General features: G+C 66.3%; 54 protein-coding genes, 3 tRNA genes and 1 pseudogene (2 of these 58 running past the window's edge). 17 read left to right on the top strand and 41 right to left on the bottom strand.

The window, feature by feature from the left end:
• The 3 genes from hpnK to hpnI all read right to left on the bottom strand — a co-directional run.
• Positions 1 to 658, bottom strand: the 5' portion of a protein-coding gene (gene hpnK, locus BCO18175_RS18585) for a hopanoid biosynthesis-associated protein HpnK (protein WP_174983073.1). 227 nt of this gene lie to the left of the window's left edge; the window shows 658 of its 885 coding nt (coding positions 1–658); its start codon is at positions 656 to 658; its stop codon lies beyond the left edge, outside the window.
• Positions 659 to 661: 3 nt separating this feature from the next.
• Positions 662 to 2104 (bottom strand): hopanoid biosynthesis associated radical SAM protein HpnJ, encoded by a 1443-nt coding sequence (gene hpnJ / locus BCO18175_RS18580; RefSeq protein WP_368035917.1) that lies wholly within the window; start codon positions 2102 to 2104, stop codon positions 662 to 664.
• Between the two features lie 136 nt (positions 2105 to 2240).
• On the bottom strand, positions 2241 to 3416 hold the full coding sequence (gene hpnI, locus BCO18175_RS18575; RefSeq protein WP_174983071.1) for a bacteriohopanetetrol glucosamine biosynthesis glycosyltransferase HpnI: 1176 nt from the start codon (positions 3414 to 3416) through the stop codon (positions 2241 to 2243).
• 639 nt (positions 3417 to 4055) lie between these two features.
• Here hpnI and BCO18175_RS18570 point away from each other — a divergent pair.
• Complete coding sequence (locus BCO18175_RS18570; protein ID WP_046545272.1) at positions 4056 to 5054, top strand: LLM class flavin-dependent oxidoreductase; 999 nt, start codon at positions 4056 to 4058, stop codon at positions 5052 to 5054.
• A 36-nt stretch (positions 5055 to 5090) separates the two neighbouring features.
• Here the strand turns inward: BCO18175_RS18570 and BCO18175_RS18565 are convergent, their stop codons facing one another.
• On the bottom strand, positions 5091 to 6152 hold the full coding sequence (locus BCO18175_RS18565) for an alpha/beta fold hydrolase (RefSeq protein WP_174983069.1): 1062 nt from the start codon (positions 6150 to 6152) through the stop codon (positions 5091 to 5093).
• A 173-nt stretch (positions 6153 to 6325) separates the two neighbouring features.
• On the opposite strand from BCO18175_RS18565, the gene pdxY reads away from it, so the two are divergent.
• From pdxY to BCO18175_RS18550, 3 genes are all read left to right on the top strand, one after another.
• Positions 6326 to 7186 (top strand): pyridoxal kinase PdxY, encoded by an 861-nt coding sequence (gene pdxY / locus BCO18175_RS18560; protein WP_174918692.1) that lies wholly within the window; start codon positions 6326 to 6328, stop codon positions 7184 to 7186.
• Between the two features lie 280 nt (positions 7187 to 7466).
• Positions 7467 to 9611, top strand: coding sequence for a phosphocholine-specific phospholipase C (locus BCO18175_RS18555; RefSeq protein ID WP_174983067.1), 2145 nt, complete (start codon positions 7467 to 7469; stop codon positions 9609 to 9611).
• Positions 9612 to 9982: 371 nt separating this feature from the next.
• Positions 9983 to 11131, top strand: coding sequence for a branched-chain amino acid ABC transporter substrate-binding protein (locus BCO18175_RS18550; RefSeq protein WP_174983065.1), 1149 nt, complete (start codon positions 9983 to 9985; stop codon positions 11129 to 11131).
• A gap of 137 nt (positions 11132 to 11268) precedes the next feature.
• Here the strand turns inward: BCO18175_RS18550 and BCO18175_RS18545 are convergent, their stop codons facing one another.
• The gene (locus tag BCO18175_RS18545; RefSeq protein ID WP_089450172.1) at positions 11269 to 12030 is read right to left on the bottom strand and encodes a FadR/GntR family transcriptional regulator; all 762 of its coding nucleotides are present in this window, start codon (positions 12028 to 12030) and stop codon (positions 11269 to 11271) included.
• Between the two features lie 358 nt (positions 12031 to 12388).
• Here BCO18175_RS18545 and gudD point away from each other — a divergent pair, with 358 nt between their 5' ends.
• The gene (gene gudD, locus BCO18175_RS18540; RefSeq protein WP_174983063.1) at positions 12389 to 13741 is read left to right on the top strand and encodes a glucarate dehydratase; all 1353 of its coding nucleotides are present in this window, start codon (positions 12389 to 12391) and stop codon (positions 13739 to 13741) included.
• A 299-nt stretch (positions 13742 to 14040) separates the two neighbouring features.
• On the opposite strand, the gene BCO18175_RS18535 is transcribed toward gudD, so the two are convergent.
• The 3 genes from BCO18175_RS18535 to BCO18175_RS18525 form a co-directional block, all read right to left on the bottom strand.
• Complete coding sequence (locus tag BCO18175_RS18535) at positions 14041 to 14505, bottom strand: DUF2214 family protein (protein ID WP_174954830.1); 465 nt, start codon at positions 14503 to 14505, stop codon at positions 14041 to 14043.
• 39 nt (positions 14506 to 14544) lie between these two features.
• Complete coding sequence (locus BCO18175_RS18530; protein ID WP_174983061.1) at positions 14545 to 15351, bottom strand: hypothetical protein; 807 nt, start codon at positions 15349 to 15351, stop codon at positions 14545 to 14547.
• 237 nt (positions 15352 to 15588) lie between these two features.
• Positions 15589 to 16653, bottom strand: a complete 1065-nt coding sequence (locus tag BCO18175_RS18525; protein ID WP_006476459.1) for a glycosyltransferase family 4 protein — start codon at positions 16651 to 16653, stop codon at positions 15589 to 15591.
• 563 nt (positions 16654 to 17216) lie between these two features.
• Between BCO18175_RS18525 and BCO18175_RS18520 the strand changes: the two genes are divergently transcribed.
• Complete coding sequence (locus BCO18175_RS18520) at positions 17217 to 19049, top strand: ABC transporter ATP-binding protein (RefSeq protein ID WP_174918686.1); 1833 nt, start codon at positions 17217 to 17219, stop codon at positions 19047 to 19049.
• 78 nt (positions 19050 to 19127) lie between these two features.
• Here BCO18175_RS18520 and otsA read toward each other — a convergent pair whose 3' ends face one another.
• Both otsA and otsB read right to left on the bottom strand, forming a co-directional pair.
• Positions 19128 to 20507, bottom strand: coding sequence for an alpha,alpha-trehalose-phosphate synthase (UDP-forming) (gene otsA / locus BCO18175_RS18515; protein WP_174983059.1), 1380 nt, complete (start codon positions 20505 to 20507; stop codon positions 19128 to 19130).
• On the bottom strand, positions 20504 to 21256 hold the full coding sequence (otsB, locus tag BCO18175_RS18510) for a trehalose-phosphatase (RefSeq protein WP_174983057.1): 753 nt from the start codon (positions 21254 to 21256) through the stop codon (positions 20504 to 20506). Before otsB ends, otsA begins: the two co-directional genes overlap by 4 nt.
• A 279-nt stretch (positions 21257 to 21535) precedes the next feature.
• On the opposite strand from otsB, the gene BCO18175_RS18505 reads away from it, so the two are divergent.
• Genes BCO18175_RS18505 through BCO18175_RS18495 form a run of 3 tightly spaced genes read left to right on the top strand, consistent with a single transcriptional unit; the run spans position 21536 to position 23510 of the window.
• A complete protein-coding gene (locus BCO18175_RS18505) occupies positions 21536 to 22171 on the top strand; it encodes an SCO family protein (protein WP_174983055.1) in 636 nt (211 codons plus the stop codon).
• 12 nt (positions 22172 to 22183) lie between these two features.
• Positions 22184 to 22630 (top strand): copper chaperone PCu(A)C, encoded by a 447-nt coding sequence (locus BCO18175_RS18500; RefSeq protein ID WP_174973152.1) that lies wholly within the window; start codon positions 22184 to 22186, stop codon positions 22628 to 22630.
• Positions 22631 to 22640: 10 nt separating this feature from the next.
• Entirely contained in the window at positions 22641 to 23510 is an 870-nt protein-coding gene (locus BCO18175_RS18495) for a cytochrome c oxidase assembly protein (protein WP_174983053.1), read from the top strand.
• 22 nt (positions 23511 to 23532) lie between these two features.
• Here BCO18175_RS18495 and BCO18175_RS18490 read toward each other — a convergent pair whose 3' ends face one another.
• Positions 23533 to 24018, bottom strand: coding sequence for a GNAT family N-acetyltransferase (locus BCO18175_RS18490; RefSeq protein ID WP_174983052.1), 486 nt, complete (start codon positions 24016 to 24018; stop codon positions 23533 to 23535).
• Between the two features lie 126 nt (positions 24019 to 24144).
• A complete protein-coding gene (locus BCO18175_RS18485; RefSeq protein ID WP_174983050.1) occupies positions 24145 to 25017 on the bottom strand; it encodes a pirin family protein in 873 nt (290 codons plus the stop codon).
• Between the two features lie 109 nt (positions 25018 to 25126).
• Between BCO18175_RS18485 and BCO18175_RS18480 the strand changes: the two genes are divergently transcribed.
• Positions 25127 to 26044 carry a LysR family transcriptional regulator gene (locus tag BCO18175_RS18480; RefSeq protein ID WP_174983049.1) on the top strand — a complete coding sequence of 306 codons (918 nt, stop codon included), beginning with the start codon at positions 25127 to 25129 and terminating at the stop codon, positions 26042 to 26044.
• Between the two features lie 102 nt (positions 26045 to 26146).
• Positions 26147 to 26650: a GAF domain-containing protein gene (locus tag BCO18175_RS18475; RefSeq protein WP_174983047.1), complete on the top strand. Its 504-nt coding sequence runs from the start codon at positions 26147 to 26149 to the stop codon at positions 26648 to 26650.
• Between the two features lie 153 nt (positions 26651 to 26803).
• On the opposite strand, the gene map is transcribed toward BCO18175_RS18475, so the two are convergent.
• The gene (map, locus tag BCO18175_RS18470) at positions 26804 to 27610 is read right to left on the bottom strand and encodes a type I methionyl aminopeptidase (protein WP_174983044.1); all 807 of its coding nucleotides are present in this window, start codon (positions 27608 to 27610) and stop codon (positions 26804 to 26806) included.
• Positions 27610 to 27846 (bottom strand): ParD-like family protein, encoded by a 237-nt coding sequence (locus BCO18175_RS18465; protein WP_043182015.1) that lies wholly within the window; start codon positions 27844 to 27846, stop codon positions 27610 to 27612. The genes map and BCO18175_RS18465 overlap by 1 nt, the downstream gene beginning before the upstream one ends.
• A 148-nt stretch (positions 27847 to 27994) precedes the next feature.
• Between BCO18175_RS18465 and BCO18175_RS18460 the strand changes: the two genes are divergently transcribed.
• Together BCO18175_RS18460 and BCO18175_RS18455 are read left to right on the top strand one after the other, a co-directional pair.
• Positions 27995 to 28615, top strand: coding sequence for a helix-turn-helix domain-containing protein (locus BCO18175_RS18460; RefSeq protein WP_174983042.1), 621 nt, complete (start codon positions 27995 to 27997; stop codon positions 28613 to 28615).
• A 58-nt stretch (positions 28616 to 28673) separates the two neighbouring features.
• Positions 28674 to 29222: a GNAT family N-acetyltransferase gene (locus tag BCO18175_RS18455; protein ID WP_174983040.1), complete on the top strand. Its 549-nt coding sequence runs from the start codon at positions 28674 to 28676 to the stop codon at positions 29220 to 29222.
• Positions 29223 to 29338: 116 nt separating this feature from the next.
• Here BCO18175_RS18455 and BCO18175_RS18450 read toward each other — a convergent pair whose 3' ends face one another.
• Positions 29339 to 29836: a GNAT family N-acetyltransferase gene (locus tag BCO18175_RS18450; RefSeq protein WP_254608122.1), complete on the bottom strand. Its 498-nt coding sequence runs from the start codon at positions 29834 to 29836 to the stop codon at positions 29339 to 29341.
• Positions 29837 to 30025: 189 nt separating this feature from the next.
• Positions 30026 to 30349, bottom strand: coding sequence for a hypothetical protein (locus BCO18175_RS18445; RefSeq protein WP_174983038.1), 324 nt, complete (start codon positions 30347 to 30349; stop codon positions 30026 to 30028).
• Between the two features lie 530 nt (positions 30350 to 30879).
• Between BCO18175_RS18445 and BCO18175_RS41115 the strand changes: the two are divergent.
• Positions 30880 to 31026, top strand: a pseudogene (locus BCO18175_RS41115) (IS701 family transposase); the annotation flags it as partial.
• A 376-nt stretch (positions 31027 to 31402) separates the two neighbouring features.
• Here the strand turns inward: BCO18175_RS41115 and BCO18175_RS18435 are convergent.
• The 5 genes from BCO18175_RS18435 to uvrC form a co-directional block, all read right to left on the bottom strand.
• Positions 31403 to 31476, bottom strand: a tRNA-Cys gene (locus BCO18175_RS18435).
• Positions 31477 to 31575: 99 nt separating this feature from the next.
• Positions 31576 to 31651: transfer RNA gene (locus BCO18175_RS18430), tRNA-Gly, on the bottom strand.
• Positions 31652 to 31703: 52 nt separating this feature from the next.
• Positions 31704 to 31779 (bottom strand) — tRNA-Gly (locus tag BCO18175_RS18425).
• A gap of 135 nt (positions 31780 to 31914) precedes the next feature.
• Positions 31915 to 32502, bottom strand: a complete 588-nt coding sequence (gene pgsA / locus BCO18175_RS18420) for a CDP-diacylglycerol--glycerol-3-phosphate 3-phosphatidyltransferase (protein ID WP_034186518.1) — start codon at positions 32500 to 32502, stop codon at positions 31915 to 31917.
• 90 nt (positions 32503 to 32592) lie between these two features.
• Entirely contained in the window at positions 32593 to 34626 is a 2034-nt protein-coding gene (gene uvrC / locus BCO18175_RS18415) for an excinuclease ABC subunit UvrC (RefSeq protein ID WP_174983033.1), read from the bottom strand.
• Between the two features lie 76 nt (positions 34627 to 34702).
• On the opposite strand from uvrC, the gene earP reads away from it, so the two are divergent.
• From earP to BCO18175_RS18400, 3 genes are all read left to right on the top strand, one after another.
• Positions 34703 to 35896 carry an elongation factor P maturation arginine rhamnosyltransferase EarP gene (gene earP, locus BCO18175_RS18410; protein WP_174983031.1) on the top strand — a complete coding sequence of 398 codons (1194 nt, stop codon included), beginning with the start codon at positions 34703 to 34705 and terminating at the stop codon, positions 35894 to 35896.
• A 126-nt stretch (positions 35897 to 36022) separates the two neighbouring features.
• Positions 36023 to 36580 carry an elongation factor P gene (gene efp / locus BCO18175_RS18405; RefSeq protein ID WP_057928039.1) on the top strand — a complete coding sequence of 186 codons (558 nt, stop codon included), beginning with the start codon at positions 36023 to 36025 and terminating at the stop codon, positions 36578 to 36580.
• A 269-nt stretch (positions 36581 to 36849) separates the two neighbouring features.
• Positions 36850 to 38235, top strand: coding sequence for a sigma-54-dependent transcriptional regulator (locus tag BCO18175_RS18400; RefSeq protein ID WP_174983029.1), 1386 nt, complete (start codon positions 36850 to 36852; stop codon positions 38233 to 38235).
• A 189-nt stretch (positions 38236 to 38424) separates the two neighbouring features.
• Here the strand turns inward: BCO18175_RS18400 and nagZ are convergent, their stop codons facing one another.
• The 20 genes from nagZ to plsX form a co-directional block, all read right to left on the bottom strand.
• Positions 38425 to 39453: a beta-N-acetylhexosaminidase gene (gene nagZ / locus BCO18175_RS18395; RefSeq protein WP_085039819.1), complete on the bottom strand. Its 1029-nt coding sequence runs from the start codon at positions 39451 to 39453 to the stop codon at positions 38425 to 38427.
• Between the two features lie 16 nt (positions 39454 to 39469).
• On the bottom strand, positions 39470 to 39898 hold the full coding sequence (gene acpS / locus BCO18175_RS18390) for a holo-ACP synthase (RefSeq protein WP_166957641.1): 429 nt from the start codon (positions 39896 to 39898) through the stop codon (positions 39470 to 39472).
• 72 nt (positions 39899 to 39970) lie between these two features.
• On the bottom strand, positions 39971 to 40747 hold the full coding sequence (gene pdxJ / locus BCO18175_RS18385) for a pyridoxine 5'-phosphate synthase (RefSeq protein WP_031400031.1): 777 nt from the start codon (positions 40745 to 40747) through the stop codon (positions 39971 to 39973).
• Complete coding sequence (gene recO / locus BCO18175_RS18380; RefSeq protein ID WP_174983027.1) at positions 40744 to 41580, bottom strand: DNA repair protein RecO; 837 nt, start codon at positions 41578 to 41580, stop codon at positions 40744 to 40746. Before recO ends, pdxJ begins: the two co-directional genes overlap by 4 nt.
• Positions 41567 to 42466, bottom strand: a complete 900-nt coding sequence (era, locus tag BCO18175_RS18375) for a GTPase Era (protein WP_174915655.1) — start codon at positions 42464 to 42466, stop codon at positions 41567 to 41569. Before era ends, recO begins: the two co-directional genes overlap by 14 nt.
• A gap of 60 nt (positions 42467 to 42526) precedes the next feature.
• On the bottom strand, positions 42527 to 43747 hold the full coding sequence (rnc, locus tag BCO18175_RS18370; protein WP_174983025.1) for a ribonuclease III: 1221 nt from the start codon (positions 43745 to 43747) through the stop codon (positions 42527 to 42529).
• Positions 43748 to 43899: 152 nt separating this feature from the next.
• The gene (gene lepB / locus BCO18175_RS18365; RefSeq protein ID WP_174983024.1) at positions 43900 to 44793 is read right to left on the bottom strand and encodes a signal peptidase I; all 894 of its coding nucleotides are present in this window, start codon (positions 44791 to 44793) and stop codon (positions 43900 to 43902) included.
• Between the two features lie 16 nt (positions 44794 to 44809).
• Positions 44810 to 46603, bottom strand: a complete 1794-nt coding sequence (gene lepA, locus BCO18175_RS18360; RefSeq protein ID WP_122944844.1) for a translation elongation factor 4 — start codon at positions 46601 to 46603, stop codon at positions 44810 to 44812.
• Between the two features lie 193 nt (positions 46604 to 46796).
• On the bottom strand, positions 46797 to 47033 hold the full coding sequence (locus tag BCO18175_RS18355) for a glutaredoxin family protein (RefSeq protein ID WP_174983022.1): 237 nt from the start codon (positions 47031 to 47033) through the stop codon (positions 46797 to 46799).
• 7 nt (positions 47034 to 47040) lie between these two features.
• Entirely contained in the window at positions 47041 to 48543 is a 1503-nt protein-coding gene (locus BCO18175_RS18350) for a DegQ family serine endoprotease (RefSeq protein ID WP_174983020.1), read from the bottom strand.
• 16 nt (positions 48544 to 48559) lie between these two features.
• Entirely contained in the window at positions 48560 to 49612 is a 1053-nt protein-coding gene (locus tag BCO18175_RS18345) for a MucB/RseB C-terminal domain-containing protein (protein WP_039348382.1), read from the bottom strand.
• Between the two features lie 5 nt (positions 49613 to 49617).
• On the bottom strand, positions 49618 to 50235 hold the full coding sequence (locus BCO18175_RS18340; RefSeq protein ID WP_174983018.1) for a sigma-E factor negative regulatory protein: 618 nt from the start codon (positions 50233 to 50235) through the stop codon (positions 49618 to 49620).
• A gap of 86 nt (positions 50236 to 50321) precedes the next feature.
• The gene (rpoE, locus tag BCO18175_RS18335; RefSeq protein ID WP_006490873.1) at positions 50322 to 50921 is read right to left on the bottom strand and encodes an RNA polymerase sigma factor RpoE; all 600 of its coding nucleotides are present in this window, start codon (positions 50919 to 50921) and stop codon (positions 50322 to 50324) included.
• A gap of 91 nt (positions 50922 to 51012) precedes the next feature.
• On the bottom strand, positions 51013 to 51477 hold the full coding sequence (locus tag BCO18175_RS18330) for a hypothetical protein (RefSeq protein WP_174983016.1): 465 nt from the start codon (positions 51475 to 51477) through the stop codon (positions 51013 to 51015).
• A gap of 12 nt (positions 51478 to 51489) precedes the next feature.
• Complete coding sequence (gene fabF, locus BCO18175_RS18325) at positions 51490 to 52722, bottom strand: beta-ketoacyl-ACP synthase II (protein WP_174983014.1); 1233 nt, start codon at positions 52720 to 52722, stop codon at positions 51490 to 51492.
• A 167-nt stretch (positions 52723 to 52889) separates the two neighbouring features.
• Positions 52890 to 53129, bottom strand: coding sequence for an acyl carrier protein (gene acpP, locus BCO18175_RS18320; protein WP_004197638.1), 240 nt, complete (start codon positions 53127 to 53129; stop codon positions 52890 to 52892).
• A gap of 144 nt (positions 53130 to 53273) precedes the next feature.
• Positions 53274 to 54023 (bottom strand): 3-oxoacyl-ACP reductase FabG, encoded by a 750-nt coding sequence (gene fabG / locus BCO18175_RS18315; protein ID WP_006476504.1) that lies wholly within the window; start codon positions 54021 to 54023, stop codon positions 53274 to 53276.
• Between the two features lie 36 nt (positions 54024 to 54059).
• A complete protein-coding gene (gene fabD, locus BCO18175_RS18310; RefSeq protein ID WP_174983012.1) occupies positions 54060 to 54992 on the bottom strand; it encodes an ACP S-malonyltransferase in 933 nt (310 codons plus the stop codon).
• 83 nt (positions 54993 to 55075) lie between these two features.
• On the bottom strand, positions 55076 to 56065 hold the full coding sequence (locus BCO18175_RS18305; protein ID WP_174983010.1) for a beta-ketoacyl-ACP synthase III: 990 nt from the start codon (positions 56063 to 56065) through the stop codon (positions 55076 to 55078).
• Positions 56066 to 56085 carry the 3' end of a phosphate acyltransferase PlsX gene (gene plsX / locus BCO18175_RS18300; RefSeq protein ID WP_174983008.1) on the bottom strand. It continues 1087 nt past the right edge of the window, so 20 of the gene's 1107 nt are visible here — the last part of the coding sequence; its start codon lies off the right edge, out of view — the gene reads right to left on this strand; it ends in the stop codon at positions 56066 to 56068.

Raw genomic sequence — 56085 nt, 5'->3', positions numbered from 1 at the left:
CGCCCGACGGCAACTTCGCAATTGCGTCGAGCAACACGGCCTCGTCCATCGCGCCCGTATGCTCGATCCCGACCACGTAGTCGTTGTGCGCGAGCCCCGCGCGGTCGAGCCGCGCGCGCACGAGCGCGATCCACGGCTTGAGCAGTGCGGGCGCGCTCGTCTCGTACGGCAGCCGCACCGCGCGCAGCCCGTAGTCGCGGCCGATCTCGATGATCATCGACAGCACGGTCGGATGCAGGTGGAAATGCTTGTGCGCGTTCACGTGGTCGAGCGGCAGGCCGCTCGCCGCGAACGCGTCGAACTGCGCGCGAATCTCACGGCGCAGCTGCGCCCGCACGTGCGGCAGGAAGAAGAAGCGGCAGCCGTCCTTCGCCATCGCATCGCCGAAGCGCCCGTCGGGGCCGACGAGCGCGGGAATCTCATGCGCGGGCAGCGTGGCCGGCCCGTCCGCGAGGACGAGATGCAGGCCGACCGCGAGCGACGGCAGCCGCCGCGCGCGCTCGATCGCATCCTGCGCGGCGCTCGCGCCGACCATCAGGCTGGCGGCGTTCAGCACGCCGTCGCGGTGTGCGCGCTCGACCGCCGCGTTGACGCGCGGGTGCAGCCCGAAGTCGTCCGCGGTGAAGATCAGCGCCCGCGCCGCCCGCTGCGTCGCCACGAATCAGGCCTCGTGGGCGCGCAGGAAGCGGAAGAACTCGACGCCTTCGCGCAGGCGGCGCTTCATCATGTCCCAGCTCGTCAGCATCTCGCGCACGATCTCCCAGATCTTCGACGGACGGAAGTAGAACTGGCGATAGAACTGCTCGAGATGGTGATAGATCTCGTCGCGCGACAGGTGCGCATAGCCGATCGCCGCGAGCTGCACGCCTTCCTTGCTCACCAGGTTGATGGTCTTGTTCTCTTCCATCCAGCCGTTTTCCACGGCCTGCTTGTAGAGCGTCGTGCCCGGATACGGCGCGGCGAGCGACACCTGGATCGTGTGCGGATTGATTTCCTTCGCGTACTCGATCGTCTTCTTGATGGTCTCCTGCGTCTCGCCCGGCAGGCCGAGGATGAAGGTGCCGTGGATCTTGATGCCGAGCTTCTTGCAGTCCGCGCTGAAGCGGCGCGCGAAATCGGTGCGCACGCCCTTCTTGATGTTCACGAGGATCTGGTCGTCGCCGGATTCGAAGCCGACCAGCAGCAGGCGCAGGCCGTTTTCCTTCAGGACCTTGAGCGTCTTGTACGGCACGTTTGCCTTCGCGTTGCACGACCACGTCATGCCGAGCTTGCCCAGGCCGATGGCGATGGCTTCAGCGCGCGGCAGGTCGTCGGTGAAGGTGTCGTCGTCGAACATCAGTTCCTTCACTTCCGGCATGTTGTCGCGGATCCACTTCGCTTCCGCGATCACGTTCTCGACCGAGCGCGTGCGGTAGCGATGGCCGCTGACCGTCTGCGGCCACAGGCAGAACGTGCAGCGCGACTTGCAGCCGCGGCCCGTGTAGATCGATACGTACGGATAGTTGAGGTAGCCGATGAAGTAGTTGTCGATCTTCAGGTCGCGCTTGTAGACGGGCGCGACGAACGGCAGTTCGTCCATGTTCTCGAGGATCGGACGCGCTTCGTTGTGCTCGATCGAGCCGTCCTTCGCGCGCCAGCTCAAGCCCTTGATCTCCGGGAACGGCTTGCCTTCGGCGATTTCCTTGCAGGTGTAGTCGAATTCCTCGCGGCACACGAAGTCGATTGCCTCGCTCGCCGTGAGCGAGTTGTGCGGATCGACCATCACCTTCGCGCCCACCATGCCGACCAGCATCGACGGCTTCATCTTCTTCAGGTCCTGCGCGAACATCGCATCGGTCGGGAACGACGGCGTGCTCGTGTGGATGATCACGAGATCGTAGTCGTTGGCGATCTTCAGCGTTTCCTCGACCGACAGGCCGTCGGCCGGCGCGTCGACGACGCGGCTGCCCGGCACGAGCGCTGCCGGCTGCGCGAGCCACGTCGGATACCAGAAGGAACGGATTTCGCGCTTCGCCTGATAGCGCGAGCCGGCTCCGCCGTCGAAGCCGTCATACGAAGGGGCCTGCAAGAACAGCGTTTTCATGAATGCTCCGGTAGCCTGCATAGTTCGATTCGTCACAACGATTCAGTCAAAAAACCGCGGGCCGCCCTGCCGGCGCCCGCCTCTCTGTCATGTCGCGCCGCGCGGCCTCGCCGCGCAGCGCGTCTCGGCCCTCGGGCCGGGTACGGTCGGAACGGCCCTAGCGGCCGTCCACTGCTTCCACTGCCGCCGTCGCGCGTTCGCCGCCGACGACCGTCATCCTCGCGCCGCGCCACACGACGTGCGTGCCGAACACCGCTGCGAGCCACTCGAGCGCGAGCAGCGTGTCGCGCACCGCGACGAGCGGCAAGTCGCGCCAGAACGCACGCCAGCCGTCCTCGCCGCGCGCGTGCAGCACGAGCCGCCCGAACGCGCCCACCACGGCCGCCCAGCCCGCCAGCGAGCCGGCGAAGGTTCCGTCGAGCCGCAGCGCGAGCGCCGCGCCGATCGCGAGCCACGGCACGGTAAACGTAATGAACAGGAACGCGAAGCCGGCCGGGTTCAGCGAACGGATCGTGCGCAGCCAGCGCGTCTCGCGGTGCCACAGCGGCCCGAACGACGGCTCGATCACGTCGGTCGCGACCTCGACCTCCGACAGCACGGTGCGTCGCCCGAGGCGGCGCGGCAGCTCGGCCAGCCAGAAATCGTCGGCCAGTTCGTCCTTCAGCGCCGGAAAGCCGCCGATCCGGTCGAGCGTGTCGCGCGTCAGCGCGAGCGTCGCGCCGAAGCCGAAGCGGCTCGAGCGGCCGAGGTGCGTGATCCGGACCGACGGCGCGAACCATGCGTCGACGAACTGCGCGCCGATCCGTGTCCAGAACCCGCCGACGCTGCGCGCATGATACAGGCACGTGACGACACCCACCGACACGTCGGCGAGCGGCGCCGTCACGCGCTCCAGATAGTCGGGCTTCACCGCGATGTCGCTGTCCGCGATCACGATGCGGCCGTACTTCGCGCGCTCGGCGAGGTTGATCAGGTTGGCGACCTTCAGGTTCTTGCCGTGCACGCGCGCGTCGACCACGAGCGTGATGTCGCACTCGGGATAATCGGCGCGCAGCCGCTCGACCACGGCGATGGCCGGATCGGCCGCCGACGCGACGCCGAACAGCACTTCATAACGCGGATGGCGCTGCTCGCAGAACGTCGCGAGGTTTTCGTACAGGTGCGGCTCCGCGCCGCACAGCGGCTTGAGCACGCTGACCGGCTCGAAGCCGTCGCGCATGGCCGTGCGCGGCGTACGCGGCCGCGGCGCGAACGCGGCGACGACCGCATAGCCGGCCGCGGCCAGCGTGAAGACGATCAGGAGCCAGTCGAGCATCGTTGCGGTTGCCGTCATGCGCGACGCCTCCCGGCGACCTGAACGCCATGGAGAACGCGTGAGCGTGATTGAGCATGATTCGGTATTCCGACAACGACGAACGCGGGCACGACCCGACTCCTTGTTCCAGCAGCGTCTGTGTATGAGGGAGGCTCGACCCATTCTTCGGGTATGGCCATGCCCGGCTTCGCGTGGTGCATCTCCGCGCGACGCCCGGACGGGATACGGGAAGACTCGTATGGCTACCTTCGGCACAACATGGGCAGGCGCCGGATTTTAGCAGCCTGCGGCACCCCGCGCTCGGCACTACGAGAAACGGACTGGTGCAATTTCGGCAAAGCTGCGCAGTCGGCAAACCATTTGGGCACACCGGCGTTTACGTTAGCGTAAGCGGTTTGCAGGCGTATTGCAGTCTTGAAAATCAAACGTTTCGTGCAAATTTGTATGTCGATGCGGATTCACGCCCAATCGCCGTAAAGATTGGTAATTAATCGGCGATTAGATCGATTTTTGCAACGACCCATGAATTCGACCCGGCATCCCTGAAAGGCGCATGGTTATCGGGCCGCCCCCAGCACGTTCCGGAACCCTTTGGCAAAATCCTTGGCATTTGTTGCGTAAGTGCATCACCCCGCTCCCCCGTTCGAAGGCCAACCGATGACTCCGTTTTCCGTACTCGATCTCGCCCCCATTCCGGCCGGCGCCGACGCCTCCCAGGCATTCCGCAATACCGTCGATCTCGCACAACATGCGGAACGCTGGGGTTACCAGCGCTACTGGCTCGCCGAGCATCACAACATGCCCGGCATCGCGAGCGCGGCAACGGCCGTCGTGATCGGCCATGTCGCGGGCGCCACGCGGACGATCCGGGTCGGCTCGGGCGGCATCATGCTGCCGAACCACGCACCGCTCGTGATCGCCGAGCAGTTCGGCACGCTCGCGTCGCTGTATCCGGGGCGCATCGACCTCGGCCTCGGCCGTGCGCCCGGCACCGACCAGACCACGTCGCGCGCGCTGCGCCGCGACCTGATCGGCAGCGCCGACTCGTTTCCGGATGATGTCGCCGAGCTGCAGCGCTACTTCGCGGAGCCGGTGCCCGGCCAGCGCGTGCGCGCGGTACCCGGCGCAGGGCTCGACGTGCCCGTGTGGCTGCTCGGCTCGAGCCTGTTCAGCGCCCAGCTCGCCGCGATGCTCGGGCTGCCGTTCGCGTTCGCGTCGCACTTCGCGCCGGATTACCTGATGCGCGCGCTCGAGATCTATCGTGCGCAGTACCGGCCGTCGGCCGCATGGCCGAAGCCGCATGCGATGGTCGGCGTCAACGTGTTCGTCGCCGATACCGACGACGAGGCGCGGCGCCTGTTCACGTCGCTGCAGCAGCAGTTCATCAATCTGCGGCGCGGCACGCCGGGCAAGCTGCCCCCGCCCGTCGACGTGCTCGAGGCGAACGAGCTCGAACTCGCGACCGTTGCGCATTCGCTGTCGTTCGCGGCGGTCGGCTCGCGCGACACGGTGCGCGACAAGCTGCGCGACCGCATCGCGCAGACGGGAGCCGACGAGCTGATCGTCACCGCACAGATCTACGACCACGCGGCACGGCTGCGCTCGTTCGAATTGACCGCGCAGATCCGCGACGAACTCGCGAGCGAAACGCGCTGACGGCGCGCGCCCGGGCCGCCTGCGGCCGGCCCCGCATCACTGCGGGTGCACGGCCTCCAGCCCGTCGAGCAGCGCCTTGTGGAACGCGTCCGGATCCTGGATCTGCGGCGCGTGCCCGAGCGCCGGGAATTCGACGAGCTGCGCACCGGGAATCGCGGCCTGCGTGCGCTTCGCGAGTTCCGGGTAGCGTCCGAGCTTCGCATGCACGTCGGGCGGCGAGACGTCCTTGCCGATCGCGGTCGTGTCCTTGTCGCCGATCATCAGCAGCGTCGGCACGCGGATCGCGCCGAGTTCATAGACCACCGGCTGCGTGAGGATCATGTCGTAGATCAGCGCGGAGTTCCACGCGACCGCGTCGCGACCGGCGCCACGGTACATCCCGGCCAGCATCTGCACCCAGCGCTCGTACGACGGCGACCACTTGCCCGCGTAGTACGTGCCCTGCTCGTAGCGGCGGATGCCGTCGGCCGTGGTCTTCAGTTCGCGCGCATACCAGTAGTCGACCGGCAGCGGCGGCACGCCGAGCGCCTTCCAGTCCTCGAGGCCGATCGGGTTCACGAGCACGAGCTGGTCGGTCGCCTTCGGGTACATCAGCGCGTAGCGCATCGCGAGCATCCCGCCCGTCGAGTGGCCGACGATCGTCGCCGACTTCACCCCCACCGATTCGAGCAGTGCGTGCGTGTTGCGCGCCAGCTGCTGGAAGCTGTACTGGTAGCGATCGGGCTTCGACGACTTGCAGAAACCGATCTGGTCCGGCGCGATCACGCGGAAGCCCGCGCGGCTCAGCACGCCGATCGTGTCCTCCCAGGTCGCCGCGCAGAAGTTCTTCCCGTGCAGCAGCACGACGGTGCGGCCGTTCGGGTGCGCGGGCTGCACGTCGAGGTAGGCCATCTCGAGCGTTTCGCGCTGCGACACGAACGTGTACAGATGCACGGGCGCCGGATAGTTGAACCCTTCCAGGCGCGGGCCATACACGGGCCCGTCGTTGCCGGCGGGCGACGCGGCGGCGGCCACGGCAGGCATGGCGCACGCGGCGGCAACACCCGCGCCGAGCACGACGGCGCGCGCGGCAAACAACATCTTGCGAATCGAAAGCATGGCGATCACGGTAATTGGAGATGCACGCGGGCAGCCGGGCCGCCTCGCGCCCCGCGATTCTACGCGGTCGCGCTGACGACGGCGCGCAACACTCCGGGGCCGCGCGACTTCCGCGCGCGTGACGAACTCGGGTATCGTGTGACGTGACCCTGAAACGCGTGCAGGCGATTCCCATGAAAAACGTCCTCAGCATTCAGTCGCACGTCATCTACGGCCATGCCGGCAACAGTGCGGCCGTGTTCCCGATGCAGCGCCTCGGCGTCAACGTCTGGCCGCTCAATACCGTCCAGTTGTCGAATCACATGCAGTACGGGAACTGGGCCGGCAGCGCGATCGATGCCGCGAAGATGGAGCAGCTCGTCGACGGCATCGCCGCGATCGGCGCACTCAAGCGCTGCGACGCCGTGCTGTCCGGCTTCCTCGGCTCGCCGCCGCAGGCGCGTGCAGCCGTCGAGATCGTCCGCTCGGTGAAGGCGATGAACCCGAACGCGTGGTACTTCTGCGATCCGGCGATGGGCCAGACAGGCGGTATCCGGCCCGAACCCGGCGTCGAGGAATTCATGGTCCAGGAGATGCCGGCGCTCGCGGACGGCATGTCGCCGAACCACACCGAACTGCAGAAGCTCGCCGGGCGGCGCATCGAAACCGTCGCCGAAGCCGTCGAAGCCTGCCGCTCGCTGATCCGCCGCGGCCCGCAGATCATCCTCGTCAAGCACCTGCACGACCGCAACAGCCCCGCCGATCGTTTCAACATGCTCGCCGTCACCGAAACCGAAGCGTGGATCGGCCAGCGCCCGCTGTATGCATTTCCACGCCATCCGGTCGGCGTCGGCGACCTGACCAGCGCGATCTTCGTCGCATGCCGCCTGCGCGGCGACTCCGTGCGCGCCGCGTTCGAGCACACGCTCGCGGCCGTGCATGCGGTCGTGAAGGCCACCTATGATGCGCGCCGCTACGAGCTCGAACTCGTCGCCGCGCAAGACGAAATCGCGCGCCCGAGCGAATGGTTCGGCGCGTGGGTCACGGACGCCTGACATACCGGCGTCGCCCTTCGCTTCACCGGCGCGCATCCGGCGCCGTACCGCGTTCCCGCCTCATCCCCGCCGCACCGCGACCGCTGGCGACATGTACCCCGACGCTGCCTCGATACGGCTTCGATGCAGATGCAAACGTTTCCGGACTTCACATGAATGACACCGATTCCTCGCTATGCTCGCGGCGGCACGACCCGGCGCAGCCGCATCCTGCGACCCGGGCGCGCCCTTCCAGCAGGTCCCGCCAATCGGCTCCCCCCTTTACCGCACGATAACGACCATGACCCGATCGAACCGTCGTGACTTCCTGCGCGTCGCTGCCGGCACCGCCGGCGCCGCCGCGCTGAACCTGTTCCCGCCCGTGATTCGCGATGCGCTTGCGATTCCCGCGAACCGCCGCACCGGCACCCTCCGCGATATCGAACACATCGTGATCCTGATGCAGGAGAACCGCTCGTTCGACCACTACTTCGGCACGATGCGCGGTGTCCGCGGCTTTGGTGACCCGCGCCCGCTGCGCCTCGCGAACGGCAAGTCGGTGTTCCACCAGCCGGTCGGCCCGGCCGAGCTGCTGCCGTTCCATCCGGGCGCGGACAAGCTCGGCCTGCAGTTCCTGCAGGACCTGCCGCACGGCTGGCAGGACATGCACGCCGCATGGAACAAGGGCCGCTACGACCAGTGGGTGCCGAACAAGGGCACCACGACGATGGCGTACCTGAAGCGCGACGACATCCCGTTCCACTACCAGCTCGCCGATGCGTTCACGATCTGCGACGCGTACCACTGCGCGATCCCGAGCTCGACCGACCCGAACCGCTACTACATGTGGACGGGCTACGTCGGCAACGACGGCACGGGTGGCGGCCCGGTGCTCGGCAACGAGGAAACGGGCTACGGCTGGACGACCTATCCGGAAGTGCTGGAGAACGCCGGCGTGTCGTGGAAGATCTACCAGGACATCGGCACCGGCCTGAACGCCGCCGGGTCGTGGGGCTGGACGCAGAACCCGTACATCGGCAACTACGGCGACAACTCGCTGCTCTACTTCAACCAGTACCGCACCGCACTGCCCGGCACGCCGCTGTACGACAAGGCGCGCACCGGCACCAACATCAGCGCGGGCGGCACGCTGTTCGACGTACTGCAGCAGGACGTGAAGAACGGCACGCTGCCGCAGGTGTCGTGGATCTGCGCGCCGGAAGCGTATTCCGAGCACCCGAACTGGCCGGCGAACTACGGCGCGTGGTACATCGAGGAGGTGCTGAAGGCGCTCGTGTCGAATCCGGAGGTGTGGAGCAAGACCGCGCTGTTCATCACGTACGACGAAAACGACGGTTTCTTCGACCACGTGCAGCCGCCGTTCGCGCCGCAGTCGCGCGACAACGGGCTGTCGTCGGTCGCGACGACCAACGAGGTGTTCCCGGGCGACGCATCGCACATGGCCGGCCCGTACGGGCTCGGGCCGCGCGTGCCGATGCTCGTCGTGTCGCCGTGGACCAAGGGCGGCTGGGTCTGCTCGCAGACCTTCGATCACACGTCGCTGCTGCAATTCATCGAAGCGCGCTTCGGTGCGCGGTATCCGGTCAAGGCAGGCAACATCTCGCCGTGGCGTCGCACGGTGTGCGGCGACCTGACCGCCGCGTTCGATTTCGCGACGGCCGACGCCGGCTGGCCGACGCTGCCGGATACGAGCGGCTATGCGCCGCCCGACCGCCTGCGCCACCCCGACTACATCCCCGTGCCGCCGGTGCTGCAGAAGCTGCCGAAGCAGGAGGCCGGGCTGCGGCCGGCGCGCGCGCTGCCGTACGAGCTGTTCGTGCACGGCCGCGTCGAATCGGTGAACGGCCTGTTCCGGCTGACCTTCGCGAACACGGGCCGGGCGGGCGCCGCATTCCAGGTGCAGTCGCGCAATCGCCTCGACGGCCCGTGGGCGTACACGGTCGAAGCCGGCAAGCGGATCGCCGACACGTGGAGCGCCGCGGCGTCGCTCGGCCTGTACGACCTCGACGTGTACGGCCCGAACGGCTTCTACTGCCATTTCCGCGGCCCGTTCGCGACCGGCGTCGGCAGTGCGAACGTGAACCCCGAGGTGGTCTACGGCTACGACGTCGCGAACGGCAACATCACGCTGCGCCTGATGAACCGCGGCCACAAGGCCGTGCGGCTCAAGGTCACGAACGCGTACGGCCACGGCCACGCGCGCACGTTCGACCTCGCGCCGGGCCAGCAGATCGACGACTACTGGGATCTGCGCGGCAGCCACGGCTGGTACGACCTGACCGTCAGCGACGGCCGGCTGCTCGGCTTCCTGCGCCGCTTCGCAGGCCACGTCGAGACGGGCCGCCCGAGCACCAGCGATCCGCTGATCCGCACGCACGCATCGCACGACGATGCCGAAGCCGCATCGGACGCACTGTCCGACTGACGGTGTCCCGTGCGCGGCGCGGCCCCGGCGGGCCGCGCCGCCTCCCTGCCCCTCCGTCGCTCCCCCTCCTCTGCGCCCGCTCCGTTCGCGACGGGAAACTCCCGATACCGGCTGCCGCCGCCCGCGCGGAAGCTATGCGCAAATCCGCACCGAATGCGCGGCAAATTGCCAAGACCCGGGCATATCGGCGACCTATATATCGAGGCGATCGGGGCTCTTCGCGGAGCCTGACGGGAGATTCTTCCGAGGATCACGATGCCGACCTCCCCGCCCGATTCCGAGAAGCGGTCGAACCGCCCGCCCGTCGCACATGTCCGGCCAGTCTGGGCATGTGCGGTACTCACTCGCAGGTATCGAACAAGAGGAACAACATGAAATTCCGTCATTCCCTGCTGTCGGTGTCGGTTGCATCCGCGCTTGCCCTCCTCTCGCAACAGGCGGCCCAGGCCGCCGATACGACCGATGTGAAGGTCGGTTTCGCCGCGCCGCTCACGGGCGTGAACGCCGGCTACGGCAAGGACCTGCAGAACGGCGTGCAGCTCGCGCTCGACGACGCTGCCGCGCAGAAGGTGCAGATCGCCGGCAAGCCCGCGCACTTCAACCTCGTCGTGCAGGACGACCAGGCCGACCCGCGCATCGGCGTGCAGGCCGCGCAGGCGCTCGTCGACCAGAACGTGTCGGTCGTGGTCGGCCACTTCAACTCGGGAACGACGATTCCGGCCTCGGTCGTCTACGACAAGGCCGGCATCCCGGTGATCGATCCGGCCGCGACCAACCCGACGCTCACCGCGCGCGGGCTCGCGAACATGTTCATGGTGATCGCGACCGACGGCCAGAACGCCGGCAACGCGGGCAAGTACGCGGTCGACGTGACGAAGGCCAAGCGCATCGCGATCATCGACGACCGCACTGCGTTCGGCCAGGGTGAGGCCGACGAGTTCGAGAAGGCCGTGAAGGCCGCGGGCGGCAATCTCATCGGCCGCGAGTTCACCAGCAACCAGGCGGTCGACTTCCGCGCGCAGATCACGAGCCTGAAGGCCAAGAATCCCGACCTGATCTTCTTCGGCGGCCTCGACTCGCTCGCCGCGAACTTCATCAAGCAGATGCGCCAGCTCGGGCTGAACGCGCAGTTCGTCGGCGGCGGCGGCGTGAAGGACAATGAGTTCATCAAGATCGCGGGCCCGGCCGCCGAAGGCGCGATGGCGTGGGAATACGGCCGGCCGCTCGACGAGTTGCCGCAAGGGAAGGATTTCGAACAGCGCTTCAAGAAGCGCTTCGGCGTCGACGTGCTGTCGTACGCGCAGTTCGGCTACGACGCGGCGTGGGCGGCGATCAAGGCGATGCAGACGGCCGGCTCGATCGATCCGAAGGTCTATCGCCCGGCGCTGAAGAAGGTCGACTTCGAAGGCGTCACCGGCCGCATCTCGTTCGCGAACGACGGCTCGCTGAAGAGCGGGATGTCGACGCTGTACCAGGTGAAGAGCGGCACGTGGAAGACGATCACGACGAAGGGAGGCTGATCGGCGGTGCCGGAGGCCGGCGGCGGAGACGCCGCCCGGCCCCGGTGATCGATGAAGGGATATCGATCTCGTATGACGACTGATGTTGGCGCGATGCGAGCGGGCAAGCGGCAACTCGGGCCGCGCCGCTCGGCGCGTCAGCTGGCCTGCGTGTCGCGCTCGGCCTCGGCCGCCTCGTGCGCGCGGCGCAGCCGTTCGCGGCTGTTGGTGAGGTGCGTGCGCATCGCGGCGCGTGCGGCCTCCGGGTCGTGGCGCGCGATCGCCTCGTAGATATCCTCGTGCTCGTGGTTCAGCCGGCCGACGTACCGCTCGAGATCGTCGCCGGCAAAGCGGGCCGAATTCACGCGCGTGCGCGGGATGATCGACGTGCCGAGCTGCGTCATGATGTCGACGAAATAACGGTTGCCGGTGGATTGCGCGATCTGCAGGTGGAACTGGAAGTCGAGCTGCGCGGTGTCGCGGCCGCCGCCCGCCCCCGTGGCGATCGCGTCGAGCGCGCGCCGCAGCGCGGCCAGGTCGGTATCGTTCGCGCGTTGCGCGGCGAGGCTCGCGCATTCGCTTTCGAGGCTGATGCGCAGTTCCAGCACCGCGAGCACGTCGCGCAGCGTCGTGATCGTCGCCGGGTCGATGCCGAGCGTCTGGCGGCGCGACGGCTCCAGCACGAAGCTGCCGATGCCGTGGCGCGTCTCGACGAGACCGCTCGCCTGCATCCGCGAGATCGCTTCGCGCACGACCGTGCGGCTCACGCCCTGCGCCGCCATGACTTCGGTTTCGGTCGGCAGCTTGTCGCCGGGACGCAGCGTGCCGTTTTCGATCTGCGCGGTCAGCGCGTCGACGACATCTTGTGCGAGGCTGCGTGCGCGACGGCGCGGCGCTGCGGGAAGCGTAGGCACGGACATGAGGCCGGTTCCTTTTTGAATGATCGTAATGTGAGCCGAGGGTTTACGCGGGGTTTGAGCGAAAGCCGATGATTCATTATACTGCGTCACAAGTCATCCGACGACTGATGATCGAAACACGGATCTCCTGTCGACTCAAGCGAGCATTCCAGCGGCGCCTGGTCCCATGCCTTACGATCAGCCAGCGTTCGCGTTCTGCGCTTCGCTGGTCAGGTTGTCGCTCCCACCCCGTTTCGGGTTGCGTCGACCTGCGGGGCTTGCGCGCCGCGCATGTCGGTTGTCGAATGATCGCACCTCCCGCCGCGCGCGGCAAAGCTTTTGCCGCACGGCATTGCCCACTCTTTCGCCATCGCCGCCCATGAACGCCGTCACTGCCTCGCCCTCCCACGACACGCCGCGCATCGTCGATCTGCAAGCGATTCCGGTCGCCGGCCACGACAGCATGCTGCTCAACCTGAGCGGCGCACACGGCCCGTTCTTCACCCGCAACCTCGTGATCCTGAAGGACAGCGCGGGCCGGACCGGCGTCGGCGAAGTACCCGGCGGCGAAAGCATCCGCCGCACGCTCGACGATGCACGCGCGCTCGTCGTCGGCCAGCCGGTCGGCAATTACCACGCGGTGCTCAACGACGTGCGGCGCACCTTTGCCGACCGCGACGCGAGCGGCCGCGGGCTGCAGACCTTCGACCTGCGCACGACGATCCACGCGGTCACCGCGCTCGAAGCCGCGCTGCTTGACCTGCTCGGCCAGCATCTCGGCGTGCCGGTCGCCGCGCTGCTCGGCGAGGGCCAGCAGCGCGAGCGCGTCGAAATGCTCGGCTACCTGTTCTACGTCGGCGACCGCACGAAGACCGCGCTCGCCTATCGCGACGGCAGCGGCGCGACCGACGACTGGACGCGCGTGCGCGACGAAGCCGCGCTGACGCCCGAGGCCGTCGTGCGGCTCGCCGAAGCGGCGCATGCGCGCTACGGCTTCAACGACTTCAAGCTGAAGGGCGGCGTGTTCGAAGGCGCGAGCGAGATCGAGGCCGTGACGGCGCTCGCCGAGCGCTTCCCCGACGCACGCGTGACGCTCGACCCGAACGGCGCATGGTCGCTCGACGAGGCCGTGCGCCTGTGCCGCGACCAGCATCACGTGCTCGCCTACGCGGAAGATCCATGCGGCGCGGAGAATGGCTACTCGGGCCGCGAGGTGATGGCCGAATTCCGTCGCTCGACGGGGCTGCCGACGGCCACCAACATGATTGCGACCGACTGGCGGCAAATGGGTCACGCGGTGCAGTTGCAGGCCGTCGACATCCCGCTCGCCGATCCGCACTTCTGGACGATGCAGGGCTCGGTGCGCGTCGCGCAGATGTGTCGCGACTGGGGCCTCACGTGGGGCTCGCACTCGAACAATCACTTCGACGTGTCGCTCGCGATGTTCACGCATGTCGCGGCCGCCGCGCCGGGCCAGGTCACCGCGATCGATACGCACTGGATCTGGCAGGACGGCGAGCGTCTGACGCGCGAGCCGCTGAAGATCGAGAACGGGCTGGTGGAGGTGCCGAAGCGGCCGGGGCTCGGCATCGACATCGACATGGATGCCGTCGCGGTCGCGCACGAGCTGTACAAACAGCACGGGCTCGGTGCCCGCGACGACGCGGCGGCGATGCAGTACCTGATTCCGGGGTGGACCTTCAACAACAAGCGCCCCTGCCTCGTGCGCTGAGCGCGCGACGAACCGGGCGGCAGGATCGCCCGGTTGGGCCGGAATCGAGAGAAGCGAGCGGCCTGCGGCCCGTCTGAGGGATGCCAGGAGGAAGACGCTGCGCGCGTCGAACGGGATCCGGATGATGGTGGCGGTAGCGATGGCGGGCTTGGCCGGCCTCGCCCAGGCCGAATCTCTCAGGCCGCGCCTGCCCGACCAGGCCTAGCTGGCCGCACCTACCCGGCCATGCCTAGCCGGCCGCACCTACCTGGCCAGACCTAGCCGGCTGCACCTACCCGGCCAGACCTAGCCGGCCGCACCTACCCGGCCAGCCCAATCCCCCGCGCCATCCCAGACGCGGCGAACACGATGACGATCACCAGCACCGCCTGCCAATGGCCGATCCGCACATAGGTGCGCGCACGGCCGAGATCGGGCATCTGCTGCTGCCGCGCGGCGACGCGCCACCGGATCAGCCCGAGCATCGGCACGACCTCGAGCAGCAGGATCAGCACGAGCGCGGTCATCTTCAGGTGAAAGAGCGGTTCGTGCAGGTAGTACGCGGAGCCTTTCTCGAAACCGCCGAACGCGCGCATCAGGCCCGTCACGATCAGCACGAGCGCCGACAGCCCCCACGCCGCATCAGCCTTGAATACCCCTGGCAAATCGGCCGCCTGCGCCGAAGCAATGAGCCGGCGCAACGCGCGGTTACGCCCCGCGATCGCGGCAAACGCGACGCCGAACGCACTCAGGTGAATGGCAGCCAGCAACCAGCGGACGATCATCACGCCTCCTTGTCGCCCGCATGCCGTGCGCGGGACTTGTCAGACGATCTGTTTGAGCGCGGCGTCGAGCGCGAGCACCGCGACGCGGTCGCCTTCGGTCGCGAGCGGTGCGCGCATGACGATCTGCCGGTTATGGCCGACGGCCGCCGGCGAATCCCACAGCAGTTCGACCTTCGGTCGGTTGAACAGGCTGCCGCGGCGCGGCGGCACGACGGCCGGCTGCGCGTCCGCCGCCCCCTCGCCTGCGGCGGGCGCCGCCCGGCCGGGCCAGCGCACCGACAGTTCGCGCGCATCGTACTGGCCGACCTTGCGGCTTTCCATCCAGACGATCGTGGTGCGCGTCAGCACGTCGAGCGAAATCGCATACCGGCCGACCGCGAAGCGGCGCGCGGCCACGTTGGTCCGCCACAGCGGCCGCGGGCGGCAGATCCACACGATCGCCGCATAAAGCGCCGGTGCGGCAACGAGCCAGCCGTTGGTTGCCGTCACCGCATGCAGCGCGAGGCGCCAGCCGTCCGCCCATACGAACATGCCGATCGACCAGACCGCGAACAGCAAACCGATCAGCGCGAAGACCCGCAGCGCCTGGCGCAGCCACTGCGGCAGCGGATGAAACGGCCGTTCGGCGCGCGCGACGGCGCCCGGCAGCGCGAGCAGCAGGAAGATCAGCAGGAGGTAGACGAACGCCCAGGGCGACGACACCATCGCCGACAGCGACGAGCGATAACCCATCTGGGACATCGAGAACAGCCAGCGCGCGAGCAGCACGAGACCGATCGCACGCAACGCGAAGATCACACCGGCGCCGGGGGCCGGCGCTGCGCGCGTGGATTTCGTTCTCGCCAAGACTGCTCTCCTCTGGATATTCGTGCGGGGCCGGATTTCACGGCACGGCCATTATAGGGACATTACCGTCTGGACAGACGGACGGATGCCCTGCCGGGCCGCTTCGGGGGCCGTTCGCGACGTCGGGCGCGGCGAGAATACAACAGATCCGCGCCGCGGATGTGACAACGCCCCGCCGGGAACCCGGACGGGGCGTCGATGGCAAGCCGCGCGCCGCAGCGCGGCGGCGGCCCGCAATCAGCTTGCGTTGACTTCGCGAAGCACCGTGCGACGCTTCTGGCGCAGCAGTTCCTCGTAGCCCTTCACATAGTTCTGCGCCATCACCTTCGACGAGAAGCGGGCTTCGAACGCAGCGCGGACCTTCTCGCGCGGCAGCGTATCGAGGCGCTTGAGCGCGGCAACGGCCGACAGTTCGTCTTCGACGACGAAGCCCGACACGCCGTTGTCGATCACTTCCGGCACCGAGCCGCGCTTGAACGCGATCACCGGCGTGCCGCAAGCCATCGCCTCGATCATCACCAGGCCGAAGGGCTCCGGCCAGTCGATCGGGAACAGCAGCGCATGCGCGTTGCCGAGGAATTCGGTCTTTTCGGACTCGCTGATTTCGCCGATGTACTCGACGTGCGGCAGCGCGAACAGCGGCTTGATCTTCTCTTCGTAGTACGCGCGGTCAGCCTTGTCGAGCTTCGCGGCGATCTTGATCGGCAGGCCGGCCTGCTCGGCGATGCGGATCGCCGTGTCGACGCGCTTCTCCGGCGAGATGCGGCCCAGGAACGCGAGGTAGCTCGGCTTGACGTTCGGGATCGGCGTCAGCAGGTTTTCCGGCAGGCCGTGGTAGACGGTCGACAGCCAGTTCGCCTGCGGCAGCGGGATGCGCTGGTTGTCGGAGATCGACACGACCGGCACGTCGCTGAATGCGTTGAAGATCGGTTGCAGTTCCGGCAGGTCGAGACGGCCGTGCATCGTCGTCAGATGCGGGACCGGCTGGCGCGAGAACAGCGAGAACGGGTAGTAGTCGATGTGGCAGTGCAGGACATCGAACTCTTCCGCGCGGCGGCGCACCTGCTCGAGGAGCAGCATGTGCGGAGCCATCACGTCGCGGATCGTCGGGTCGAGGCGCAGCGCCTGCGGCCAGCAGGCTTCGAGCTTCGCGGAGGTTTGCGAATCGCCGCTCGCGAAGAGCGTGACGTCATGCCCCATCTCGACAAGTGCTTCGGTGAGGTAGGACACCACTCGCTCGGTACCACCGTACAGTTTCGGGGGCACCGCTTCGTGCAACGGAGCGATTTGGGCGATTCGCATGCGTAACTCCTAAAAAATCGGCTAAAAACCAGGTATGGGTCGGCAACCTGCCGGCGGTCCGGGCTGGATGCATTTCGTCCGAAGATCGGACGAATCAGCCTGCCGGGGGCGTCAAACCCGCGCTGCTCAAGGAGCGTCGGCGACGCGACAGGCATAGAACGTTTGAAACGAAGACCCGTTGACAGGGGTTCGTAAAAAACCTGGAATCGAACCCGGAGCCGATTATCTAGGGTTAATCCTGATACGGCGCACAACATTTCAAACACTTTACTTTGTTACAAAGGCGCAACACTTTGCAACCCGCGGACTTGGGTGTCCGTTCTAGAGTGGAAGGCCCTTTTGGCATTCCTTGCACCCGTGACTGCCGGCAGCGTGATTCCGGCACATGAGGCAGGACGGGATGCCGGATTTTATCTCAAAATCGATCGCGAGCCCCTGGCCAAGGCAAGATTCGCGCAGCGCGACACGCGGCCTTGTTTACAATGCCGGATTATTCAGTCCGGGCGAACGCCGGCCTGCGATCCAGCCGCCACGCTCAATCACCGAATCACCGCACGCATATTTTGGAATCTCTCACCCCTGCCCAGCGCAACGCCCACAACGCGAAGCTGTCGAGCTACGCGCACCGGCCGATCGCGTTCCTGTTCCGCTACATCCGCCTTCATCCCGTCGCCCACCTGGTCGTGCTCTGCAGCGTGCTGGCCGCCGTCGGCTGTGCGCTCGGTTCGCAATACGCGATCAAGCACCTGATCGACGTGCTGGCGACCGGGCGCCATCACCCCGGCCCGCTGTGGAGCGCATTCGCGCTGCTCGTCGGGCTGATCGCCGCCGACAACCTGCTGTGGCGTGTCGGCGGCTGGTTCGCCGCGCACACGTTCGTCGCGGTCACCGGCGACCTGCGACGCGACCTGTTCCAGTACCTGATCGGCCATTCGCCCACCTACTACGCCGAGAAGCAGCCGGGCACGCTCGCGAGCCGCATCACGGCAACGTCGAACGCCGTCTACACGTCGGAGAACACGATGGCGTGGAACGTGCTGCCGCCGTGCATCGCGGTGATGGGCGCGATCCTGATGATCATCGTCGTCAATCCGATGATGGCCGCCGGCCTGCTCGGCTGCTCCGCGGTGCTCTCCGTCGTGCTGTTCAAGCTCGCCGGGCGCGGCTCGGCCCGCCACCACACGTTCGCGGCGAAGGCTGCGGCAGTCGACGGCGAGCTGGTCGACGTGATCGGCAACATGGGCCTCGTGCGTGCGTTCGGGATGACGCTGCGCGAACAGAAGCGCTTCGGCGCAACGGTCAAGGCCGAGATGGATGCGCGCCAGCAGAGCCTGCTCTATCTCGAGAAGCTGCGCCTGCTGCACGCGGTGATCACCGCGATGCTGTCCGCCGGCCTGCTCGGCTGGGCGCTGTGGCTGTGGGACCAGGGCCGCGCGACGTCGGGCGACATCGTGCTCGTCAGCTCGCTCGGCTTCACGATCCTGCACGGCACGCGCGATCTCGCGGTCGCGCTCGTCGACGTCACGCAGCACATCGCGCGCCTGTCCGAAGCCGTCAAGACGCTGCTCGAACCGCACGGGATGCCGGACCGCTCCGACGCGCAGCCGCTGTCGGCCAAGGGCGGCCGCGTCAACTTCGAGCGCGTGACGTTCGCGTATCCGCACCGCCGCGCGATCCTCGACCATTTCGACCTCCAAATCGAGCCGGGCCAGCGCGTCGGCCTGATCGGCAAGTCGGGCGCCGGCAAGTCGACCGTGCTCGCGCTGCTGCAGCGCTTCTACGACACGCAGGACGGCGCCGTGCAGGTCGATGGCCAGGACGTGAAGACGATCACGCAGGACAGCCTGCGCCACGCGATCGCGCTCGTGCCGCAGGACATCTCGCTGCTGCACCGGACGATCTACGACAACATCGCGTACGGCCGCCCCGAAGCGACCCGCGACGAAGTGCTCGCCGCCGCGCGCGACGCACGCTGCGCGGAGTTCATCGAAGCAATGCCGGAAGGCTATGACACGATCGTCGGCGACCGCGGCGTCAAGCTGTCGGGCGGCCAGCGCCAGCGCATCGCGATCGCGCGCGCGATCCTGAAGGATGCGCCGATCCTGCTGCTCGACGAAGCGACGTCCGCGCTCGACAGCGCATCCGAGGAAGCGATCCAGAGCGCGCTCGACCGCCTGATGGTCGGCCGCACGGTGATCGCGATCGCCCACCGCCTGTCGACGCTGCGCAACTTCGACCGGATCATCGTGATGAGCAACGGCAAGGTCATCGACGACGGCCCGCCCGACGTGCTGCGCAACCGCCCCGGCCTGTACCGCGACCTGCTCGCGAAACAGCACGGCCGCCATCACCCGGCCCCCGACGGCAGCACGCCGACCGGCGAACGCGCGGCCTGACGCGCCGGCCCGCAGTCGACAAAAAAAGCCGCAGTGCTCCTCGCACTGCGGCTTTTTTATTGCACGGAAAACCGCTGGTTACGCGTGCTGCAGATCGCGCAGGAAGTTGTCGCGCCACACCGACACGTTGTTCTCGCGAAGCTGCGCGATCATGTCCGTATAGCGCGCCCGCCGCTCGGCGAGCGGCATCGTCAGCGCCTGCGACAGCGCATCGGCCATCCCGTCGATATCGATCGGATTGACGATCAGCGCCCCCGTCAGCTCGCGTGCGGCGCCCGCGAAGCGCGACAGCACGAGCACGCCCGGATCGTCCGGATTCTGCGCGGACACGTACTCCTTCGCGACAAGGTTCATCCCGTCGCGCAGCGGCGTCACGTAGCCGACCCGCGCGAGCCGGTACAGCGCAGCGAGCAGTTGGCGGTCGTACTGGCGATGGATATAGAGGATCGGCGCCCAGTCGAGCTCGGCGAAGCGTCCGTTGATGCGCCCCGACTCTCCCTCGAGCTGCAGGCGGATGTCCTGGTACGCGCGCAGCTCCGCGCGAGTCGACGGCGCGATCTGCAGGAACGACACGCGATTGCGATGCGACGGCTCGTGCTCGAGCAGCTTCTCGAACGCGCGGAAGCGCTCGACGAGCCCTTTCGAGTAATCGAGCCGGTCAACGCTCATGATCAGCTTGCGGCCGCGCAGCGACGTCGCGAGCGTGCGCACCGCCTTGCCGTGCTCGCCGGCCTGCGCGAGCGACGCGATCTCGTCCGGATGCACGCCGATCGGATACGCGGCAGCGCGCAACGTCCGGCCGAATGCACGCACCGTCGCCAGGTGGCCGTCGCGCTCGATCACGCCGTCCGCTTCGGATTCGACGTAGTCGCAGAACGCGCGCAGGTCGGGTTCGGTCTGGAAGCCGAGCAGGTCGAACGCGCACAGCGACTCGACGAGATCGCGATGCGGCGGCACGTTGACGAGCACCTGCGCAGCCGGAAACGGGATGTGCAGGAAGAAGCCGATGCGGTTCTTCACGCCGGCCGCGCGCAGTGCGCGCGCGAACGGGATCAGGTGATAGTCGTGCACCCAGATCACGTCGTCGTCCTGCAGCAGCGGCACGAGCTGCTGGGCGAGCCACACGTTCACGCGGCTGTAGCCTTCGAACTCGTGACGGTCGTACTGGATCAGGTCGGTGCGGTAGTGAAACGCGGGCCACAGCGTCGCGTTCGAGAAGCCGCGGTAATACTGGTCGTAGTCGCGCCGCGACAGGCCGATGGTCGCGAACGTGACCGGCCCGTGCTCCTCGACGCGGATCTGCGGCGAGCCGGACGCGACGACCTCGCCGCTCCAGCCGAACCACATGCCGCCCGTTTCCTTCAGCGCATCGTAGACGCCGATCGCGAGACCGCCCGCCGCCGGTTCGCCTTCCGAAATCGGCGCGACGCGGTTTGAAACGATGATGAGGCGACTCATGCGTCAGGCTGCCCCGCACCGAGCCAGCACGCGATCTGCTCGTGCAGCGCGTCGACCGAATCGAGCCGCGTGCGGGCGGACGTCTCGCCCGCGCCAACCTTGATCGACAGGCCGCCGCGCGCGTTGACCACCGCGAAGCCCTTCTCGTCGGTCAGGTCGTCGCCCGCGAACACCGGCACGCGGCCGGCAAACGGCGGTTCATCGAGGAACGCGGCGAGCGCGCGCCCCTTGTCGACGCCCTTCGGCTTGATCTCGAACACCATCTTGCCGGGCTGCAGCACATACGCATCGGCATAGTCGGCGACGAGGCGCTCGGTTGCCGCGCGCGCCGCCGCCTCGCGCTCGGGCGCGTTGCGGTAGTGCAGCGCGACGGCCGCGCCCTTGATTTCGAGCAGCATGCCGGGATGACGGTCGACAACGGCCGCCAGCTCGCGCTCGATGCGCAGCAGGCGTTCGTCGTTGAAGCCGATGCGCTGCGTGTCGCCGTTCGCATCGCGGCGCTCCGCACCGTGCAGGCCTGCCATCGGCAAGCCGGGCATCTTCAGGAACGTGTCGAGGTTGTCGATACCGCGCCCGGACACGATCGCAACCGCGCCGTGCGAGCGGCGCTGCAACTCGTCGAGCAGCGTCAGCAGCGACGGCGGAACATGAATGCTGTCGGGCGTCGGCGCCAGTTCGACGAGCGTGCCGTCGAAGTCGAAGAAGAACGCGGTATCGGTCAGGGACAGGGAAGCCGGAACGGATTGCATCGATTCGATAGTGTGAGGGTCGGCCGGCAAGCGCCGGGCGGCCGCTGCGCGAATGGAATTGTGCGCATCTTACCGCGCCTGCGCATCGAGATGGGCGAAACAGGCGCAGCGCCGGCATCGCGCGGCCGCCCGCGCCAACTGCGACATATTGCCCCGCTCGCCCGCCCCGTACGGGTTTCAAGGACGCGGGCGCGCGAATTGCGCTACAGTCGCAACCGCCTGCCGCGCGACGCATGGCGCCGCGCCGCCGGCCACCATTCCGTCCGATCGAGCCCCAGGATGTCGTCTGCCCGCACCGCGCCGCACCGGCGCTTCTCCCGCCTCATCCGCACGGCTGCGGCCCTCGCCGCCGCCGTGGCGCTCACCGCGTGCACGCACGACGAGCCGCGCTGGAACCTCACCAACGTTACCGGCCACCTGCCCGACCTGTCGTTCACGCTGACGGGCGGCGACGGCCATCCCGTCGACGCCGATGCGTTCCACGGCCAAATCGCGCTCGTCTACTTCGGCTACACGCATTGCCCCGACGTCTGCCCCGAAACGATGGCGCGGCTGATGGAAGTGCTGGCGAAGCTCGGCCCGCAGGCAAGCAACGTGCGCATCCTGTTCGTGTCGGTCGACCCTGCGCGCGACACGCCGCAGGCAATGCAATCGTATGTCGCCGCGTTCGACGCCGCGCATGCGCGCGGCCTGACCGGCACCGACCGCCAGATCGAATCGCTCGCGAAGCGCTATCGCGTCGCGTACCAGATGGAAAAGCGCGATCCGTCCGGCGGCTACGAAGTCACGCACAGCTCGGCCGTCTACATCTTCGACGCGACCGGCCGCGCCCGTCTGCTCGCGACCGACCGCGACTCGCCCGACGCCATCGCCGCCGATGTGCGCCGGATCATCGACACCGCCTCCACTACCTGAATTCATCCCCACATGAAAACGAAGACGACACTCAAGACGCTCGCCCTCCTCGCCGTGCTGTGCGCCGGCGCCCACGCGTATGCCGCCGGCGCGATCACCGCGCAGAACGCATGGGTGCGCTGGCTGCCGAACAAGCTGCCCGCCGGCGGCTACGTGACGCTCGTGAACACGGGCGACAAGCCGGTCGATCTCGTCGACGTCGACAGCCCCGACTACGGGATGGCGATGCTGCACCAGACCGTCTCGAACGGCTCGACGCAGAAGATGGAAATGGTCGACAAGCTGACGATCCCCGCGCGCGGCAAGGTCGACATCGCACCGGGCGGCTACCACTTCATGCTCGAGGAGCCGAAGCACGCGATCAAGCCGGGCGACACCGTGCACCTGCGCCTGAAGTTCTCCGACGGCGAAACGGTCGATGCGCCGTTCGCCGTGAAGTCGCCGGCCCAGGCGAAGTGATGCGCGCGCGATGAACCTCCTGTACTGGCTCGATCCGTGGGAGCCGTCGCCCACCGTGGTGATCGCGGTGCTGACCGCCGCCGTGCTGTTCGCACGCGGCGTGAAGAAGGCGAAGGTGTCGCCGCTGCGGCAGTTCTCGTTCTGGTTCGGGCTGACGGCGCTCTACATCGCGCTGCATACGCGGCTCGACTATTTCTTCGAGCACGAGTTCTTCCTGCATCGCGCGCAGCACCTCGTGCTGCACCACCTCGGGCCGTTCTTCATCGCGCTGTCCTATCCGGGCGCGGCGATTCGCGCGGGCATCCCGTTTCGCTGGCGGCAGCGTTTCGTGCGCCCCACGCTCGCGTGGGCGCCCGTGCGCGCGACGCTCGACGTGGTGTTCCATCCCGTCGTCGCGGTCGTGCTGTTCGTCGGGCTGATCTATTTCTGGCTGCTGTCGCCGATCCACTTCATCGCGATGCTCGACTGGCGTCTCTATCGCGTGATGAACTGGAGCATGGTGATCGACGGACTGCTGTTCTGGTGGCTCGTCGTCGATCCGCGTCCCGCGCCGCCCGCCCGGCTGTCACCGGGCCGCCGGATCCTGATCGTCGTCGCGGCGATCCCGCCGCAGATCGCGCTCGGCGCGCTGATCTTCTTCACGCCGCACGAGCTGTATCCGATCTATTCGATCTGCGGCCGTGCGTTCACGTGGCTGAGCCCGCTGCGCGACCAGCAGATCGGCGGCCTGCTGCTGTGGATTCCCGGCTCGATGATGAGCGTGATCGGCGCGCTGATCGCGCTGCGGCACTGGCTGCGGCTGTCCGCGCGCGGCCGCCTGATCGATGAACGGGCCGCGCAGCGCGCGGACCCGCCGTCGGTGGTGCACGCCGCGCATTGACCGCCGCGCGGCGCATCGCGCATTACGCGCGTGCGCTGCTCATCCACACGTGCGGGATGCCATCCTCGTCGTGCACGTCCGAACTCGGCGCGAAGCCGAATGCCCCGTAGAAACGCTGCAAGTGGGCCTGCGCATGCAGGCTCACCGGCGTATCCGGCCACTGCGCGCGGATATGCTCGAGCGCGCGCGACAGCAGCCCGTTGCCGAGGCCCGCGCCGCGAAACGCGGCGGTCGTCAGCACGCGGCCGATGCGCACGTCGGTGTTCTGCGCGTCCGGCAGCAGCACACGAAGATAGCCGGCCACGCGGCCCGCCGAATCGAAAGCGGCCAGGTGCCATGCGGCCTGGTCCGCGTCGTCGATGTCGCGATACACGCAATTCTGTTCGACGACGAACACCGCGCTGCGTGCTTCGAGGATCGAATAGACTTCGCGCGCCGTCAGCGCGTCGAAGGATTTCCAGCGCCAGTCGAGATCGACGGCGCTCGGGGATGCAGCGGATGCGTTCATGGTCGGTCCTGATTCGGGCGCGCCGGCCGGCGCGCGGCAATCGTCGATTATGCCTCGAAGCGCACTCGCCGCGCGACCGCCTGCCCGCGCGCAAAAAAAGGCCCCGCATTGCGCGGGGCCTGTCCGTCATGCCGGCATCTGGCCGAAGTGGCCGCTGTTGAAGTCCTCGATCGCGGTGCGGATCTCCGCTTGCGAGTTCATCACGAACGGCCCGTAACCGACGACGGGTTCGTCGATCGGTTCGCCGCTCAGGATCAGCAGCTTCGCGTCGCCGTTCGCTTCGATCTCGACATCACTGCCGTCGCGGCCGAGTTGCACGAACTGCGCTTCGCGGGCGACCGTCTCGCCGTTCACCTGCACGGTACCGCTCAGCACGACCACCGCGAGCGTGCGCCCTTCGGCGACCGGGAACCGAGCATGGCCGCCGGCCACGAGCCGCACGTCCCACACGTCGATCGGCGTATGCGTGCGGGCCGGGCCGCGCCGCCCGTCGAGTTCACCCGCGATGATCCGCGCACGCCCCGCGCCGTCCGGCAGCTCGACCACGGGGATGTCGGCGTTCAGCAGCGTCTGGTAGCCGGGCGCACCCATCTTGTCCGCGGCGGGCAGGTTCACCCACAGCTGCACCATCTCGAGCGGGCCGCCACGCTTCGTGAACCCTTCCGAGTGAAATTCCTCGTGCAGGATCCCGCTCGCGGCCGTCATCCACTGCACGTCGCCCGGGCCGATCACGCCGCCCGCGCCGGTCGAGTCGCGGTGCGCGACCTCGCCGTCATAGACGATCGTCACCGTCTCGAACCCGCGGTGCGGATGCTGGCCGACACCGCGCGGCGACGAGGCCGAGCCCGGCTCGAACGTGGTCGGGCCGGCGTAATCGAGCAGCAGGAACGGGCTCAGGTGCGCACCGTGAGACTGGTAGCTGAACATCGAACGCACCGGGAAACCGTCGCCGACCCAATGGCCGCGCGGCGCACTGTACACACCCTGGATCTTCTTCATTGCCTTCTCCGAATTGCGGCGAAACACGTGTTTCGCATCCTGGGTAGAAATATAGTGGTGGAACGATCGATCCGGTAGACTGCCAAAATCGCACTCAGCGTTCCATTTCATGAACGATAAAGCGCGGGATCTGAACGATCTCTATTACTTCGTGCAGGTCGTCGAACACGGCGGCTTCGCACCGGCTGGGCGAGCGCTGGACATGCCGAAATCGAAGCTGAGCCGCCGCATCGCGCTGCTCGAGGCGCGGCTCGGGATGCGGCTGATCCAGCGCTCGACGCGCCGCTTCACGGTCACCGACGTCGGCCAGACCTATTACGCGCATTGCCGCGCGATGCTCGTCGAGGCCGATGCCGCCGACGAGGCGATCGCGCTGCTGCACGAGGAGCCGCGCGGCATCGTGCGCGTCAGTTGCCCGATCGTGCTGCTCGATTCGCTGGTCGGCACGATGATCGCCGCGTTCATGGCGGCGTGCCCGCGCGTCGAAATTCATCTGGAAGCCACCAACCGGCGCGTCGACGTGGTCGGAGAAGGAATCGACGTCGCGATCCGCGTGCGCCCGCCGCCGCTCGAAGACAGCGATCTCGCGCTGCGCGTGCTGGCCGAGCGCGGCCAGTGCCTCGTTGCGAGCCCCGCGCTGCTGCGCGAGCATGGCACACCAGCCGTTCCCGCCGATCTCGCGCGGCTGCCGAGCCTCGATCACGGCGCCCCGCAGTCCGCGCACGTGTGGCGGTTGCGCGGGCCCGACGGCGCTCACGCGGAAATTCATCACCAGCCGCGCTTCGTGACGGGCGGCATGCTCGCGCTGCGCGCGGCAGCCATCGCGGGCGTCGGCATCGTGCAGTTGCCGACGATGATGGTGCGCGATGAGGTCGCGCGCGGCGAGTTGGCAACCTTGCTGCCCGACTGGGCGCCGCGCCGCGAGATCGTGCATGCGGTGTTCGCGTCGCGCCGGGGGTTGCTGCCCGCGGTGCGCGCGCTGCTGGATTTTCTGGCGGAGCGGTTTGCCGAACTAGAACCCGATTGAGCGCGCCGCGTCACGCATGACCGGGCGCTGCAAACCATGCGCGCGTGCCGTAGACTGCGGTACGCGCATCGCGCATTCCACAACCCTGATCGCTTTCCCGCCATGTTCACGCTGTCCAACGACCCCAACGCCTCCAAGGCCGCTCAATACGCGACGCTCGTCGAGCAGGCACGCGCGCTCGTCGAGTCCGAACGCGACCTGACCGCGAACGCGGCCAATTTCTCCGCGCTGGTCTACCACTCGCTCGACCGTCTCAACTGGGCCGGCTTCTACTTCTTTGACGGGACGGAACTCGTGGTCGGGCCGTTCCAGGGCAAGCCCGCCTGCGTGCGGATCGCGCTCGGCATGGGCGTGTGCGGCACGGCCGCGCAAACGCGCGAAACGCAGGTCGTGCGCGACGTGCATGACTTCCCCGGGCATATCGCGTGCGACGCGGCATCGGAATCGGAAATCGTCGTGCCGCTGGTGGCCGCCGACGGCACGCTGATCGGCGTGTGGGACGTCGACAGCCCGGTCGCCGCGCGCTTCGACGAAGAAGACCGCATGGGGATGGAAGCGCTGTGCCGCGTGTTCGTCGAATCTGCATGGCAGAAAGCCCGCGGTTGAGCGGCGGCCAGGTAGCGTTCGTCCATCGGGCAACCAGTCACCGCGCTCGCGTGTGAATCACTCCGCACGAGCGCGAACCAAAAGGAAACGGGCCCCGCAAAGGGGCCCGCTTCACTGTGCCGCCGCATCGCCCTTCGCGGCGCACGGCAGGAATCAGGCGGCGTGCGTGCCGGACAGCGCCGGGAACGCCTGCGGCTTCGCATCCTCGGTCAGCACCTCGAAGCCCGTTTCCGTCACCACGACCATGTGCTCCCATTGCGCCGACAGCGAATGGTCCTTCGTGACGACCGTCCAGCCGTCCGCCAGCATGCGCGTATCGCGCTTGCCCGCGTTGAGCATCGGCTCGATCGTGAAGATCATCCCCGGCCGGAGCGGCACGCCGGTACCCGGGCGACCGTAGTGAAGCACCTGCGGCTCGTCGTGATAGACATCGCCGATGCCGTGCCCGCAGTACTCGCGAACCACGCTGAATCCTTCGCGATGTGCGACTTGCTGGATCGCATAGCCGACGTCGCCGAGCGTTGCGCCCGGACGCACCGCGCGGATGCCGGCGTGCATCGCCTCGTAGGTCGTCGCGACGAGGCGCCGCGCGAGCTCGTTCGGTTCGCCGACGAAATACATGCGGCTCGTGTCGCCGAACCAGCCGTCCTTGATCACCGCGATGTCGAGGTTCACGATGTCGCCGTCGCGCAGCGGCCGCGACGACGGGATGCCGTGGCACACGACGTGGTTGACCGACGCGCACACGGTTTTCGGATAGCCGTGATAGCCGATGTTGGCCGGGATCGCGCCGAGCACGTCGACGATGTAGTTGCGGCACAGCGCGTCGAGATCGTCGGTCGTGACGCCCGGCTTCACATGCTCGGTGAGCATCGTCAGCACCTGCGACGCGAGCTTCGCGGCTTCGCGCGACTTGGCGATTTCCGCGACGCCGCGGATCGGGATTTCTCGCTTTGCCATTACGCCACCTGCTCGATGCCGTGCTCGACCGGTTCCGCCGGCCCCGCCTCGCCGCCCCGCGCCTCGGCCTCGATCAGCATCCGGCAGATGTCGCCGTACGACAGCGCCGGATTGAGTTCCGAGAGCATCCCGACGCGCAGCCAGTGTTCAGCCTGCGCGTTGATCGAGCGGCTCAGCGCCGTGCTGGTCGAGCGCAGCCGCTCGTGCATGTGCTCGGAAATCTTGATGATGCCCATATATCCCCAATTAAACGAAACGTAGTCGATTCGTATATTACGCTGCGCACGACCGCCGGGCAAGCCATTCGGATTCCGTCGAGTCGTCGGTCGGCCGCCATCAATGTCGTTGACATCGAATTCCAGTTTGCTGGAAAATAAATCCACCATGAAAGAATCAGCCACAGCCGTTGCCGACGACACCGGTATCAACGAACGCATCGCCCGGCGCGTACGCGACCTGCGCACCGTGCGAGGCTACACGCTCGATGCGCTGGCTGCGCGTTCCGGCGTCAGCCGTTCGATGATCTCGCTCATCGAACGCGCATCGGCCAGCCCGACGGCCGTCGTGCTCGACAAGCTCGCGGCCGGGCTCGGCGTGTCGCTGGCCGGGCTGTTCGGCGGCGACCAGGACGACACGCCCGCGCAGCCGCTGGCCCGCCGTGCGCAGCAGGCCGAATGGCGGGATCCGGCGTCCGGTTATGTGCGCCGCAACCTCTCCCCGGCCGGCTGGCCATCGCCGATTCAGCTCGTCGAGGTGGATTTCCCGCCCGGTGCGCGTGTCGCGTACGACAGTGGCGGACGCGAAAGCGCGCTGCATCAGCAGGTGTGGATCATCAGCGGCCGCGTCGACGTCACGTTCGGCGCCGCGCTTCACGAACTTCACGAAGGCGACTGCCTGGCCATGCGGCTCGACCAGCCGCTGATTTTCAGCAATCCGTCGCCGCATGCCGCGCGCTATGTCGTCGCGATCTGCGATGCGTCCGCCGCCGGCGTGCGGAACCTCTGATGAGCGCGTCGTCGCAGCAGCCGTGCGCGCGCCCTACTTACTGCCCACAGGAGCCCGTATGAATTCCCCGAAACAGCGCGACGACGTGCGCCTGATCGATTGCAGCGAGGCCGAGCATGCGCCGGCCATCCTCGAGATCCTGAACGACGCGATCGCGAACTCGACGGCGCTGTACGACTACAAGCCGCGTCCGCCGGAAGCGATGATCGCGTGGTTCGCGGCGAAGCGCGCGGGCGGCTTCCCGGTCATCGGCGCGGTCGATGCGTCGGGCACGCTGCTGGGCTTCGCGAGCTGGGGCACGTTCCGCGCGTTTCCCGCCTACAAGTACACGGTCGAACACAGCGTGTACGTGCATCGCGATCAGCGCGGCCGAGGGCTTGGCGAGGTGCTGCTGCGCGAGGTGGTCCGGCGCGCGCGCGAAGCGCAGGTGCACGTGGTGGTCGGCTGCATCGATGCGACCAATGCGGGAAGCATCGCACTGCATACGAAGCTCGGTTTCGTGCACTCCGGCACGATCACGCAGGCGGGATTCAAGTTCGGCCGGTGGCTCGACGCGGCGTTCTATCAGTTGACGCTCGAGACGCCGGCGCAGCCGGTGGATGGTTGAGCGAATCGCGCGACGAACGAGCGACATCGCGTAACCTGAGCACGCTCGAGAATCCCGCATCATCCGCTGCAAACAAAAAAGCCCGCTCACAGCGGGCTTTTGTTTTCGGACACGCGCTACGGATGCATTTTCCTGGAGAGCCGCAGCCCGTCGCGCGCGAAACCGTGATGCGCATAAAAGCGGTGAGCGTCCGGGCGTTGATCGCCACTCGTCACCTCCAGCTTCACACATCGGCCGCTCTCGAACCAACGCATGGCGGCCGCCATCAGCGTACCGCCAATACCGCATCCCCTGTGACGCTCGTCAACGACCATGCTCGTGATGCGCCCGAGATTTCCGGCTGCATGAAAGAGGGGCAGGATGTGCAGGCTGATACTGCCGACGACCTCGCCACCCAATGTTGCTACGCAAACCCGGTCATCCGGCTTGTCGGCCAGGGACTGCAACTTTTCATGAATCAGCGCGGGCGTCGCCTCATATCCGAGCTGGTGCAGCAGCCTCGCGATTGCGGCGCAATCGGATGGCCGCGCTTCCCTCGTTTCGAGCCCCGGGGTGTTCAATTCGCTTCGCCTGGTTTCGCCATCGATAGCCTCGACGCCTGATGATCGCGCCATGCTACCGCACCCGCCCCGTCCACCCCACGCCCCACCTCCGCGCCGGCACGCGGAGAAATGAAAAGCCCCGCCAAAGCGGGGCTTTATCTGGAGGCGCATGCCGGAGTCGAACCGGACTCGCCGGATGACAAACTCATCTCTTGTGAAGAGCTTACCGAGTCAGGTTTCAAACCGGCCCCGCGTGAAGGCTTACTTGAAATTCCCTGCTTGTCGAGCAGCCGCGCAAGTTGCAAATGCATGACTCCCTACCCGGTCATTGGACCCAACGACCACGTAATAAGGAAGCGTGCTGCCATTTGCCGAGACAATATAATCCCAGCATTCCCCATCGCTGCCTCTGGTAATTTTTCTGGGACTTTCGACACGACGCACATCTTTACCAAACGCGCCATTCTCATTACTCGCTGCTCGCACAACAGGGCTGCCCGCGACATGGATACGCGCCATACCGTCAGCACATCCCATCAAAACAACCGAGCTCAAGATCAAAGCAGAAGAGAAAACGTATTTCATGGCGAGACTATTATAAAAACAAACGAATTGCGCTATTGCGAAATGAGGCAGTCGTGCCCGGCCCACGCAACTGCCGCTCGGCACTGACTTGGCGTTAGCTTGATACTGAATGGGTCCTGTCGGCGGAGCAGAAGTCGCTCGGCGAGCGGCCGTGTTTGTAGATCGACAGCCTGGGCGGAACGGAAGCAGCCAGCCATCGAGCAAGATGGGATAAGACCTATGCCCGCAAGACTGCGCAGCAGACAGTTGGATCACGTAATCGATACTCACGCGCAGTAGCCGGGAAACCATTACCGGCCGACAGCGGCCCACCTGACAAAATCCTGACACCCATTCTAACGAAATCGACCTTCTTCAAATATGAACAAATGCAAAACGCAATCGCATCACATTATTTGCGGCGTCTCCATGTACCGCGGCGTATACGGAGCTGACACCTACTAATTTTTCTGCATCAATAAATTCATGCAATTTTTTTAAATTCCTCATCGACGCCGTCAGAAATGACGGACTGAGAGACGTCATTCGAGATGTATCTGGAACATTGATGTGAAGCACTTGGGCATAACGATCGCGAATCCGGATCGAGGAGCGATTGCCAAGGGCCAACGCTGCCAATTCGACGCAAGCGCGTCGAGCCGTTGGCGGCGCATCTGAAACCGGAACGTGTAAGCGCGCCTCGAATGGAGCCACGATCCCGCGCGGCGCAGCCGGACTTGACGACTCAGTCGAAGCAGCGTGCAAGCGAACCGACATTGCGTCGAATCGCAGACGGCGACAGGTGACGCTCGCGCTTCATGCCTACCCCACTCCCAGTCGCTCAGCCCAGTCATCGTCAACGGTCGCAAACACTTTCGACGGCACTCGACCCGACAACGCGTTCAGCACCTGGGCGTCGGTCCGACACGGACATGCGACGCAAATACGCGCGAATCGCAGTGTGCTGAGTGGCTAGAGGCGACTTTGCACCACGCCAGGCGGCGGTCTTACATGGATGAATCGGCGCAGAAAAAAGAAAAGCCCCGCCGAAGCGGGGCTTTTTCTCTTTCTACTTGGAGGCGCGAGCCGGAGTCGAACCGGCCTAAACGGCTTTGCAGGCCGCTGCATAACCGCTTTGCTATCGCGCCAAAAGCGGACTGTCCGGATGCCGTGAGGCAAGCGACAGATTTTTATTCGAGGACCCTAAGTCCATCAAATAAAAAGGGAAGCTTGGCTTCCCCATTACTTGGAGCGGGAGACGAGTCTCGAACTCGCGACCTCAACCTTGGCAAGGTTGCGCTCTACCAACTGAGCTACTCCCGCATTGTCCTGAACCTGCAGCGCTTCGCCGTACAACACGCTGCCAGAAAAAATCTGGAGCGGGAGACGAGTCTCGAACTCGCGACCTCAACCTTGGCAAGGTTGCGCTCTACCAACTGAGCTACTCCCGCGTATTGCTGCGCTACTGCTTCCCCGTCACACACTTACTTCGTCGTGCAGCGGAGAAGCGAGATTATGTCGAAGGCACATTCGTGTGTCAAGGGCTTTTCCAGCCCTTTTTCCAAAAACCTGCTCGACCGGACGCATCACGCGCCGCCGCGCTCCCGAATTTGCGGCCACGCGAGCTTCATGTAGTACAGCATCGACCAGATCGTCAGCACCGCGGCGAGATACATCAGCCATTCGCCCCACACACGCGTGTCGATCGTCACGACGCCGAGCGGCAGCGGCCCGTAGAACAGCAGCATCGGAATCGCGACCATCTGGCATGCGGTCTTGAACTTGCCGAGCTGGTTCACCGCGACGCTCTTCGACGCGCCGATCTGTGCCATCCACTCGCGCAGCGCCGAAATCGCGATCTCGCGGCCGACGATCACGAGTGCGATCGCCGCGTCGACCCGCGAAATCTGCACGAGGATCAGCAGCGCGGCCGTCACCATCAGCTTGTCCGCCACCGGATCGAGAAATGCGCCGAACGACGACGTCTGGTTCCACTTGCGTGCGAGATAGCCGTCGAACCAGTCGGTCAGCGCCGCGAGTATGAAGATCGCCGCCGCCGCGAGATTGCGGTGTGCGCCGCCCATCACCGTGTCCGGCAGATAGAACACGCCGACGACGAGCGGAATCAGCACGATCCGTACCCACGTCAGGAAAATCGGGAAATTGAACGGCATGGCATGCGGGACAGTAAAGGATTCGCAATTGTGCCGTGTCGACCGGCCTGCCACAAGAACGCTGGCAAGGCAGCCGGCCGCACGGCCACGTCAGTGAAGCTGCTTGTAGATCTGCTCGGCGAGCGCGTGCGAGATGCCCTCGACGCTCGCGAGTTCCTCGACACTCGCGGCAACGACGCCGCGCAACCCGCCGAACCGCGCGAGCAGCCGCTGCCGGCGCTTCGCGCCGACGCCCTCGAGCTCCTCGAGCCGCGACGTCTGGCGCGCCTTCGCCCGCTTCGCGCGCATGCCGGTGATCGCAAAACGGTGCGCCTCGTCGCGGATCTGCGCGACGAGCATCAGCGCCGCGCTCTCCTTGCCGAGTTCGAGCGGCGAGCGGCCGTCGGCGAACACGAGCGTCTCGAGGCCGACCTTGCGCCCCTCGCCTTTCGCGACGCCGACCAGCATCGACGTGTCGAGCCCGAGCTCGGTGAACACCTGGCGCGCGATTTCGACCTGACCCTTGCCGCCGTCGATCAGCACGATGTTCGGCAACAGGCTCGACGCCTCGGCCTGGCGCGTCGACTCGCCGTCGATGCCGGCCGCATCGTCGGCGGCAGCCGCCTGCGCGGCCTGCTCGACCATCTTCTCGTAGCGGCGCGTGAGCACCTGCCGCATCGCCGCGTAGTCGTCGCCCGGCGTGATCCCGGTGATGTTGTAGCGGCGGTATTCGCCCGACTGCATCTTGTGATGGTGGTAGACCACGCACGACGCCTGCGTCGCCTCGCCCATCGTATGGCTGATGTCGAAGCATTCGATCCGCAGCGTCGCGAGATCGTCGCATTCGTAGCTGAGCGTTTCCGCGAGCGCACGCGTGCGCGCCTGCTGCGAGCCCTGCTCGGACAGCAACCGCATGAGCGCGATCTGCGCATTCTGTTCGGCCATCGACAGCCACGCGCGCCGCTGCCCCTGCGGCTGCCGCACCAGCGACACCTTGTGGCCGGCCTGCTCGGACAGCAGCTCGAGCAGGTCGCGGCTCGCGGGCGCATGGCTCACGACCAGCACGGGCGGCACACGGTTACCGAGATAGTGCTGCGCAATGAACGCGTCGAGCACCTCGGCCTCGACCGACGCCGCCGCTTCGCCGCGCGTGCGGCCGGTTTCTTCCGCGGGCAGGTCGGGCGATGCGCCGGCGGCCGCATCGGCCGCCTCCACCTGCTCGGACTCGTCGCCGATACCGCCCTCCGCGAGCGTCAGCGCGCTTTCGACGTGCGTCGGGAAATACGCCTTGTCGCCGAGATGCCGGCCGCCACGCACCATCGCGAGGTTCACGCACACGCGCCCGCCCTGCGCGACGACGGCCAGGATGTCGACGTCGCTGTCGCTGCCGACCTCGATCGCCTGCTGGTGCAGCACCGTCGCGAGCGAGCTCATCTGGTTGCGCACGGCCGCCGCCTGCTCGAATTTCAGCTCGGCCGCGAACGCGTGCATCTTCTGCTCGAGCTCCTTCATCACTTCGGACTGCCGGCCGAGCAGGAAACGCGCGGCGTTCGATACGTCGATCGCGTAATCCTCGTCGGAGATCGCGCCGACGCACGGCGCCGTGCAGCGCCCGATCTGGTGCAGCAGGCACGGCCGCGTGCGGTTGTTGAAGACCGAATCCTCGCAGGTGCGCAACTGGAACACGCGCTGCAGGATCTGGATGCTCTCGCGCACGGCCCAAGCGCTCGGGAACGGCCCGAAATACTGGTTCTGCTTGTCGACCGAGCCGCGGTAGTAGGCCATCCGCGGAAACCGGTGCGCGGTGAGTTTCAGGTACGGATACGACTTGTCGTCGCGAAACAGGATGTTGTAGCGCGGCGCGAGCGCCTTGATCAGGTTGTTCTCGAGCAGCAGCGCCTCTGCCTCGGAACGCGTGACGGTCGTCTCGATGCGCGCGATGCGCGTGACCATCATCGCGATGCGCGGCGACAGTTGCGTCTTCGTGAAATAGCTCGATACGCGCTTCTTCAGATCGCGCGCCTTGCCGACATAGAGCACGGCGCCCGCCGTGTCGTAATAGCGATAGACGCCCGGCATGTGCGGCAACTGCGCAAGGATCTTCTTCGGTTCGAACGGGGTATCGGAAGCTTCAGGGGATGTCATGCGTGATCCGGGCGCCTTGTAACGCGGAACGGGTCTATTAGAATCGCCAGTTTAGAGCATTCACCGGCCCGCTTCGATGCCACGCACCACCGCTGCCCCCCTGCCCGCCGCGCCGCTCGCGCCGGGCGAACCGATCGCCTGCGACCTCTTCTGTACGGTGGTCGACAATTTCGGCGACATCGGCGTCTGCTGGCGCGTCGCGCGCCAGCTCGCGCACGAGCACGGCTGGCAGGTTCGCCTGTTCGTCGACGACCTGCGTACGTTCGCGCGCCTGCTGCCCGGGGTCGATCCCGACGCGGGGCGGCAAACGGTCGACGGCATCGTGGTCGAGCACTGGCATGCGGAAGTCGGCGACGCGCTGGAGATCGCCGACGTGGTGATCGAAGCGTTCGCGTGCGAGCTGCCCGGCGCGTATCTCGCGGCGATGGCGCGCCGCGAGCGTCGCCCCGTGTGGATCAACCTCGAATACCTGAGCGCCGAGGACTGGGTCGCCGATTTCCATCTGCGGCCGTCGCCGCATCCGCGCTACCCGCTGCTGAAGACGTTTTTCTTCCCCGGCCTGTCGGCCGGCACCGGCGGCGTCCTGAAGGAGCACGACCTCGATGCGCGCCGCACGGCCTTCGAAGCCGACGCGGCGGCGCGCGACGCATGGTGGCGGCGCGCGACCGGCGGCCCGTCGCCGGCCCCCGGCACGACGGTCGTCAGCCTGTTCGCGTACGAGAATCCGGCCGTCGACGCGCTGCTCGCGCAATGGCGCGACGGCCCGACACCGGTCGTCGCACTCGTGCCGGCCGGCCGCGTATCGCCTGCCGTCGCGCGCTTTTTCGGGGTCGAGTCGTTCGGCGCGGGCACGCATGCTCGCAGCGGCAACCTGGCGGCACACGGGCTCGCGTTCGTCCCCCAGGCCGACTACGATCCGTTGCTGTGGGTGGCCGACCTCAATTTCGTGCGCGGCGAGGATTCGTTCGTCCGGGCGCAGTGGGCCCGCAAGCCGTTCGTGTGGCACATCTACCCGCAGGCCGACGACGTGCACCTGCCGAAGCTCGACGCGGCGCTCGCGCACCTGTCGGCCCGCCTCGCCGACGCGCCGCGCGCGGCGCTCGAGCGGTTCTGGCACGCATGGAACGGCATCGGCACGCCCGACTGGGCCGATTTCTGGCAACACCGCGCCGCACTGGACGCCAACGCGTCCCGCTGGGCCGACGCGCTCGCGGCCGTCGGCGATCTCGCCGGAAAGCTGGCGGAATACGCAAAATCTCAGTTAAAATAAGCGGTTATCCGACGGCTGACCAGGCAAGCGCTCGCTTTTGGCGTCCACCGGAACGCACGCTTGCACCGTCAGCCGTTGCGCAACGCTCAGGCACCTATTTATTTGATTTGATCAGGACAGTTTTTTATGAAAACCGCACAGGAACTCCGCGTAGGCAACGTCGTGCAGATCGGCAGCGACGCATGGGTCATCGCCAAGGCCGAATACAACAAGTCGGGCCGTAACTCCGCCGTCGTCAAGATGAAGATGAAGAACCTGCTGACGAACGCAGGCCAGGAATCGGTCTACAAGGCTGACGACAAGTTCGACGTCGTCGTGCTCGACCGCAAGGAAGTGACGTACTCGTACTTCGCCGATCCGATGTACGTGTTCATGGACGCCGACTACAACCAGTTCGAAGTCGAAGCGGAAATGATGGGCGAAGCGCTGAACTACCTCGAAGACGGCATGGCTTGCGAAGTCGTGTTCTACAACGAGAAGGCAATCTCGGTCGAACTGCCGACGGTTCTCGTTCGCGAGATCACCTACACGGAGCCGGCAGTCAAGGGCGACACGTCGTCGGGCAAGGTGCTGAAGAACGCGAAGCTCGCAACGGGCTTCGAGCTGCAAGTGCCGCTGTTCTGCAACACCGGCGACAAGATCGAAATCGATACGCGTACGAACGAATACCGCAGCCGCGCGTAATCGCCAGCGATACCCGCATCGAACAAAGCGCCCTTCGGGGCGCTTTTTGTTTGTCCGGCGCCAACAAGCGAGCCTCCGTCAGGCTCATGTAAAGCACAAAATCCACCGGTAAAGATATTCAATTTGTATCATCGGTAACTGTTTTATAGCGCTGGAGAAATAATGCTCGTTACGCGTTCAGCGGGGCATAAAATCAGTTTTTAATCTGACATGCGGCTGCGGCCCCGTTGGCCGACAGCCCGCCTCTCTTGACTCGACTCGCGTCCACCATGCCACACGCCCTGATTGTCGAAGACGATCCCAACAGTCTGTCCGGCCTCACCGCGCTGCTTGCCGCGGACGGCTTCTCGGTCGACACGGCCACGTCGCTCGCCGAAGCACGCACGGCGCTCGGCCGCTCGATTCCCGACGTCGTTCTGGTCGACCTGAACCTGCCGGACGGCAGCGGGTTCGACCTGCTCCAGCACCTGCCGCAGCAACAGCCGAACGGCTCGCTGCCCGTCATCGTGCTGACGGGCAACGCGACGGTCGAGAGCGCCATCGAGGGCCTGCGTCACGGTATCTGGGACTACCTGCTGAAGCCGATCAACATTCCGCGCCTGCGCAGCCTGCTCGCGCGGATCCCCCGTCCGTACGAGCTGATCGACGAAGTGCAGTCGTTGCGCGCCTCGCTGCGCCATCTCGGCCGCTTCGGCGCGCTGATCGGCCGCAGCGACGCGATGCAGCACGTGTACGACATGATCGAGCACAACGCGCGCACCGAAACCGCCGTCCTGTTCTCGGGCGAAGCCGGTACCGGCAAGAAGCTGGCCGCGCGCACGCTGCATGACCTGAGCCGGCGCCGCAAGGGGCCGTTCGTATCGTTCGACTGCCGGACGATCGCGCAGGCCGGCCGGCACGGCACATCGCTCGACAGCGTGCTGTTCGGTCATGAGCGCGGCGCATTCGACGGCGCCGAGCGCCGCGAATCGGGCCTGTTCGAACAGGCCGGCGGCGGCACGCTGTTCCTCGACGAAATCACCGCGCTGCCGCTCGTGCTGCAGGAAGCGCTGCTGCATGCGCTCGATTCGCAGAACTTCATGCGGATCGGCGGCACGAGCTCGATCACGAGCGATTTCCGGCTGATCGCGACCACCCGCCGCCCGGCGCGCGAAGCGGTCGCGAACGGCACGCTGCGCGAGGATCTCTGGTTGCGCCTCGATGCGGCGTCGATCACGATGCCGCCGCTGCGTGAGCGCGACGGCGACGCACTCGCGATCGCGGATGCACTGATCGACGAACTGAACCGCGAAGCGCGCGCAACCGGCCGCAGCACGACCGACAAGCGCGCGGCGCCGGGCTTCGTGCGCGAATCCCTGTCCTACGAATGGCCGGGCAACGTGCGCGAGCTGCAGGAGCGCGTGCGCTTCGCGTACGACGCATCGGGCGATTTCATCGAAACGCTGCGCGCGGGCGAGCCGAGCTTCTCGGCCGGTGCCGCGCTGAACGGCAGCAGCGTGCAGATCAAGGTCGGCACGCCGCTGTCCGACGTCGAGGATCTGCTGATCCGCGCGACGCTTGATGCAGTCGGCGGCACGCGCCACCGTGCGGCGACGCTGCTCGGCATCAGCCCGAAGACGCTGTACAACAAGCTGCAGCGGATGAAGGTGAACTGAGCGGGCGATGATACCTGAAGGCACTGGCAGGGCTTGACCGTTAGTTGCGTTAAAGCCCGCTTCGCCGACCCGCATGACTCTTGAAGCTGCTTGGTTCGCGCCTGCAGCAACCCATGAAAAAGCCGCGCAACAGCGCGGCTTTTTGTTTCGGCAACCTGAATGGCGCACCTAGCGCCATCCCCTCCCCGCTCAGGCCAGTGCGCTGCTCAACAGCGCCTGCGCCTGCAGATACTCGGGTTGCGCGATCAGCTTGTCCCACTTGAGCGCCTTGCCGCGTGCGCGCATCCGCTTGATGCGCCGCACCGACTCGTCCGTTGCCCGCGCTTTCAGCCCGTTCAGTACGACCTCGGCCGCATCCGGCTGGTTGCAGACGAGCACCATGTCGCAACCGGCAGCGAGCGCGGCGTCGGCCGCCTGCGTAAGCGTGCCGCCTTCGCGCGCGGCTTCCATCGACAGGTCGTCGCTGAAGATCGCGCCCGTGAAGCCGAGCCGCCCGCGCAGGATGTCCTGCAGCCACACACGCGAGAAACCGGCCGGCCGCTTGTCGACCTGCGTGTAGATCACGTGCGCGGGAATCACCGCGGACAGCGACAGGCCGAGCCAGTCGTACGGCGCGACATCCTGCTTGAGGATCGCATCGAGCGTGCGGTCATCGGTCGGCAGTGCGACGTGCGAGTCGGCCTCCGCGAAGCCGTGCCCCGGGAAATGCTTGCCGCAGTTCGCCATCCCGGCGAGCGACAGCCCGTGGTTCAGGCTTTTCGCGAGCAGCGTGACGACGCGCGGATCGCGATGGAACGCGCGATCGCCGATCACTTTCGAGTGCCCGTAGTCGAGATCGAGCACGGGCGTGAAGCTCATGTCGATCCCGCATGCACGCAGCTCGGCAGCCAGGATGTAGCCGACGGCCGTGGCGACCTTCGTCGCGAGCAGCACGTCGCGATCCCACAGCTCGCCGAGGCGGCGCATCGCGGGCAGCACCGTGAAGCCGTCGGTACGGAAACGCTGCACGCGCCCGCCTTCGTGATCGACGGCGATCAGGATGTCTTCGCGCACCGCGCGGATCGAGTCGGTCAGCGCGGTCAGTTGCGCGCGGTTCTGGAAGTGCCGCGCGAACAGGATCACGCCGCCGGTATTCGGATGCGCGAGGCGCCGCGCATCGTCGCGCGACAGGGCCGTGCCGACGACGTCGAGCATGACCGGGCCGGGAGTCGTTTTCATCGAATCAAAAATTCCGTCAGGAGGAGGTTCGGGAAACAGGTGCAGGCGCGGCGTCCGTCTCTGCGACCACGAACGACACCGCGTAGTCGCGTTCGTCGCTGACCGTCACGCGCGCCGTGATACCACGGGCGGCCAGCCAGTCGGCCAGCTCGCCCGACGCGACCACGTACGGCTCGCCGCTCGGATGGTTGAGAGTCTGCAGCGCACGCCACGTCATCGGCCAGTGCATGCCGAGCCCGATCGCCTTCGAGAATGCTTCCTTCGCGGAAAAGCGCGTCGCGAGGAACGCGATGCCGCGTACCTCGGAACGGGCGCGGCGCGCATGGAACACGCGCAGCTCGTCGGGGCCCAGCACCTTCTCGGCAAACCGGCCGCCCGTGCGTTCGAGCACGGCCGCGATGCGGCTCACCTGGGCGATGTCGGTACCGATACCGTAGATCGCCATGTCAGTACGCGCCGGTGCGACCCGGCAGGGCCGGGTCAGGCATGACACGCGACGCGCGGGGGCACTGCATCTTCAGCGCGCGCCGCCGTGCAGCGCGGCAACGCGTGCGGCGACCATGATCGCCTTCATTTCGCGCACCGCGTTGTCCCAGCCCGCGAAAATCGCGTGCGCGACGATCGCGTGGCCGATGTTCAGCTCGACGATGCCGTCGATCGCGGCGATCTGCTGCACGTTCGTGTAATGCAGGCCATGACCGGCATTGACCTTCAGGCCGAGTTGCGCGCCGGCCTGAACGCCCGCGACGATGCGCTCGTATTCGCGCTGCTGTTCGGCTTCGTCGTGCGCTTCGGCGTAACGGCCCGTATGCAGTTCGATCACCGGCGCGCCCGCTTCGTGCGCGGCACGGATCTGCGTCTCGTCCGGATCGATGAACAGCGACACGCGCACACCCACGTCGGCAAGCTGCTTGCATGCCGCACGCACGGCCTCGAAGTGGCCGGCGACATCGAGACCGCCTTCCGTCGTCAGCTCCTCGCGCTTCTCGGGCACGAGGCACGCGTCGTGCGGGCGCACTTCGCATGCGATATCGAGCATCTCGGCCGTCACCGCGCATTCGAGGTTCATGCGCGTCTTCAGCAGCGGGCGCAGCTTGCGCACATCGGCATCGACGATGTGGCGGCGATCCTCGCGCAGGTGCAGCGTGATCGCATCCGCACCGGCTTCTTCGGCGGCGAGCGCCGCGCGGATCGGATCGGGATAGGTCGTGCCGCGCGCATTGCGCAGCGTCGCGACGTGGTCGATGTTCACGCCGAGGTCGATGGCGGTGGGCGTTGTCAGGAAGAAGCTCATAGGTTTTGCAGGTCGATCAGGATCTGACGCGTGGCAAGCGGCGTACCGCCGAGATAGGTGTTCAGCAGGAAGCGCATCAGCGTCTTGCTTTGCGCAACCGTCTGGGCTCGATGGTAATCGTCCTGCTCCATGTCGAGCAACGTCTGTCCGGAAATGACCGGCCAGTGCGACGGCACGTCGTCGTCCGCATTGCGCACGCCGCGCTCGGGATCGAACACGTAGCGGCGTTCAGGCTCGACCGCGCGGCGCGCGACCGTGCGGTTCAGCGCCATCGCGTAGCCGGTCTCGCGCAATAGCACGCGCTCGAACGAACGCAGCACCTGCACGGCGGGCTCGCCGTGGGCGAGGCGCGTGAGGGTCAACACGTAATGATTGAAGAGCGGTGGCTGGGGATCTTCGCGCGCACAGAATTTCACGAGCAGTTCGTTCGCGTAGAAGCCGCACAGCAGCCCGTCGCCGCCGAGCGGCAGCATCCCGCCGACCCACTCGGCGCCGGTGAGCGTACGTACTTCGGATTTGCCGGACCAGGACAGCAGCAGCGGCTGGAAGGTCTGCAACACGCCGCGCAGCGCGGAGTGCGGGCGCTTCGCGCCCTTCGCGACGAGCGCGAGCCGGCCATGATCGCGCGTCAGCACGTCGATGATCAGGCTCGTTTCCCGATACGGATAACTGTGCAGCACGTACGCCGGCTGCTCGGCGACGCGGAAATCGGACGTGCGAGACGTCGCGCGCCGCGCCTTGCGCGGCGGTTCGGGCGGTGCCGGCAGCGGCGCGTCGTTCGCGCCGGCCGTCACCGAGTCTTCGGTCGACGTCAGCGCGTCATTCGTACCCATAGGCGCGCAGCCCCGCCTCGTTGTCGGCCCAGCCGCTCTTCACCTTCACGAAGGTCTCGAGGTACACGGGGCCGTCGAACAGCTTCTCCATGTCCATCCGCGCTTCGGTGCTGATCTGCTTGAGCTTCTCGCCCTTCTTGCCGATCACCATCGCCTTGTGCGTATCGCGCTCGACGAGGATCGTCGCGAAGATGCGCTTCAGGCGCCCTTCCTCCTCGAACTTGTCGATCAGCACGGTGCTCGTGTACGGCAGTTCATCGCCGGTCCAGCGGAACACCTTCTCGCGCAGGATTTCGGCTGCGAGAAAACGCGAGCTGCGGTCGGTCAGCTCGTCCTCGCCGTAGATCGGCGCGCCTTCCGGCAGGTACGGCTTGATCGTCTCGAGCAGGCGCTTGATGTCTTCCGGCCGCTGCGCCGACAGCGGTACGAGTTCGGCGAATTCGCGCAACTCGCTCATCTTCTGCATGAACGGGAACAGCGACGCCTTGTCGGTCACGCGGTCGATCTTGTTCGTGATCAGCAGCGTCGGCATGCCCGGCGGAATCAGGTCGAGCACCTTCTGGTCGTCGGGCCCGAAGCGGCCGGCCTCGATCACGAACAGGATCAGGTCGACCGACGTGAGCGTGGACGTGACCGCGCGGTTCAGCGAACGGTTCAGCGCGGTGCTGTGACGGGTCTGGAAGCCCGGCGTATCGACGAACACGAATTGCGCGTCGTCGAACGTATTGATGCCGGTGATGCGATGGCGGGTCGTCTGCGCCTTGCGCGACGTGATGCTGATCTTCTGGCCGACGAGTGCGTTCATCAACGTCGACTTGCCGACGTTCGGGCGGCCCACGATCGCGATCATGCCGCAACGGAAACCGGTAGGAGCGGGAGTGTTCATATCGTTTGGGAGACTGGTTCGGAAACGGCCGCGCGGCGCGCGGCACGATCGATGGGCAATTCAGTGGTCGGCATCGGCCACGCGCGCCTGCGCGGCAGCGAGGCTCGCGCCGCCCGGCGGCGTATCGGAATCCGGTGCCGCGGCATCGCGTGCGCGCGCAGCCGCACGCGAAGCGGGGTCGGTACCGGCGGAAGACTTGTCGGCGGACGCGGGCGCGGATGCCGGATCGGCTGACTGGCCAGCCGGCTTGTCGGCTGCGCGTGCGGCAGGCACGGCTTCCGCGGGCTTCTCCACGGCTTTGTCGGCTCGCTCGGCCGGCTTGTCGGTAGCCGGCTTCGCCGCCCGTTCGCCCTTTTCCGCAGCCGCGTCGACATGCGCCGCGCGAATCGCGGCCATCGGCGCCGCGGCCGGCTCGGTACCGGTCGCAGCTGCCGCCGCAGGCGCCACACCGGCCGCCCTCGCCTCGCGCGCCGCCGCGCGTTCCTTCCGCTCCGGCGAGCGCAGGTCGAGCGCTTCCTGCACGCCCTTCACGCCCGGCACGATTTCGGGTTCGACATGCTTCGACCCGCGCGCGTTTTTCGAGCGCTTCGGCTTCGCGGCCAGCATCGGCGCGGCCGCCATCACCTCATCGAGCGCCTTCTTCGCGGCGGCCTGCTCGGCCGCGCGCCGGCTCGCACCGGAGCCCGACACCTTCACGTCGAGCTTCGGCACCGTGCATTCGACTTCGAATTGCTGATTGTGCGCCGCACCATGCGTCGCAACCACCGTGTAGGTCGGCAGCGCAATCTTGTGGCCCTGCAGGTATTCCTGCAGCAGCGTCTTCGCGTCCTTGCCGAGCGTGCGCGGATCGATGTGGTCGAGAATCGGGATATAGAGGCGCTTGATGACCCCTTGGGCGGCTTCGAAGCCGCCATCGAGGAACACGGCCCCGATGATGGCTTCGAACGCGTCCGCGAGGATCGACGGGCGCCGGAACCCGCCACTGCGCAGTTCGCCCTCGCCGAGCCTCAGCCCGTCCGAGATATTCAGGGCCTGAGCAATTTCGTACAGCGACTGCTGTTTGACGAGGTTGGCGCGTACGCGCGACAGATCGCCTTCGTCCAGCTTGCTGAAACGCTGGAACAAAAGGGCAGCCACCGCGCAATTCAGAACGGAATCGCCGAGAAACTCGAGCCGTTCGTTGTGCGTGGCACTGTGACTACGATGGGTCAAAGCCTGGCGCAACAATTCCGCATTGCGAAATTCGTAGCGCAGCCGGCTTTCCAACTGGGATAGGGGCATGTGCAGGAGTATAACGCGGGCGCCGGTCGGGCCGAAACGGCACGGCCGGACGCGAAAGGCGTGACGAGGCGGTGTTACCGCCGGTTCTTAAAGTAGTTCGGCAATACGCGACGCGGCCCGTGCGTCGCGCATTGCGAGTGAGTCGGTTGCGATCAGTTGAAGGAACCGATGCGCTTCAGGTCGCTGAAGTTCATCCAGATGAAGAACGCGCGGCCGACGATGTTCTGGTCCGGCACGAAACCCCAGTAGCGGCTGTCCGCACTGTTGTCGCGGTTGTCGCCCATCATGAAGTAGTGACCGGGCGGCACCTTGCAGATCACGCCGCGGCTGTTGTACGTGCAGTTGTCGCGATACGGATAGTCGTATGCGCCCATCACGAACGGCGGCACCGCCGGGTTGTTGAGGATCGCGTTCTTCTTGTTGCCGATCGTTTCTTCGAACTGCTTCGCGTAGTTCTGGCGCTCGTCGTCGAAGAAATCCGGCAGCGGCGTTTCGGGCACCGGCTGGCCGTTGATCGTGAGCTGCTTGTCCTGGTACGCGACGGTATCGCCCGGCAGGCCGATCACACGCTTGATGTAGTCGACCGACTCATCCTTCGGATAACGGAACACGACGACGTCGCCGCGCGACAGCGGGCTGCCCTGCGTGATCTTCGTGTTCGTGACCGGCAGACGCAGCCCGTATTCGAACTTGTTGACGAGGATGAAGTCGCCGACGAGCAGCGTCGGCACCATCGAGCCCGACGGAATCTTGAACGGCTCGACGACGAACGAACGCACGACGAACACTGCCAGGATCACCGGAAAAAAGCTCGCCGTGTACTCGAGCCACCACGGCTGGCGCAGCTTTTCGTCACGCAGCTTCGAACGCGTCTGCACGGCGTTTTCATCCGCGAAGCGCTTGTCGATGCGCGACTGCTGGCGATCGAACTCCTCGATCGCCGAGTCGGCCGCCTTGCGCCGCTGCGGCAGGAACACCAGTTTGTCCAGCACCCACGCTACGCCCGTCAAGACGACGAGCACAAAAAGAATCAGCGCAAAATTCATAAAAGGATCAGTCCTGTTATTTGTCTTCGACGCGCAAGATCGCAAGGAACGCTTCCTGCGGGATCTCGACCGAACCCACCTGCTTCATTCGTTTCTTACCCGCTTTCTGCTTTTCGAGCAGTTTCTTCTTTCGCGAGATGTCGCCGCCATAGCACTTCGCGAGCACGTTCTTGCGCAGCGCCTTGATGTTCTCGCGGGCAATGATGTGCGCGCCGATCGTAGCCTGGATCGCCACGTCGTACATCTGGCGTGGAATGATCTCGCGCATCTTCGCGGCCACTTCGCGGCCGCGGTACTGCGACTGCGAACGGTGCACGATGACCGACAACGCATCGACCTTGTCGCCGTTGATCAGCATGTCGACCTTCACGACGTCGGCCGCGCGGTATTCCTTGAACTCGTAGTCCATCGACGCGTAGCCGCGCGACACCGACTTCAGGCGATCGAAGAAATCGAGCACGATCTCGGCCATCGGGATCTCGTAGGTCAGTTGCACCTGACGGCCGTGATATTGCATGTTGATCTGCGATCCGCGCTTCTGCTCGCACAGCGTGATCACGGAGCCGACGTAGTCCTGCGGCATGTACAGGTTCACCGTGACGATCGGCTCGCGAATCTCCTCGATCCTCGGCGGCTCCGGCATCTTCGCCGGATTCTCGACCTTGACGATCGCGCCGTCGCTCATCATGACCTCGTAGACAACCGTCGGCGCGGTCGTGATGAGGTCCATGTCGAACTCGCGCTCGAGCCGCTCCTGCACGATTTCCATGTGCAGCAGGCCAAGGAAGCCGCAGCGGAAACCGAAGCCGAGCGCCTGCGACACTTCCGGCTCGTACTGCAGCGACGCATCGTTCAACTTCAGCTTCTCGAGCGATTCGCGCAGTGCGTCATACTGGTTAGCCTCGACCGGATACAGCCCCGCGAACACCTGCGGCTTCACTTCCTTGAAGCCCGGCAGCGGCTCGACGGCCGCCTTGGTCACGTGCGTGACGGTGTCGCCGACCTTCGCTGCCGTCAGTTCCTTGATGCCGGCGATGATGAAACCCACCTGCCCGGCCGACAGCGTTTCGAGATTGCGCGACTTCGGCGTGAACACGCCGATGTGCTCGACCGGATACTGCGCGCCGGTCGCCATCAGCTTGATCTTGTCCTTCGGGCGCAGCGTGCCGTTGACGATGCGTACGAGCATCACGACGCCGACGTAGTTGTCGAACCACGAATCGATGATGAGCGCCTGCAGCGGCGCGGCCGGATCGCCCTTCGGCGGCGGCACCTTCGCGATCAGCGATTCGAGCACGTCCTCGACGCCCAGACCCGTCTTCGCGCTGCAACGCGTCGCGTCGGTCGCGTCGATGCCGATCACGTCCTCGATCTCCTCGATCGCGTTCTCGGGGTTCGCGGCGGGCAGGTCGATCTTGTTCAGCACGGGAACGACCTCGACGCCGAGCTCGATCGCCGTGTAGCAGTTCGCGACCGTCTGCGCCTCGACGCCCTGGCTCGCATCGACGACCAGCAGCGCGCCTTCGCATGCGGACAACGAGCGGCTGACTTCGTACGAGAAGTCGACGTGCCCCGGCGTGTCGATCAGGTTCAGGTTGTAGACCTTGCCGTCGCGCGCGCGATAGGACAGCGCGGCAGTCTGCGCCTTGATCGTGATGCCGCGCTCGCGCTCGATATCCATCGAGTCGAGCACCTGCGCTTCCATTTCACGGTCGGCGAGGCCGCCGCATACCTGGATGATGCGATCCGCGAGCGTCGACTTGCCATGGTCGATGTGCGCGATGATCGAGAAATTGCGAATATGATCCATTCAGTGCCGATCAAGCGAAAAAGGCGCGCTCGACGACTGCAGAGCACGCCTTGTGTAAGTCGGTGAAAAAACAGCTTATTTTAGCCGAAAAGGCCTTTGCCGGGCGGTATTTCGGGGAGCCGTGCTCCGCAGTGCCCGGCCGCCCGGGAAAGTCCCGCGCGAAGCGACGCCGACCGGCGACATGCCAGGCCGCTCACCGCCGGGCCGCGAGCACGTCGCGCACCCGCGCCTCGTCGAACCGGTGACGGCACACTTCCGTACCGTCCAGCAGCAGCACCGGTACGTCCTCGTCGTAACGAGTGACGAGCGCTTCATCGGTGTCGATGTCGACGTAATCGACCGCGACACCGAATTCGGCCGCCACCGGCGCCAGAGCGTCGCACATGTCGTCGCACAGGTGGCACCAGCCGCGACCGTAGAGCGTGAACATCGGCGCGTTACTTCTGGCGCGGCCGCACGGGCACGAACTGCGTGTTGTCGCCACGCCGCACGAGCACCGCGACCGCCTTCTGCGGATCGAGCTGCGCGGTCACTTCGGCGAACTGCTTCGCGTTCGTGATGTCGGTGTCGCCGACGCGCAGCACGATGTCGCCGCGCTGCAGGCCCGCACGGGCGGCCGGGCCGTCGACGCCGTCGATCTGCACGCCGCTCTTCAGCTTCAACGTCTTCATCTGCTCGGCCGTCAGGTCGCTGACCGTCAGACCGAGCGAATTGGTCTGGCGCGGCTTCTGCGGCGCGTTCTTGCGCTGCTCGGCCTTCGCCGTCGTTTCGGCCGGCGTTTCCGCGATCGTAATCGGCAGATCACGTGCCTGACCCTTGCGCCACACGCTGACCGTCGCCTTCGTGCCGGGCTTCGTGTCGCCAACCATGCGCGGCAGGTCCGACGCCGCATCGACCGAGCGGCCATTGAACTTCAGGATGATGTCGCCCGGCTGGATGCCCGCCTTGTCGGCCGGACCGCCCGGCTCGACGCCGCTGACGAGCGCGCCCTCGGCCTTCGGCAGCCCGAGCGAATCGGCCACGTCCTTCGTCACCTCGCCGATCGCGACCGCAATCCGGCCGCGCGTGACCTTGCCCGTCGCCTTCAACTGGTCGGCCACGCGCATCGCCTCGTCGATCGGAATCGCGAACGAGATGCCCATGAAGCCGCCGGTACGGCTGTAGATCTGCGAGTTGATGCCGATCACCTCGCCCTGCATGTTGATCAGCGGGCCGCCCGAGTTGCCGGGGTTCACGGCGACGTCGGTCTGGATGAACGGCAGGTAGTCGCCCGTGTTGCGGCTCTTCGAGCTGACGATGCCGGCCGTCACCGTGTTGTCGAGGCCGAACGGCGAACCGATCGCGACGACCCACTCCCCGACGCGTACCTTGTTCGAATCGCCGATCGCGACGACCGGCAGGTTCGACGCCTGGATCTTGACGACCGCAACGTCCGTACGATCGTCGACGCCGATCAGCTTCGCCTTGAATTCGCGCTTGTCGGTCAGCGTCACGTAGATGGTGTCCGCATCGTCGACGACGTGCGCATTGGTCATCACGTAACCGTCGGCCGACACGATGAAACCCGAGCCGACGCCGCGATTCTGTTCGGTGTCGGGCGAATTGTCCGGCGTCGGCGCGTTCTTCGGGTTGCCGCCACCATTGCCGCTACCGTTGCCGGGCGCCTGCGGCAGCGGAATGCCGAAGAAGCGCCGGAAGAATTCCGACATGTCCCCGTTGTCGAAGCCCGGCGGGAGCATCCCGCGCGGGCCGCTGCTCGTCGGCACGTTGGCGGTGGTCCGGATGTTCACGACGGCCGGCCCGACCTTTTCGACCAGGTCGGCGAAGTCGGGCAGGCTGGCAGCGGGAGCCGTCACCGCGAACGCGGTATGCGGCACGAGCGGCAGGCAGGCAGACAGCGCCGCCGCCGCGAGCCATTTGCGCAGCGTGAGTTTCATCATGTCGGATGCCGTAGCGTTACTTGGAAGCCTTGTATTCTATGGCAGACGCGAACTGCTGCAACGTAGCCGGCGGCACTTCGCCGAGCACGGTGATCCAGTAGTCGCCGCGGCGCTTCACGAGAACGTTCGTTGCACCGGTGCTGCCCGCGCCTTCCTTGCGCGTATTCTTTTCGGCCGGCTCGATGAAAACCGAGATCGTCGCGAGGCCATCGGTGAAGACGGCCTGATCGACCGGGATCGGCGGCTCGCCCGCGTCGCGCGCGGCCATCGGCCGGCGCACTTCACGAATCTTCTGGAAACCGGCCACGCTCGGGGCGAGTTGCCAGCCCTGTGCTTCCATGTCGACCGTCGCGACCGGCGGGCGTACGACCGTCCAGCCGTTCAGGTTGCGCATGCCGGCCGCGATCGCGGCCTTGTCGCCGCTTGCGCCGCCGGTCTGCAATTGCGAGAACGCGATCTGCTCGAGCACGTGATCGTTCGCATCGAGCGTCTGCGAGCGCAGCAGCAGCCCCGTGCGCGCGTCGGCCCACAGCTTGTACGTGAAACGGTACGCATCCTTCGGCACGAGTTCGACGACCTGCGCATCGATTCCCGCCACGCGGTCCTTGCCGAGCGACTTCGCGTCGTAGACGGACATCACGTGCTCGCCGCTCGCGCCGAGCAGCGCGGGGAACGAATCGCGCGTCTGACGGCGCTCGACCACGCACAGCTTGCGCTCCGGCACGAACGTGTACAGCTCGTCGTTATGCCGCAGCAGCTTGCGCGGCTTGCCGTCGAGCGTCTCGATGCGCTCGAACTCGCCGTCGCGGGACGCGACGTGCGCGATGCGCGATGACTGCACATACCCGCCGCGCTGGTAGACGAACGTGCCTTCGTAGCTCTGCTGCTGCGCCGCCTGCTGGACCCGGTCGAGCCAGTCGGCGGCACCCTTGCGGGTCGCGACGGGATCGTCCGGTTGCTGGGCGCTGGCGGGAAGGGATTGAACGGACAACAGGGCGGCCGCGCAAAGCAGGAGGGCCGGCAGCCGCTTCCATCCGGAGATGGCGTGATTCAACTGCAATGTCCGCATCGGGTTTATTGGCCTGGCGTGGTGGTCACGGCAGCGCGGATCAGCGGCATCGAACCCGTGACGACGGGCTGCTGCGCGAATTGCTGATGCGCTTCAAGGTATTGGTCGAGGCTGGCGTCGCGAATGATGTTGACGTCTTGCAGGCCCGGCTGGGCCGATGCCTGCGCAACCGTCACGCGCTGCAGGTTGCCGCCTTGCGGCGCACCGGCCGACGCGACCTGGACGGCGCCCGGGGCACCGGCCGTCTGCATTTGCGGGACGACGATCCACGTCAGCGTGGCCGCCGCGGCAGCGACCGCGAACGCGGGCACGACGCGCCGGCGCAGCGACAGCAGCTTGCGCGCGACGGGGGCGGCTGCCGGCGCGAGCAGGTGCGGCTCGCTTTCGAGCGCGGCCGACATGCGCGCGGTGAAAGCGACGCTCAGCGCGGGCGACAGCGCGAGCTCGTCCGAGCGCAGCGCATCGCCGATCAGGTGGTAATCGGCCCACGCAGCGCGATCCGCGCGGTTGAGCTCAGCCAGAAACTGCCCGTTCTCCGGGCCATCGAACATTTCGCCGTCGACCAGCGCGGAAAGGCGCTCGCCGCGCGAGCACGCTTGTGACTGCGTATTGACCGACCCCATGATGCTCCCCATCTTGCACACCCCGTCGTGACTTCACGACTCTATCCGTAACTAGACCCCGACCCGCGTCGCTCCGCCTGTCGCGCTTACCAGCGCTTGCCTTCGGGCGTATCGAGCAGCGGACGCAATTTGGCAGCGATTGCCTCGCGTGCGCGGAAGATTCGCGACCGGACCGTCCCGATCGGACAGCCCATCATTTCCGCGATCTCTTCGTAGCTCAGGCCCTCGATCTCGCGCAGCGTAATTGCCTGGCGCAGTTCTTCGGGCAGCAGAGCCATTGCAGCGTTGACCGTCTCGGCAATCTGCTTGCTCATCAACATCGATTCAGGCGTGTTGATATCCCTTAGTTGGTCTGCGTCGGAGAAAGTTTCCGCTTCCTCCGCATCGGCCTCGGTCGAAGTCGGCGCCCGGCGGCCTTGCGTCGCAAGGTAGTTCTTCGCCGTGTTGACGGCAATTCGGTACAACCACGTATAGAACGCCGATTCGCCGCGAAATTGCGGCAGCGCACGATACGCCTTGATGAACGCGTCCTGGGCCACATCCTCGACCTCGGCGGGATCCCGCACGAGGCGCGAGATCAGCCGAATGATCTTGCGGTGGTATTTGGAGACCAGGAGTTCGAACGCTGCCTTGTCGCCCTTCTGTACGCGCTCGACCAGAGCCTGATCGATTTCTTTTTCACTCACCTGACAAATCCGTTAACTAGGGATGCAACGCGGAGCGTTATTGTAGCGTTCCCGCGCCGGGCGCTGGTTACGGTCCGTAACCGCGCCGCCGTCATGGCCGCCCCGCCGCGCCCGCCGTTCTCGCCAGCACGGATAGCGCGCTGAACGATGCGGCGTCGAGCGCATCGGCCGGAATCAGCAGCGGCCGGGCCCGCCGGGCACCTTGCCCGACCGACAGCACCAGCAGCAAGCTGCTCCAGTGCGCATGGCCCGTCACGCGGCCGCGGGCCAGCAGGCGCCCGGTGCGGCCAAACGCCGCGATTTCCCCGAACGCATCGATCCGCAGTTCGGCCGGCAGCCGGCGGGCACAGGCCCGCACAGCGCACACGGCCAGCAGCGCAGCCGTCACGGCCGACACGCATGCGCCGGCGGCAGCGCCCGCGCGCGGCGCCCAGAACAGGTAGGCCGACGCGGCAGCAGACGCGACGAACGCGGCCAGCACGACATACGACACGGCCGAGGCCCGCAACGCAAAGCGCTGCGGACGCCCGGCCGGAGCATCGAATGGACTCGTCAAGCGATTGCCGCGTCAGACGCGCTTGAACACCAGCGTGCCGTTGGTACCGCCGAAGCCGAAGTTGTTCTTCACGGCGACGTCGATCTTCATGTCACGCGCGGTGTTCGCGCAGTAATCGAGATCGCACTCCGGGTCCTGGTTGAAGATGTTGATGGTCGGCGGCGACACGTTGTTGTGCAGCGCCAGCACCGTGAACACCGATTCGAGGCCGCCCGCGCCACCCAGCAGGTGGCCCGTCATCGACTTCGTCGAGTTCACGACGATCTTGTACGCATGCTCGCCGAAGGCCGCCTTCACCGCGTCGGACTCGTTCTTGTCGCCCAGCGGCGTCGACGTGCCGTGCGCGTTCAGGTACTGGACCTCGTCGGCGTTCAAGCCGGCGTCGCGCAGTGCCGCGACCATGCAGCGGCGCGGGCCGTCCATGTTCGGCGCGGTCATGTGGTACGCGTCGCCCGTCATGCCGAAGCCCGAGACTTCCGCGTAGATCTTCGCACCGCGTGCCTTCGCCGCTTCGTACTCTTCGAGCACCATCACGCCGGCACCCTCGCCCAGCACGAAGCCGTCGCGGTCCTTGTCCCACGGACGGGACGCGCTGGCCGGATCGTCGTTGCGGGTCGACAGCGCACGCGCTGCCGCGAAGCCGCCGATGCCGAGCGGCGACACCGTCGATTCGGCGCCGCCTGCAACCATCACGTCGGCATCGCCGGCCTGGATCAGGCGCGCTGCGAGGCCGATGCTGTGCAGGCCGGTCGTGCAGGCCGTGACGGCCGCGAGATTCGGGCCCTTCAGGCCGAACATGATGCTCAGGTGACCCGAGATCATGTTGATGATCGAACCCGGCACGAAGAACGGCGAAATCCGGCGTGGGCCACGATCGACGTAGGTCTGGTGCGTATCTTCGATCATCGGCAGGCCGCCGATGCCGGAACCGACCATCACGCCGATGCGTTCCGCATTGGCTTCGTTCACTTCCAGCCCGCTGTCCTTGACGGCCTGGATGCCGGCGGCGATGCCGTAATGGATGAACGTATCCATGCTCCGGGCTTCCTTCGCCGGGATGTACTCCTCGGCGCTGAAACCCTTCACTTCGCCCGCGAAGTGGACGGCGAGGTTCGACGGATCGAACTTCGTGACGGTGGCAATACCGGACTTGCCGGCGACGAGATTGGCCCAGCCGTCGGCAACATTATTGCCAACAGGCGAAATCAGCCCAAGGCCTGTAACAACAACACGACGGCGGCTCACGGTAACCTCTTTTCCATTATTGGATGACAAAAACAAAAGCCACAGTGGCCACAGGAACCAGCCCTGCAAGCCCTGTGGCTGTTAGTCCATCCGGCGCGAAGCCGGCAGGATGGCGCGTCAATCGCGAAGATCGCGGCGACGTGGCGGACAAGCGCGAAAGGCGCTCGTTACGCCTTGACGTTTGCGCGAGCGTAGTCGATCGCTTGCTGAACGGTCGTGATCTTCTCTGCTTCTTCGTCCGGGATTTCCATGCCGAACTCGTCTTCCAGAGCCATCACCAGTTCGACCGTGTCGAGCGAGTCGGCGCCCAGGTCGTTCACGAACGAAGCTTCGTTCTTGATCTCGGCTTCCGCGACGCCCAGTTGTTCAGCGACGATCTTCTTGACACGTTGTTCGATGTTGTCCATTACCCCTCCGAGGGAAAGTTCAGATTTACAAGTGCGCGCATTTTATCAGGTTTGCTGACGCCAAAACGCGCGTTGGCTTGACGGTCTATCAAGCGCCTATCCGCCTGAAAAACGGGATACGGCGCGGATGGTAAACGAAAATCGTTACGACATGTACATGCCGCCGTTCACATGCAGCGTCGTACCGGTGATGTAACCGGCCTGCGGCGATGCGAGGAACGCGACGGCATGGGCGATGTCTTCCGGGCTGCCGAGGCGGCCGAGCGGAATCTGGGTCTTGAGCGCGGCCTGCTGTTCTTCCGGCAGCGTCTTCGTCATGTCGGTGTCGATGAAGCCCGGCGCCACGCAGTTCACGGTGATGCCGCGGCTGCCGATTTCACGCGCGAGTGCACGCGTCATGCCCGCCACGCCGGCCTTTGCGGCCGCGTAGTTGACCTGACCCGGGTTGCCGGCCGAGCCGACCACCGACGTGATGTTGATGATGCGGCCGCCACGTGCCTTCATCATCGGGCGCAGCACCGCGCGCGACAGGCGGAACACCGACTTCAGGTTGGTGTCGATCACCGCGTCCCAGTCCTCGTCCTTCATCCGCATCGCGAGCTGGTCCTGCGTGATGCCCGCGTTGTTGACGAGCACGTTCAGCGCGCCGAACTCCTTCACCGTCGCGTCGATCAGCGCCTCGGCGGCTGCCGCGTCGTTGACGTTCAGCACCGCGCCGCGGCCCGTGACGCCCGCTTCCGCGAACGCCGCCGTGATCGCAGCGGCGCCCGATTCGCTCGTTGCCGTGCCGATCACCGTCGCGCCCAGGCGCGCGAGTTCGAGCGCGATCGAACGGCCGATGCCGCGCGATGCGCCGGTGACGATCGCAACCTGTTTATCGAGAGTCTTGTCCATGAATCGAATATCCGTCTCTTGAGAAAAGGCGCCGCGTCAGGCGGTCACCAGCTTGAGCGCTTCGTCGAGCGACGCCGGATCGAACACCGACGCACCCGTCAGGTTGCCGTCGATGCGCTTCGTCAGGCCGGCGAGCACCTTGCCCGGACCACATTCGATCACGTGCGTGACGCCCGTGCCGGCGATGTGCTGCACGCACTCGACCCAGCGCACCGGGCCCGCGGCCTGGCGCACCAGCGCATCCTTGATCGCAGCCGGATCGCTGACCACGGCGACGTCGATGTTGTTGACGACCGGAATCAGCGGCGCCTTGACGTCGACGTTCACGAGATAGTCGCGCAGCTGGTCCGACGCCGGCTTGAGCAGCGACGAATGGAACGGCGCCGACACCGGCAGCGGCAGTGCGCGCTTCGCGCCCTTCGCCTTCGCGATCTCGCAGGCCTTTTCGACCGCGGCCTTGTTGCCTGCGATAACGACCTGTGCGGGTGCATTGAAGTTCACCGCTTCGACGACGCCCGCTTCCGCGGCTTCGGCGCAGACCGCACGCACCGTGTCGTCGTCGAGGCCCAGGATCGCGGCCATGCCGCCCTGGCCGACCGGCACGGCCGTCTGCATCGCCTGCGCGCGGAAGCGCACGAGCGGCACCGCGTCCTTGAACGCGAGCGCGCCGGCAGCGACGAGCGCCGTGTATTCACCGAGGCTGTGGCCGGCGACGATCGCAGGCGCCAGGCCGCCTGCCTGCTGCCACGCGCGATAGCACGCATAGGCCGCGGTCAGCATCACGGGCTGCGTGTTGGTGGTGAGGTTCAGCTCTTCGGCCGGGCCTTCGGCGATCAGCTTGCCGAGATCCTGATTGAGTGCATCGGACGCTTCCTGGAGCGTCTCGCGCACAACGGCCAGATCGGCGAATGCGTTGAGCATGCCGACCGCCTGCGAGCCCTGCCCCGGAAATACGAATGCAAATTTCATATCGTCCCCAATTGAATCGATTCGGACGGCGCGCGCGAATGGCGCGCCGATGGGATCCGCGCGCAGCAGTCGCGCGCCGCGGATCAGTAGCGGAAGACCGACGCGCCCCAGGTGAAGCCGCCGCCGACGCCTTCGATCAGCACGTGCTGGCCGCGCTGGATGCGACCGTCGCGCACCGCGGTGTCGAATGCCAGCGGGATCGACGCGGCCGACGTGTTGCCGTGCTGGTCGACCGTCACGACCATGCGCTCCTGCGGCAGGCCGAGCTTGCGGCAGGTGCTGGTCATGATGCGGATGTTGGCCTGGTGCGGAATCAGCCAGTCGATCTGCTCGGGCGCGAGATTCGCCTTCGCGAGCGCCTCGATCGCGACCTTCTCGAGCACGTTGACCGCGAGCTTGAACACGGCCTGCCCGTCCATGTACAGGAACGCGCTGCCTTCGATCACGCCGCGGTTGACGTTGCCCGGCGTGCAGAGGATATGCGAATAGCTGCCGTCCGCGTGCAGCGCGCTGCCGAGCACGCCCGGCTCTTCCGACGCGGACAGGATCACCGCGCCCGCGCCGTCGCCGAACAGCACGCAGGTCGTGCGGTCCTTGAAGTCGAGAATGCGCGAGAACGTCTCCGCACCGACCACGAGCGCCGTGCGGTGCTGGCCACTGCGGATGAAGCTGTCGGCCGTCGCCATCGCGTACGCGAAGCCCGAACACACGGCCTGCACGTCGAATGCCGCGCCGCCGTTCTTGATGCCGAGCTTGTTCTGCAGCAGGCACGCGGTGCTCGGGAACACGAAATCGGGGGTCGAAGTCGCGACGATGATCAGGTCGATCGACTGCGGATCGATGCCGGCGGCTTCGATCGCGCGACGCGATGCCTCGAGCGCGAGGTCGCTGGTCGTGACGTCCGGTGCGGCGAAATGGCGCGCATGGATACCCGTGCGCGCAACGATCCATTCATCGCTCGTCTCGATGCCTTCCTTCGCAAGACGATCGGTCAACTGCTGGTTCGTGACGCGGTCAGGCGGCAGGTAGCTGCCCGTGCCGAGCACGCGGGAATAGAGAGTCGATTGGGCCATTTATGCTTTAGAGGATTGCG

The sequence above is a fragment of the Burkholderia lata genome (genome assembly GCF_902499335.1).
Taxonomy (GTDB): Bacteria; Pseudomonadota; Gammaproteobacteria; order Burkholderiales; family Burkholderiaceae; genus Burkholderia; species Burkholderia lata_B.
Note: the sequence above shows the minus strand (reverse complement) of the source record. Positions and strands in the feature narration are given on the sequence as shown.

Excerpts from the sequence above, each read along its gene's own strand:
- hpnJ (WP_368035917.1), bottom strand. The coding sequence starts at position 2,104 with ATGCAGGCTACCGGAGCATTCATGAAAACGCTGTTCTTGCAGGCCCCT.
- hpnI (WP_174983071.1), bottom strand. The coding sequence starts at position 3,416 with ATGACGGCAACCGCAACGATGCTCGACTGGCTCCTGATCGTCTTCACG.
- BCO18175_RS18570 (WP_046545272.1), top strand. The coding sequence starts at position 4,056 with ATGACTCCGTTTTCCGTACTCGATCTCGCCCCCATTCCGGCCGGCGCC.
- BCO18175_RS18565 (WP_174983069.1), bottom strand. The coding sequence starts at position 6,152 with ATGCTTTCGATTCGCAAGATGTTGTTTGCCGCGCGCGCCGTCGTGCTC.
- pdxY (WP_174918692.1), top strand. The coding sequence starts at position 6,326 with ATGAAAAACGTCCTCAGCATTCAGTCGCACGTCATCTACGGCCATGCC.
- BCO18175_RS18555 (WP_174983067.1), top strand. The coding sequence starts at position 7,467 with ATGACCCGATCGAACCGTCGTGACTTCCTGCGCGTCGCTGCCGGCACC.
- BCO18175_RS18550 (WP_174983065.1), top strand. The coding sequence starts at position 9,983 with ATGAAATTCCGTCATTCCCTGCTGTCGGTGTCGGTTGCATCCGCGCTT.
- BCO18175_RS18545 (WP_089450172.1), bottom strand. The coding sequence starts at position 12,030 with ATGTCCGTGCCTACGCTTCCCGCAGCGCCGCGCCGTCGCGCACGCAGC.
- gudD (WP_174983063.1), top strand. The coding sequence starts at position 12,389 with ATGAACGCCGTCACTGCCTCGCCCTCCCACGACACGCCGCGCATCGTC.
- BCO18175_RS18535 (WP_174954830.1), bottom strand. The coding sequence starts at position 14,505 with ATGATCGTCCGCTGGTTGCTGGCTGCCATTCACCTGAGTGCGTTCGGC.
- BCO18175_RS18525 (WP_006476459.1), bottom strand. The coding sequence starts at position 16,653 with ATGCGAATCGCCCAAATCGCTCCGTTGCACGAAGCGGTGCCCCCGAAA.
- otsA (WP_174983059.1), bottom strand. The coding sequence starts at position 20,507 with ATGAGTCGCCTCATCATCGTTTCAAACCGCGTCGCGCCGATTTCGGAA.
- otsB (WP_174983057.1), bottom strand. The coding sequence starts at position 21,256 with ATGCAATCCGTTCCGGCTTCCCTGTCCCTGACCGATACCGCGTTCTTC.
- BCO18175_RS18505 (WP_174983055.1), top strand. The coding sequence starts at position 21,536 with ATGTCGTCTGCCCGCACCGCGCCGCACCGGCGCTTCTCCCGCCTCATC.
- BCO18175_RS18500 (WP_174973152.1), top strand. The coding sequence starts at position 22,184 with ATGAAAACGAAGACGACACTCAAGACGCTCGCCCTCCTCGCCGTGCTG.
- BCO18175_RS18495 (WP_174983053.1), top strand. The coding sequence starts at position 22,641 with ATGAACCTCCTGTACTGGCTCGATCCGTGGGAGCCGTCGCCCACCGTG.
- BCO18175_RS18490 (WP_174983052.1), bottom strand. The coding sequence starts at position 24,018 with ATGAACGCATCCGCTGCATCCCCGAGCGCCGTCGATCTCGACTGGCGC.
- BCO18175_RS18485 (WP_174983050.1), bottom strand. The coding sequence starts at position 25,017 with ATGAAGAAGATCCAGGGTGTGTACAGTGCGCCGCGCGGCCATTGGGTC.
- BCO18175_RS18480 (WP_174983049.1), top strand. The coding sequence starts at position 25,127 with ATGAACGATAAAGCGCGGGATCTGAACGATCTCTATTACTTCGTGCAG.
- BCO18175_RS18475 (WP_174983047.1), top strand. The coding sequence starts at position 26,147 with ATGTTCACGCTGTCCAACGACCCCAACGCCTCCAAGGCCGCTCAATAC.
- map (WP_174983044.1), bottom strand. The coding sequence starts at position 27,610 with ATGGCAAAGCGAGAAATCCCGATCCGCGGCGTCGCGGAAATCGCCAAG.
- BCO18175_RS18465 (WP_043182015.1), bottom strand. The coding sequence starts at position 27,846 with ATGGGCATCATCAAGATTTCCGAGCACATGCACGAGCGGCTGCGCTCG.
- BCO18175_RS18460 (WP_174983042.1), top strand. The coding sequence starts at position 27,995 with ATGAAAGAATCAGCCACAGCCGTTGCCGACGACACCGGTATCAACGAA.
- BCO18175_RS18455 (WP_174983040.1), top strand. The coding sequence starts at position 28,674 with ATGAATTCCCCGAAACAGCGCGACGACGTGCGCCTGATCGATTGCAGC.
- BCO18175_RS18450 (WP_254608122.1), bottom strand. The coding sequence starts at position 29,836 with ATGGCGCGATCATCAGGCGTCGAGGCTATCGATGGCGAAACCAGGCGA.
- BCO18175_RS18445 (WP_174983038.1), bottom strand. The coding sequence starts at position 30,349 with ATGAAATACGTTTTCTCTTCTGCTTTGATCTTGAGCTCGGTTGTTTTG.
- pgsA (WP_034186518.1), bottom strand. The coding sequence starts at position 32,502 with ATGCCGTTCAATTTCCCGATTTTCCTGACGTGGGTACGGATCGTGCTG.
- uvrC (WP_174983033.1), bottom strand. The coding sequence starts at position 34,626 with ATGACATCCCCTGAAGCTTCCGATACCCCGTTCGAACCGAAGAAGATC.
- earP (WP_174983031.1), top strand. The coding sequence starts at position 34,703 with ATGCCACGCACCACCGCTGCCCCCCTGCCCGCCGCGCCGCTCGCGCCG.
- efp (WP_057928039.1), top strand. The coding sequence starts at position 36,023 with ATGAAAACCGCACAGGAACTCCGCGTAGGCAACGTCGTGCAGATCGGC.
- BCO18175_RS18400 (WP_174983029.1), top strand. The coding sequence starts at position 36,850 with ATGCCACACGCCCTGATTGTCGAAGACGATCCCAACAGTCTGTCCGGC.
- nagZ (WP_085039819.1), bottom strand. The coding sequence starts at position 39,453 with ATGAAAACGACTCCCGGCCCGGTCATGCTCGACGTCGTCGGCACGGCC.
- acpS (WP_166957641.1), bottom strand. The coding sequence starts at position 39,898 with ATGGCGATCTACGGTATCGGTACCGACATCGCCCAGGTGAGCCGCATC.
- pdxJ (WP_031400031.1), bottom strand. The coding sequence starts at position 40,747 with ATGAGCTTCTTCCTGACAACGCCCACCGCCATCGACCTCGGCGTGAAC.
- recO (WP_174983027.1), bottom strand. The coding sequence starts at position 41,580 with ATGGGTACGAATGACGCGCTGACGTCGACCGAAGACTCGGTGACGGCC.
- era (WP_174915655.1), bottom strand. The coding sequence starts at position 42,466 with ATGAACACTCCCGCTCCTACCGGTTTCCGTTGCGGCATGATCGCGATC.
- rnc (WP_174983025.1), bottom strand. The coding sequence starts at position 43,747 with ATGCCCCTATCCCAGTTGGAAAGCCGGCTGCGCTACGAATTTCGCAAT.
- lepB (WP_174983024.1), bottom strand. The coding sequence starts at position 44,793 with ATGAATTTTGCGCTGATTCTTTTTGTGCTCGTCGTCTTGACGGGCGTA.
- lepA (WP_122944844.1), bottom strand. The coding sequence starts at position 46,603 with ATGGATCATATTCGCAATTTCTCGATCATCGCGCACATCGACCATGGC.
- BCO18175_RS18355 (WP_174983022.1), bottom strand. The coding sequence starts at position 47,033 with ATGTTCACGCTCTACGGTCGCGGCTGGTGCCACCTGTGCGACGACATG.
- BCO18175_RS18350 (WP_174983020.1), bottom strand. The coding sequence starts at position 48,543 with ATGATGAAACTCACGCTGCGCAAATGGCTCGCGGCGGCGGCGCTGTCT.
- BCO18175_RS18345 (WP_039348382.1), bottom strand. The coding sequence starts at position 49,612 with ATGCGGACATTGCAGTTGAATCACGCCATCTCCGGATGGAAGCGGCTG.
- BCO18175_RS18340 (WP_174983018.1), bottom strand. The coding sequence starts at position 50,235 with ATGGGGTCGGTCAATACGCAGTCACAAGCGTGCTCGCGCGGCGAGCGC.
- acpP (WP_004197638.1), bottom strand. The coding sequence starts at position 53,129 with ATGGACAACATCGAACAACGTGTCAAGAAGATCGTCGCTGAACAACTG.
- fabG (WP_006476504.1), bottom strand. The coding sequence starts at position 54,023 with ATGGACAAGACTCTCGATAAACAGGTTGCGATCGTCACCGGCGCATCG.
- fabD (WP_174983012.1), bottom strand. The coding sequence starts at position 54,992 with ATGAAATTTGCATTCGTATTTCCGGGGCAGGGCTCGCAGGCGGTCGGC.
- BCO18175_RS18305 (WP_174983010.1), bottom strand. The coding sequence starts at position 56,065 with ATGGCCCAATCGACTCTCTATTCCCGCGTGCTCGGCACGGGCAGCTAC.